This is a genomic window from Sorangium sp. So ce128, from assembly GCF_051525245.1.
Taxonomy (GTDB): Bacteria; Myxococcota_A; Polyangia; order Polyangiales; family Polyangiaceae; genus Sorangium; species Sorangium cellulosum_B.
On sequence record NZ_CP150313.1, the window covers coordinates 11593892 to 11651562 of the forward strand.

The window sequence follows — 57671 nt, forward strand, 5'->3', positions numbered from 1 at the left end:
CTCGCCGGGCGAGGCATGGGCGACGCTCAACAACATGCGAAACGTGGAGCCATCGGTGCACTTCCGGCTGGCGCCCAAACTCAGCTAGGGACGGAACGCATGGCCAATGACATCGGCAAGCTCCGGCGCAGTACCGTCGTCTCGACGTTCGGCCCCGGTGCAGTGGTGGATTTCAGGGCAGAGGGGGCCGCGATCTCGGGTGTCGTTGCCGGGATCGAGGAGTGGGACAGAAGCTTCAAGCCTTCCGGCCTTGCCAACCCGCAGCAGGTCCATGAACCGCGGCTGGAGCGGAAGCTCGGGGTCAAGGGGTTCCGCCTGCCTCCAATCATAGACGAGAGTTCGCAACACTCCGGCGACAAGCCAGATTTGCGGCGACTGGTGGCCGTCCGCTTCCCGGACTGGCTCCAGTGCCCTGCGTGCGATCGCATTGCTCCCTCCCTGAAGTGGGGCGAGGAGCCGGGCAAGGCCTTCCGCTACTGCGTCGAATGCACCAAGAAGGCGCCCGGCGGACAACGGCGCTTCGCTGTCCCGGTCCGCTTTGTCATGGCGTGCAGGCGCGGTCATCTCGATGACTTCCCGTGGCAGTGGTGGGTCGGGCACCGGCCCGAATGCAAGAACAGGTTGGGCTTCCTGACCCTCAAGGCCGAGCGGCCAGGGCTCGCCGGTCTCATCGTCAGGTGCCCCGAATGCAAGGAGCGCAAGTCGCTGGACGGCATCTTCAACGAGGCGACCTGGAGAGGACGGATCGGTTGCCACGGCAGACGTCAATGGCTGCCAGTACCCGGCGAGGAATGCAAGGAGACCGTGCGCGCGATGCAGCGCGGCGCATCCAACCTGTACTTCCCGGCGATCGAGTCGGCGCTCAGCATACCGGATTGGTCCGACAACCTCCAGGAGGTCCTCGGGATCTACTTTCATGAACTCGTGGAAACGCTTCCCGAGGACCGTGCGGACCTGATCGCGATCAGAGCGCGTGGTGTCCTGAAGCCGGCACTGGAGGAGCTCGCCCTGACGCCGCAGGAACTTGCAGCCGAGATCGAGCGTCGGGTCCGTGCCATCCAGGAACCCGACATCCTCGACCTCAGGGCAGGTGAGTACCGGCAGTTCACGCTGTCAGGGGGGTACTCCCGCGCCTCCGACAAGGAGTTCGAGACCCGGACCGCATCGGTCCCGGCCTCGCTGGCCCGCTACTTCTCCCGCATTGTTCGCGTCGTCCGGCTGCGTGAAGTGCGAGCGATCCACGGCTTCACACGGATCGAGCCTCCTGGTGATGTGGCTTCCGGGGGGATCTCGCCCATCTGGGTGACAAAGCCGGACTGGCTACCCGGAATCGATGTTCGCGGCGAGGGCATATTTCTGGAATTCTCTGCGGAGCGTCTTGCTGAGTGGGAGACGCCCGATATCGAGGCGCGAGCGGCACGGGTCGACGCGGCATGGCAGAAGGAGTGGACCGCCAGGCATGGAAAGGGGAGTGTCCCGCCGCGAAAGATCTCGGCGCGATTCCTGCTCGTGCACACGTATGCTCACGCGCTGATGCGCCAGCTCACACTCGACTGCGGGTATTCGAGTGCCGCGCTCCGCGAGCGGCTTTACGTTCGCGACGGGGAGGGGCAGATGGCAGGTGTGCTCGTGTACACGGCGACATCGGATGCCGACGGGACGCTGGGCGGTCTTCAGCGGCAGGGGGAGCCGGACCGCATCGCTCGAATCATACCAGCTTCTATACGAGCGATGGAGTGGTGCTCCTCGGATCCGCTGTGCATCGAGGGTGTCATGGGAGGTGCGGACGGCCTATCCCTGGCGGCCTGCCATGCATGCGTGCTTGCACCCGAGACGGCGTGCGAGGAGTTCAACCGTTTCCTGGACAGGGCGCTTCTCGTCGGGGCGCCCGGATTGCCGAAGGCAGGTTACTTCGCACCGATGCTCGACGGGGGACACTGATCGTGGCCGTGATGTGGCCCAGGGAGCTGCCGGCAGAGGTTCTCAGGGACGAGCTACGAGCAACGGAGCGCAAGGTCTACAATCGACTGGCGGCCGAGCTGGACGATTCATGGACGGTCTTCTACTCCCGCCCGTGGCTTGGCTTGAAACCGAACGGGCAGGAGATCGACGGAGAGTGCGACTTCGTCGTTGCCCGTGCAGACTCCGGTTTTCTGGCTCTCGAGGTGAAGGGTGGCGCCGTGAGCCGGGATCCGACGACCGAGACGTGGATCAGCAGGGATCGCTGGAACATCCGGCACAGGATCAAGAATCCCGTCGCGCAGGCGAGATCGTCCAAGTACCAGCTGCTGACGAAGCTGAAGGACTGCCCTCGCTGGACACCCCGTCGCATAAGAGCGATGCACGGTGTTCTGTTGCCCGACTCGCTTCGCCCCGGTACGGGTACGGATCTGGGACCTGACATCCCGCTGTCCCTGGTGTGTTTCCTGAGGGAGTTCGAGGATGGGCTCGAGCCGTGGCTGACGGCTCGCCTCGGCATGCCCGACCCCGGGGATGGGGAGACGCCGCTGGGCAAGGACGGGCTCGCAGCGCTCGAGGAGCTGCTGGCCAGACCATTCACGCTGCGGACGCCGCTGGGCCACCTGGTGGCCGAGGACGATGTCGCCCTCCAGGCAATGACGCCAGGTCAGTTCCGCATCCTGTCCGCGTTGCAAGATGTGGCGCGTGCGGCGGTGTGTGGTGGAGCCGGGACCGGCAAGACCATCCTCGCCATGGAGAAGGCCAGGAGGTGCGCCGCCGCAGGGATGCGGACCATGCTCACGTGCTTCAACCGGCCGCTCGCGGATCACATGATGGAGGCCATGGGACCGGGCTGCGGCGTCGAGGTGATGACCTTTCACGCCCTGTGCCGGCGGAAGGCGGAAGCCGCCGGAATTCCCGTTCCTGACGCGATGGGCCCCGATCCACAGGACGACCGGTGGCCCGAATTGCTGATGCAGGCGGTCGAGGCCTGCCCCTCCCTGCGCTATGATGCGGTTGTGGTCGACGAGGGACAGGACTTCCGGTCCCACTGGTGGCCCGCGGTGGACTCGATGCTCGACCCGGGCGGGCCCGCGTTGCTCTACGTCTTCCTCGACAGTAACCAGAGGGTTTACAGGGGAGCGGCCGGCCTGCCCCGGGATGTCGGGTTGATCCCGATCCGGCTGACCGAGAACCTCCGGAACACGAAACGCATCCACGATGCGGCGGAGCGCCATTACGAGGGCCACCTGATAGAGGCTGTCGGTCCGGAAGGGGTCCCGGTCGACTGGCACGAGGTCCCGGCGGGACGATTGCGACAGGCCCTCGGCGACCGTCTCGCTCGATGCATCGGCCACGAGTCGATCCGTGCCGACGACATCGCGATCCTCGTCGCGCGTGAGCAGGATATGGGGGCGCTCGCTCCCGGCGGAAGAATGGGCGCTCGCATCGCGGTTCCCTGCGGTCCCCGGAGGGCAGGCGCGCTGACCCTCGACACTGTCAGGCGATTCAAGGGGCTCGAACGGCCGGTCGTGATCATCATCGCGGATGAGAACCTCGTCCGGGACAAGGAGCTGGCGTACGTCGCCCTGTCGCGTGGGCGGAGTCATCTCATCGTGATCGGATCAACGGAGTGTCTGGCCCGGCTGAGGGCGCCGGAGCGGACGGACCACGCAGTTCGATGAGGTCGATGATCAGGACCAACATGCATGGAGGGCGTGAGGGGAGAGCTCGTCCGCGACAGGGGCAGGCGTTCCTCTGAGGAAGAGGAGAGGCCAGCTGGGGCCCCGGCCAGCGAGGATGGACAGGATCCAGGGCCAGCCGCTCGGCGGTCGAGCCATGAAAGAGACGATCTGGATTCCGGAGTTCGAACGTGACGGCCCGGCCGCATGGCGGACTATCGAGAATGGCCGTGGGGCGGCGGCCCGGGTGTGACTGGCTGATCCAGTGCGGCCGAAGACCTCGGCTATTGCTGCGGAGAACGCAGGCGCAATCGTCCTGGAATAAAGGGTAGCCTCAAGGGACTGGCACATCTATTCGCCGGCACCGGCTCGGTAACGACGAGAAGGCAGCCGACGCGAGCAGCGCGATGGGCCGAGCCCAGGCGCCAAGGAGGTCCGTCATGGACGGTCACATCGACAGAGGCATGCGCCGCGCCAAGCCACGCTGCACGTGACGCGAAACGCCTGGCAAGGCGCGGGGCGCATCAGCGCCCCCGGGCTCGCCGCTGGCAACAGTCGCCAGAAAACACCCCGTCCGTCGGAGGACTCCGATCCTGAACTGCTCGACCGGTTCCACTTCCCGCCGCCGAGCTGACCCCTGTAGGATGTGCATCCTGCACGTGTGGTGGGCAGCCCGGCCGCATCGATGCATCCAGCCAGGAGAACGACGTGGCGACGCAAACCTTCGCAATCATGGCGCTGCTCAACCAGATCCGCACGGACCACCAGCTGGTACTGCCGGACATCCAGCGTGACTTCGTGTGGAAGGCCGACCAGATCCGTCTGCTCATGGACTCCATCATGCGGGGCTATCCGTTCGGCTCCCTTCTTCTGTGGCAGACGCGGCATCTCGAGGTCGCGTACCGGGAGTTTGTCACCGACTACCAGACGGGGCAGACCTTCGTGCCCAGGAACAAGCCGGCCGGTACGGCCCTGCGCATGGTTCTCGACGGCCAGCAGCGCCTCCAGTCGCTGTACCTCGCCGTCCATGGCTCCTACGACGGTCGCCGTCTCTACTTCAATGTGACCAGCGGTCCTGGAAGCGAGACGAAGGACGAGACAGGTGAAAGTCTGGGAGCTGCGTACCGGTTCGAATTCTGGAAGGACGATGACGCCAACCGACCGAAGCGTCTCGTGCGTGTTTGCGACATCGTCAGCTGGCCCCCTCAGCAGCAGAGCAGGAATATAAAAGCCGTGATCCAGGACATCGGTCTTGCAGACACGGAGGCCGATCGCGCCGAGGAGAACATGAAGCTGCTGCGCCAGATCATGCACGAGAGCGGTCTCGTGCCTGCCGAGGTTGTTGACGAGGATGCACCGGATGCAGCCTCGGCGAAGAGCATCGACGATATCCTCGAGATCTTCGTTCGAGTGAACAGCGGCGGCACGCGGCTCACCCGGTCCGACCTGATGTTCTCCTTGCTCAAGAGCCGCTGGAGCGACGCTCGTATGAGCTTCGACGAGGTGCTGAGGGATCTGGGGACGAAGGGCCACACTGCCATCGACAAGGACTTCATCATCCGCGGCCTGCTCACCGTCGTGGGCGCGTCGCCATCGTACGAGATCGAGAACATCAAGAGCCACTGGGAGGAGATGCAGGCCGCGTTCCCGACCTTCTGCAACGCTCTCCGATCGACGCTCGACTTCTGCCAGAGCGCGCACGTGGGCCTCCTCTCGGCGTCGCTCCTGGACCCGCTGGCGAGCCTGTTCCCGGTCATCTACTACCTGCACCATCATCCGCGGGGCTCGGTTCCTGACAGTCAGCGCGACGTTCTGCGCGCGTTCCTGTACTTTCTCCTCTTCAATCGCTTCCTGAGCTCCAAGAGCCCGGAGGCCCGGATCCGCTACCTGCGTGCGGAGCTCGAGAAGGTCAAGGGTGGGGAGCTGCCGCTCGATACTCTCCTGAGGGTGATCGCGACCCGGCAGAAGCACCATCACGTACAGACCACCTTCGAGATGCTGAACGATGGCCCGAGGCTGGCCCTGAACATCGCCCAGCCCAGGGTCTGTCGCGATACGCTCTCGTGGCAGGAGCGCGCGGAGGTCGACCATATCTTTCCGCAGTCGCTCTACCGGAGCCAGGCTTCCGAGCTTGTCGACGACATCGGTAATCTCGCCTATCTCGGCAAGCTCCGGAACATCCGGAAGAGCGATCAGCAGCCCTGGGAGTATTTCAACGGGCTGTCCGATCAGGAGCTCCTCGAGGACTATCTCATCGACCGGCGTTTCCTTTCAGAGAAGCGCTTTGTGGCCTTCGTCGAGGATCGCAGGAAGCGCGTTCTCGAGCGGGTGAAACGCTTCCTCGGCCGGTGAAGCCAGCGCTTCTGGCAGTCATCCGGGGCACGGTGCTGCGGGGATGAAGACGCCACGGTATACTGGGGTGCGGCAACTTTCTGCCTTCGTCAGCGTCGGGGTGCCCGCAGGCATCTGTTCGCCGTGCCGCGCACAGGCCATCGGCGTTGCAGCACTGGACATCCCGGGTCGACTGGCGCTGGAAGGCCCCGCAAGTCATGGCATCGTTCACCTTCCGGAGGACGCACCGGCCGGGCCGGTGCTCAACTTCATCATCGGACGCCTCTTGTTTTTCGGAGGGATTGATCTCCGGCTGCGCTTCGTCCGGAGCCGGAGAATGACGCCGAGCAGCGCCGACGTATGTGCACCTTCGAGAAGCGGCGTGCTCTGGAAGTTATACATGGACGTCTGGATGCAGCCGCTGCCGCGCCCGCGGATGTCGTCAGCCGGATCTACTCCACGAAGCTGGCAGGATGGATTCCTGCAGGAAGCGCCGGAGCGCGGCCATTCGCTCCCCAGGGTCCGGTTCCCGGAGGCGGTGCAGGAGCAAACGGTAGGAACGGTTGCCGGCGGCGCGCCGCGAGACCTCTTCCACGAGCTCGGTACAGCCCTTGAAGAGCTGGACGAGCACCTGTTCCGCGTCGGAGTTACCCCACTCGCATTCGCCGATCAGATCAAGCGCCGGCGCCCACGCGTCGGGTCCCCAGTGCTTCATCGCTCGGCTCGCCGCGTCGACGAGCGCCTCGCTCTCCCTGGTGAGAGCGCCCTCGCCATCGTCCGGAAGGTTCCCCAGGAGGTGCACGACGAGAGGAGCGAGGACGCTCGGGGCTCGCTCGAGCATCCAGGCGAGCCGCAGGCGCAGCGCGATGTCCTCGCCCGGGTAGCGGCAAGGGGCGAGCCGCTCGTTCCACACGCGCAGGATGGGCTCGGCGAGGTCGGAGCGGCCGAGCGCACCCAGCGACTCCGCGGCGAGGACCTGCTCCTCCGGATCGCCGCACGACAGGAGTGGCTCGAGATCGGCCGCGATGGCGTCGCAACCGCGACGCGCCAGCGTGCGATAGAGCACGGCGCGCAGCTCGGCTGGCGCCTGCGCCGCCGCTTTCCGGAGGGAAGCGTTCGCCAGCGGGCCTTCCGCGCCAACCCCCATCCCCTCGTCCAGCACCTCGAGCGCCGCCTCGAGCAGCCTCTCGCCCTCGCCGCACCCCAGCGCCTGCTCGAGGAAGCCCGCGGTGAGCCGGGCGAGCAGCGGAAAACTCATGGCCTCGCGAGGATCGCGTCGCTGAAGCCAGCCCGGAAAGCCCTCACGGTAAAGCAACCAGTCGAGCACGCGGCTGGAGTGCGCGTACGTCCACCGTGCGCGGGGGCAGGCACCGAGCGCCGCGTCGAGCGATCCCTGGTCAAGCCTGGCCCACGCCTCCAGCGCCGCCACGACGACGCGCGGGCTGGAGTCGTCGAGCCGTGGTGCAAGGATGGCTGTCCACGCCGCGGTCCCGAGCTCGCCGATCCAGGTGCAGGCGAGGGCGCGCAGCGCTTGCTGCTCGTGCCTCGACAGTGCATCGAGCAGATCACGGTGCGCGAACGTGAGGTGGTCCCGCACGGCGGCGGCGAGCTGCTTGCCGACCTCCGGCTGGTGGACGTTGATGCTGCCCGAGCCGCCACGGGAGATCGATGCGAGCAGGAGCCTGCCGATGTCGCCCTCGTGCCGGGTGTCGGTCGTGGCGAGGTGCGCCTCCAGCGCGCGGAGCGCCAGGACAGCGACCTGATCGGGTGAAGCCCGGGCCGCCAGCCGCGCGAACACGGCGGAGTGCAGCGTCTCGGAGGGATGCTCGAGGAGCCGCTCCGCGAGCGTGGCTTCCTCGGGGTGTGCCTCGATCCGGGACTCGAAGGCGCGAACTGCCGCGTCGATCGTCGCGCGACCCTCGAGCGTGCTCTCGAAGACGAGATCGGCCGGCTCGTCGTACTCGGAGCCGAGCGGTCCGGGCATGGAGAAGACCTGGTGGCGATCGCCGCCGATCACCTCGAACAGCAGCGCGGCGATGGCGTCCATCGGTGTGCGCGCCACGTCGAGCGTCTCGAGCACGGCGGGCCCGAGCGCCGACACCCACGCGTCGCTGGCATGGTTCCTCGTAGCGTGAAAGTGGTCCTCGCGGCTGGACGCCCTGAGCGCTGCGCGCTCGGCCAGGCGTCGGCGCAGGGCATCGAGCAGGAGCGGGTATGCCTCGACGCCGGGCCGTGACAGCAGGCGAGATTCCGGGGTCACGCCGAAGTGAGTGCCCGGTGGCTCGTTCCGGGCGAGCAGCACGGGGAGCTCGTCGAGGGTGAGGTGCTCGAGGAGCTCGGGAGGCGGCCGGTAGCCAGTAGCATCCGCCTCGAGCAGCATTCGCACGGTGCTCCGGTCTCCAGGCGGTGCGAGCTTCGCGATCGCCTCCGCGCACCGGCATGTCGGGTGGGCAGCGAAGCGGCGGTGCAGCGCAGGGAGGGCCTCGCGCACGCCGCGACTGGCCGCGAGCGCAGCGAGCTCGTCGCCGTCGAAGCCTGGAGCAGCGCGCTCGATGGCCTCGATGAGCTCCACCCGGCTGCCCGGGGCGTTCAGCTCGACGCGGTAAGCGAGCGGCATCCGGGCGAGCTGCTCGAACGACGGCGGCGCTGGGGGCGGCTCGCTCGCCACTCGTCCATGGGCATGGGCCTGCTGCTCCAGCCACAGGATCGCGAGCCGCTCCAGCTCCGGGTCGCTGGCTCCGAGCAGCCCGGCCACCGCGGTGACGGGATCGCGCCTCTCGCGTTCCGCACACCACAGGACTGCGAAGAGACGCGTCTTGCCGCATCCGGAGGAGGCGAGCGTCCGCCAGCGCGCCTCGTGCTCGGGATGCATGGCGATGCCACCCTCGTCTCGAGGGCGGAGCTCCCAGGGCAGCCCGGAGCGGTCGGCTTCGAATCTGTCGAGCACCTCATCCAGGGAGATGCATGGGGGGAGATGGCGTGCACTCACGAGAAGATCGAGGAGCGTGCGTCGTTCCTCGCCTCCGGTGGGCAGAAGCGGCCACAGCTCCGCCATCCGCGTGTCGAGCTGCGCAGCGTCTCTCAGCGCCTCGAGGACCTGGACCACGGGCCCGCGCCTCGCCTCGAAGCGCTCGGATGCCTGGCGCAGAGCGCGCACCTCGTCGGGCGGAGGTTCGTCTCGCGCGTAGTCACGTGCCCGGTCCAGCGGCCAGCCGACGGATTTCGCGAGTGCCGCGAGCCGGCGCCACGGCTCCGGGTGATCCTCGTCGCGATCGACGGCCACGCGCAGCGGATCGGCGAGACGATCGCGGTGTGGCAGGCTCGCTACCGCGTGCAGCAGCACGAGCAGCTCGCCCTCCGCCTCGACCATGCGACCGAGGAGGAGGCCAAGCGCGTCGCGCCGTCGGTCAGGCAACCCGAGCAGGCCGGGCGCTCCCGGGCTGGGCCTGGGTGGTACGGCGAACCAGGCGAGGAGAGCGCCGCTCAGGTGCGCGGGCCAATCGACGAGGCGGCGGCGCAGGATCGGCCAGGGCAGCTCGTGTCCGGCGGACACCGCAGCGTCGTGGGTCGCACGCTCGAGCCTGGTGAGGCGCGCCTCGTTCCTCCACCTGGTCTCGCCGTCACGCACACGCTCGTCATCGAGCCGCAGGGGCAGATCGGACGCGAGGCGATCGAGGATGTCTCCGGGTAACCTGAAGCGGAGGGCAGCGGCTCGCTCGAGGATCTCCGCCTGCTGGTCCGGGGTGCTCTCGCGGAGTAACGGCTCGAAGCGCGCCATCTGCTCCGTCCCACAAAACGGCAGGAGTCGAGCCGGGTCACGGCGGAAGGCGTCGCACTGCTCGGCCGTGCGGGAGGCAGCGTCGATCAAGCCGTCGAGGATTGGCGGGAGGTGCGGACCCACGGCGCGCAGGAACCGCTCGCGATCCGGCTCGTCCTCACGCTGGAGCTCGAGGAACGGGCCCTGATGAGGCGCCGTGCCCGGGGCAGCAAGGAGCGCCGCGCGTGCGAGGAGTCCCCATGCAATGCGTGCCGCCTCCGGATCGTTCCAGCGTGCGCGGGCAGCCAGCGCCAGCGCGGCACGGAAGCTCTTGCGGATCGTGTGTTCGTCCGTGGAGCGCTCGAGCGCTTGCGGGCCAGCGAGCGATTCCACGAGCACGAGCGGGGCGATCGAGCGTGGTGCGTAGAGCTCGAGCAGCTGCCACCACCGCGACTCATGGAGCGGCCTGTCCTCGGCGAGGATGAAATGGAGTGCCTTCCGCTCTGCTGCTGCCGGATCGGAGATACCGCTGTCCTCGAGTCGACGCAGGTGCCGCCGGGCGTCGAGCGCGAGCGCGCTTGCCGCGGTCCACTCCGCGAGCGCGCGGTGAGAAAACTCCCAGTTTCCTGCGCCTGGCGCCAGGAGATAGCCGAACTCGAGCGCCCGCTGGGCGGCGATCCCCTTGCTCCCTGAGAGCTCTGCTGCTTCGAGGCGGACCGTCACCGCCGCGTCGTCGAGAAAGCCGCTCGGCGAGCGGAGCCAGTCGAGCGCCAGCGCGCCGGCGAGGCTTGGTAACGTACGCCTCAGCAGATCGGCCTGCTCGGCGGTGAGGCGCTCGTCGCCCACGGCGTGCTCGAGGAGCGCCTCGAAGGCGCGCCGGTAGAGCTCCGCCGGATCGACCTCGTGCAGGCGCTCGCCGGCGTGGACGAGCCGTGCCAGCAGCGAGACGTGGAACGGTGTACGGCAGAGCGCATCGACCGGATCGGAGGTGCGCCATTGCCGCAACGGCGCGGAGAACTGGCTCCGTCGGAGCTGCTCGGCGAGTTCGCGCCGGCCGAGCTGCTGGAGCAGATCGGCCCCTTCGTGGCGCTGAAGCGGCTGGATGCGCAGCACGAGATGGGAAGGCAATGCATCGAGGCCGGCACGGATCGCCCGGCTGGTGGCGATGAACAGCGCGTGGTCATCAGCAAGGCGGCGGCCGATTGCTGCGAGCGCGGGGGAGGGGATCTCGTCGAGTCCGTCGACGATGACGAACAGTCGCCGCGCTGCGAGGAGGTTCCGGTAGAGCGTCGCGCGCGAATCGGACACTCGAGCTGCGAGCAGCTCGGGCAGGGATGCCTCCGGGGCTGATTGCAGCGCACCGGCCAGCTCGCGGGCGCTCCGGCGGACGGCGAGACCCAGGGCACCGAGAGGCCCGCTCCCGAACCGGCGCTCCAGGATGCGCGAGAGCAGGCTCTTGCCCGAGCCAGGCTCGCCATAGATCACGACCCCGCTCGGTCGCGCGCCTCGTGGACCGCCGGCGACCATGTGCCAGCAGGCATCGAGGATCATGTCGTCGCCCGTCCTCTCCGGCGAGGGGGTTCCGTCCGTCCGGACCCATTCGAACCTCCACGCGGCCAGGGCCTCCGGCTCGATCCGCCGCCCGTCCCAGGCGATGAGACCACGCTCCGCGACGTTCGCTTCGAGCGAGAGCCATCGCTCGAGCTTCACGCGTAGCTCTTCGAGACTCGCCGCGGCGAGCCAGCGCTCGAGGGGCAGCTCGCGGACGGCTCGCATCCTGCGCGTGGCGCCGGCGTGGTGATCGAAGGGGCGAAGCAGCCGGTGTAGCTCCTCCGGCGCAGGGGTCGAGGTCACGAGCAGGCCGCCGGGTTCCGCATCGAACCACGCATGCAGCTTGTCGATCAGCGACTCCACGCGCAGGATCGAGCGCCCGTCGCTGGCGAGCTCGCCCGTCGCAGCGATCGGCCGGCTCTCCGGAAGGCGAAGCTCCCCCCACCGCGCGAGCACCAGCAGTGCGAGCAGGAGCGTGTGGGACCTTCCCTGCGGCTTCTCGCCCTCGATCCACCATCGGACATCGTCGCGCTGCTCCACGGAAGGTAGCGACGTGAGCTCTCCGTCGTGCCCGGACCGCCCGGATACTGTGACGAGCAGGCGGACGGGTCGCGCCTCGTGTTCGACGACGAGCGCGAAGCTCTGCCACGGAGCGCGCAGCTCATCGAAGTGAGAGCGCAGATTCGGATGCGCCGCGAGGTGCTCGGCGATCTCTCGCGGCAGTGTCCCCCAGAGCAGCTCGAGCACGACGGCCATCGCGGCGATGAGCTCCGGCCAGCCATGCCCTGTCGCCCCCGCCTGCTCCTTCAGCAGCGAGGGCCAGTGCTGTTCCAGGAAAGCGTGACGCCACGCCTGGATCTCCTCTCGAGAGGGGTGCGCGCAGAGCTGCTCCACGATGACGCGGGGGAGGGCCTCCGCCGCGCGGCGGCGCGCGGAGATGGGAGATACATGCCGGAGCACGCCGTGGGCCAGGAACTCGGCGAACGTGAGGGAGTCAGGCATCCTCGAAGCGCAGCTCCAGGTCGATGTCCTCGAGCCGCACGCCCAGGCGCCGGGCCAGCCGGTGGCGTACGCTTCCAGGTCCCACGTCCCCGCCGAGCGAGATGTAGAGGTCGCGCCCGTCCCGCTCGACATCGAGCGCTTCCCGCCCGAGCGAATGACCGCTCGCCCGGTCCAGCGCGTGGAGCCATGCGCGCGGGGTTGGAGCATCAGCGGCATGCAGGCGATGCTCGACGATGCGCTGACCGGTCTCCGGATCGACGAAGCTGGCGCCCCAGGGCTGGCCGCTCGCGTCCACCAGCGGAACGCTCCGGACCTCGTGCGAGCGAGCGGCGACACGCGGCAGTCCGGGCAGCAGGATACGGATGACCTCGGCGCCGGAACTCCGGCGGACGCGCTCGAGCCCGCGTCGCGCTTGCGGCGGGAGCGTTTCGGACGAGGGGAGCAGGTTCGCTGCGATCTCGGCTGGTGCTTCCTGAACGGCTCTCCAGAGCTCCGCGACCGGGGTGTCCGGCCGGAGCGCGGTGGCGCGCCCGGCGGCGAAGTCGAAGAGGGGAAGCACGCGCTCCGGCGAGATGGAGATGTGCGCCGCGGCTTGCCTGACCAGCTGCAGTGACTGCGGCTCGCGACCGAGCAGGCCGAGCAATCCGGCTTGATCCTCGATGTCCAGCATCGCATCCAGGAGCTCGCCGGACGGCTCGCCTGCCGCGCGGAGCGCCTCGTCCAGGGCTGTGAGGAGCTCCTCGTCGTGGGGCAGGGAGCAGCGCGTGACGAGGGCGTGCAGCATCTCGGACGACAGCACCGCGTCCGCTGCCTCGAGCGCGTGCCGCAGCCTGGCGAGAAGCACGAGCGCACGGTAGGCGTCGGCCGGCACGAGAGGGCAGGCGCGCTCTTGGGCGAGCAGACTGTCGAGCTCGGCTCGTGCTTTCCGGAGCCATGGATGGGTCGAGGTCATCGGTCCTCCTGTCCATACGACGTCTTGTCGCGCAGCTTCCGGACAGCGGCTTTCAGGAAGTCATCGGCCGTCGCCTCGCCCGGCCGGACGCCGCGCGGCACGACGCGGTACGCCGTCGCGACGTTCTGCTCTCCTGAACGCGTGCGTCTGGCGATCACGAACACACCGCTGTCCCCCACGAACGCCTCCTGCGGACGCTGCGCATCGGCCCAGGTTCCCCATCGACCGGAGTCGGTTGCGGTCGCGAGCGCCTGCCGGTAGGCGGGCTGCAGGTGGCGATCGTGATCCCGGAGGACGTGTGCCCGGCAGGCAGCGCACGCTCCGTGATAGCTCGGCTCGCGGGCGCGGAGTTCCGCGCTGGTGCAACCTGCACCCTGTGCCTCCCGCTCGGGCCGTGCAGGGAGGCCGCGCACGGCGAGGTCCCAGCGCTCACCGGGCGCGTAGAGGTGCTTGATCACGTGGGCGAACCGGCTCTCCGGGCCTGGCAGATCGCCGATCGCTGCGGGGTCCGGGCGCTCGCGCGGTTTCACGTGTCCTCCGCGATGGCGTCGAGCACCTGCCGGCAGGCGCGCTCGAGGAGCTTGCGGAAGCGTTCCTCGCGCGCTGCGTCGGTCTCTCCCGGTACAGGTCCGTAGAGGAGCAGGCTCGCCGCGGTGCGATCCAGCGGGTGTGTGGGCCGTGGAGGAGGCGGCGGCGGGTGGCGGGCTGCGATGACCTGCCAGTCGGAATCGGAGAGGCGCGTGGGCGCGACCGTCAGCAGCACCGCACGGCGCCGCTCGCCGTCAAGCTGCGCGACCACGGTGCGCGCAGCGTCAACCTGCCGTGCGAGACCGAGCTCGGGCTCTGCGTGGCAGATGCCGGCCGCACCCGGCATCATTTCGAGCTTTCTTCCGGCGGCAAGCGCCTCCCGGCGACGTGCCACGCGAAGGCGGCTCCGTGCCTCGTTCCGGAACGCAGCCAGCGTGTAGGCCGCCGGTGCGTCCGCGTCCCGGAGCCCGCCGCTGCGCCGGTCCAGCAGGCGTGTCAGGACCTCCTGCCGGAGATCGTCCGCGTCCACATCTCCCAGCGCGCGACGGAGCCCTCCCGGCGGGCGAGCGAGGTGCCACAGGAACGTGAACGCGGCCTCCAGGGCCGCCTGATCCCCGGCCTCGAACCAGCGCGCGAGCAGCTCCTTCAATTCCATGTCGCTCAGCACTTCTGCCCCTCCGGCATCGAAGCCTTCCCGAGGTCCGGACCGTATGGGTCACCGACCCGCCAGGAAAGACGCCACGACGGGGGGAGCGCGGACAGCTCGCGGTGCGGAACCCGGTCCGGCGCGGGAGTGATACCTGCTCAGCGGAGAATGTTCCGTCCTCCGCTGATCTCCGCGATCGAACCTCACAGGATAGCGGGACTCGCCAGGCGTGGTGCATCGCGTGACGGTACTGCTGACCAGGTCGCCGTTCCTGGTTTCCGCCGCTCCGGGTCTGTGGGCCGATGCATGTCCTGGTAGGTGATGTCGACTGCTGCTGGCGGAAGTTTGTCCCGAACCAGCAACTGTCTGTTCCCGCCCGGACGTGACCGGGTATGCTGTGATGTCGGGCACAGAATCTGGCTGCGGTTCCGGCGGTTCCAGCGTGCACCAGGGAGCGGCAGCCCGGAGAGCGCACGAGACGCGTCTGGCTCTGTCGGGGAGGGGAGTGATGCAAGGGCAACCGAAGTTCAAACCCAGGGATCAGGTCCAGCGCACGAACGCCTCGAACGAGATCGGCGTCGTGATCAGCGCGAGCTGGAACCTCCAGGCCGAGATCTGGATGTACAAGGTCCAGCTTGGCGGCGGGATCCGTGGTGGGATCCCCGAGTCGAGCCTCCGTCCCTTCGTCGTGGCCGCGACTCCGTGGGACGAGCTCGCGCAAGGTGCAGTCTCCGGCGCGATTCACTTCCGGCACGCGCTCACCTACCACCGCGTCCGACGTCCACCTAGCCGCATCGCCAAGTCGTTCTCGAGCGCGCGCACGAGGTTCTACCCGCACCAGTTCAAGCCGCTGCTCAAGTTCCTCGATAACCCGGAGAAACGCATCCTCATCGGCGACGACGTCGGCCTCGGCAAGACGATCGAGGCCGGCTACATCCTCTGCGAGCTCCAGGCGCAGCAGCCGCTGGACCAAGTGCTCGTGCTCGTGCCAGCGCGCCTGCTACGAAAGTGGCGCGACGAGCTGCTCAACCGGTTCGGCGAGACGTTCGAGATCGTCCATAGCCCGGAGATTCAGGCCTATCTCCGGCGCGCACCGAGCCAGGTGCGGCCCTTCCGGTGGATCACCTCGTACGAGACCATGCGCGGTCTCGTTGCCCAGCTCGACGAATCCCCGGTGAGCTTCGATCTGGTGATCCTGGACGAGGCACACCGCGCTAGGTCGCCGGAGACCCAGCAGCACCGGCTGGCCCGGCTCGTCTGCCAGCGCGCGGACGCGGTCGTGATGCTCTCGGCGACCCCTGTCCAGAATCGCCTCGACGACCTGTGGCACCTGGTACGCATGCTCGCGCCGGACGAGTTCTCCGATCCGTCGCTGTTCGAGCAGCAGATGATGGACAACTCACGCCTCCTGTCCGTCATCCGCGCCATCGGCGAGACGAACGAGCCGCAGGCGCTCGCCGCGGCACGCGCTGAGCTGGCCGCCTATTTCAGGTCGCCGACAGGGCGGCGACTCGCGGGCTCGGCCGCCGCAGATGCCGTCCGCAGCACCCTCGCGAAGGGGTCGATCTCCCGGCGCGAGCGCATCGAGCTGCAGTCTGCCCTCGGCGGCCTCAGCCCCATCGCCCACGTGTTCACGCGGACGCGGAAGATCGATGCCATCCCGAGCACGGCGCGCCGTGAGGCCTCCTGGGTCCCGATCGGGCTCACGGAGCTCGAGCGCACCATCTACGACCGGATCGAGCAGATCTGTGCGAATCGTGCCCCCCTGGCGAGAAGCGAGTGGGCGCGCCAGCGTGGCCTCCTCATGGTCTATCGAGCGCTGGCGAGCTGCATCCCTGCCGCGCTAGCGCACTTCGCGAAGGAGCTCACCGCGCCGTCGGATCTCGAGGAGGAGGAGGAGCTCGAGGACACCACGCAGGAGTCGAGCCTGGACAGCGAGGTTCGCGGGGCACTGAAGGATGCCGATCGGCACCTGCAGCGGCTCGGCGCGACCGACACCAAGCTCGCGAAGCTCCTCGACGAGCTCCGGAGCCTCTGGCGCGAGGACGAGCAGCAGGGGAGGCCACCGCGAAAGGTGGTGCTCTTCTCGTTCTTCCGCCGCACCGTGGAGTATCTCCGCGGCAAGCTCCGGGACGCGGGCATCGAGTGCCGTGCGATCCACGGCGGCATCTCCCCTCAGGACCGGGAGGCACCGATCGAGGACTTCCTCGGCCGCCCCGATGTGCGCGTCCTCATCACCTCGGACGTCGGCGGCGAGGGCATCGACCTGCAGAAGGCGAGCGTGCTTTACAACTACGACCTGCCCTGGAACCCGATGGTGGTCGAGCAGCGCATCGGTCGTATCGACCGCATCGGCCAGGAGGCTCCAGTCCTCGTCATCCGCAACTTTGTCGTGGAAGACTCCATCGAGGAGAGGATCCTGAAGCGCCTGTTCGACAAGATCCGGGTATTCGAGGAATCGATCGGCGAGCTCGACCCCATCCTTGGCGAGGGGGAGTCGGTCGAGAGCCTGACCGAGCAGGCCCTGTTCGGCAGGCTCAGCGCCCCTCGCCTCGAGGAGATCCTCGTCCGCGACGCCGAGGTGGTGCTCCACCAGCACGAGCATGCGAGGCGGCTCCAGAACCGGGTGGACGAGCTGATCGCCGCCGATCAGGCACTGCTCGACGAGATCGATGCCGTCACCGGGGAGCACCAGGTTCCCTCGGAGCGGCATCTCCTCGACTTCATCAACCGGGCGCTGGCAAGCGCCGGCTCGGAGTGCGTCATCCCGGGAGATGCCACGGAGAAGGTCGTGCGTGTTGACCTGCGGGCGGCGATGGTGGACGGCCGGGTCACGGCGGCGGCTTCCGACAACGACCGCACGGCACGCTTCGTCAACGCAGCGAAAACTGCCCCGGAGGTCCTGCTGACGTTCTCTCGCGATGCCGCTTACCGGCACCCCGGGGCGGAGTTCATTCACTCCACTCACCCGCTGGCGCGCTGGGCAGTCGGCCTGCTCGAGACGCCGAGGAAGGCCTTCCGGGTGGCAATCCCGGGAAGTGCCGTCCTGCCGGATGGAGAATATGGCTTCCTGGTCGAGCTCCTCGAGACGCCTGGCACGCTCCGCGGGTCACGCATGATCGGCGCACTCCTCCCCTGGACCGACCCTGGCGCCACGCCGATCATCGATGGCGAGACAGTGGCACGGGTGCTCGGTGAAGTGCTGGAGCACGGCGAGGACGAGGCCTTGGCTCCGGAGGAGCTCGGAAAGATTGACCCCCTCTCCAGGCGGCTGCAGGTTGCGATGGACGAGCATATCGATGCGTGGGAGGCGCGCGAGCGCGAGCTGCACGAGGCGCGGGACGCGCGCCGCCGGGCTGCGGTGCAGGCCACACACGAGCTCGCGCTGAAGCGTGCGGAGGAGCGTCTCGCCGCTTACAGGAGCAAGAAGCATCCCGCCTTCGCGCTGCGCATGGCCGACGCGAAGGTGGCCAAGGCGAGGGAGCAGCTCGCCAGGGTGCGGAGCGCCGCGCCGAAGGCGGCATGGCCGGGGTACGAGCGCGAGGAACTGATGGTTGGCCTGCTGCACGTGGGCAAACCGGCGGGGAGGCCGGAATGAGGTACGTTCACCTCGGGATCGACTACGGCACGAGCGCGAGCAAGATGGTCGTGCGGGATTTCGACGCTCCGGGTGGAGAGAAGGCTTATCCTGTCATTCACCACAGCTCGTGCCGGATCCCGTCCGATATCGCCATGGCAGGGGACCGGATCTACTTCGGTCGCGTGGCGGGCGACCCGTCGATCCCGGCCGGCGCAGTCTGGTACCCGAGCGTGAAGATGCGCGTCGCACACCACCACGGTGCAGATCTCGTCGGGATACCCTATGAACAACGACAGCCCCCGAGCGGCTGGACCTTCGACGCTCTGGCCGTGCTGAGCGTCGCGTGGTTGATCGTACAGGCGCAGGCGTCTGCGAGGGCCAGGATCGGCGTGCGAGCGCAGCTCAGGTTCGGCATGACCCTGGGCGTGCCTACCGACTTTCGCCACAATCAGAAGCTGCGGCCGGTATTCGTCGCGATCGCGAGAGCCGCATGGGACATCGTGAAGAGACGGGAAAGACTCGGCGATGACGAGAAGCTTTCCAGCGCGCTCCATGACGAGGTGGAGAGGGCTCTTCGCGAGGGTGCGAAGGGGGCGGCAGATGCGGAGCACGTCAATGCGTGGATCCGCTCGGAGGCGCTCGCGTCGGCGTGGTGGTCATGGAGCTCCCCGGCGTTCAAGGTCGCCCCGTATGTTCTCGTCGACGTGGGCGCTGGAACCACGAACGCTGCGGCGTTCCTGCTCCGGGAGGCCCCGGTGAAGCCAGACGGCAAGCGCGTTCAATGGTCGAGGGAGGGACTCTCCGTGCTGGGTGCCGCCTCGGGGACGGTGGGCATGAATGCTCTGGTCACCGCGGCGGGAGGCCCTGCGCCGAACGGCTTTCCGCCTCTCGCGCACGTGATCCGCGCAGATCCGATGCTGCGGTGCGCCCTCGAGGGGCCATACCGCGAGGCGTTGAACGACGTGTATCAGCGCACGGGGAGACAGGGCGCGGCTCGCGAGCAGTGGCGCCGTGCGCGCGTGTGGATGCTGGGCGGAGGAAGCTTGAGCTCCGATGTATGTGATGCGTTCGGCTTCGATCCGGTCGCGGCGGCGCATCGGTTCGAAAAAACGCTGTTCAAGGACCACCCTTCGGATCTTCAGCTCCCTGTTGCACCGAGGCTCAAACCCCAGGAGGTGAGGATCTCGCTGCCAGTTGCCTATGGGCTCTCCGTTCCCAGCGAGGAGCTTCCGCTGGAGATCCCACCGGGAGACATCGCGCCGATCCGTCCCCTTGCTCCCCGGCCACCGAGCCCGTCGTTGGCGGGCATCTACGAGAAGTGATCGAAGATTGGCACGCCGTTTGCCGGAGGAGAGGGCACCTTCTCCCTCGGCGGGGCCAGCCTGTCGCCTTGCAGCGGCAGCTAGACGCGGCCGGCTGCAGCAAGCCCTCCCCGTAAAGGCGTTCCGGGACGGCTCCGGCTTCTTCACTGCCGATCGGCAGCTCGCAACGGGAACCGAACCGGTAGCCGGCAGGGGCCTCCATCGGTCGTCGTCGCCCTCGTGCCCGCCCGTTCGGCAGTCGCCCGAGGGGCCACCGCCATTCACATCCCATTCACACGCCATTCACACGCCCACCGTCGCGAGGGGTCGCCCCGGGTCGCGTTCCGTCGCGTTCCAGCCCCCCACCCGAACCCCGCAGGGCTGTCCCAAGCACGCGATCAGGCTAGGTTTTTTGCCTGATCCCGCAGGGTTCGGGCGGAAGCCTCCCGCGACGCCGCCAAAGCCCCCTTCGGGTTTTGAAAACCGCCGTTGGGGCAACTCAACCAGGGGTTCGAATCCCTTCTCCTCCGCTGGTTTCTGCAAGGATGTCGGGTAGTTCGCGCGGTCCGGGACGTGGACGGGAGTGGACAGGCGCGGACAGGTCTGGACGCAGGTTCTGGCAAATTTCTGGCACGGCAGGTCCCTGGTTCCGGGCCTAGACGTGTGAGATGGCTCACGATGTTCGCGGCCGAGATCTACGGTCGCCCTGCGACGAACTCTCTCGATAACCGGTAGCCTGGTGACGCATCGACCGGATGCGTCGTGCTCGGGGGCACGGGGCTCGCCGAGCTTTGGCGACCTCGCTGCTACTGCCGGAGCACGCACATCCAGCCCAGCGCCTAGCGAGCGGCTTGGTGCCGGCCATCGTTAACGGGCAGGGCACCACGACGACGTTGTGGCGAGCGTGCGAAACCACCGCTTCGCGAAGTGAGAGCGCTTTGAGGAGAACGATTCGTCCAACTTGGACGAGTGGCTCAGGGGTGAGCGAGTATCGGACGAAAACGTGATCGAGATGGAGCGCGAGGCAGATCGGATCTGCCCCCTTGTCGAAAGGGTAACCGAACCCTGTCCGGCGAGGTCCGGCTGGTGCCCATCGATGACGTGGTTGTTCCCGAGGGGTGAATGCGCCAGCGCGGTGGCATCACGTCGATCATCGAGTCCATCCGGGACATCGGCCGCAATGAGCCGATCATCGTCCGGCGCGACACGCCATGTCGTGCGACCTCCACCTTGTCGCGCGCCCCGATCCGCGGCGTCACGCTCAGTACGCCGAGTAAGAGCCTTAGCCATGCCCCTGCGGCTTCGCCCGGGCGTACGCCTCCCCATCCGGTCCGTAAGAACCAAGACTCGATGAGCCGGGGCTTTCGCTTACGAGCATGCCAGGTGCCGGCGATGATGACGTCGAATCCGTCGCCCACCGCGGACTTGTAGGTGGCGGTTCCCGTGCGCCGTGGCGAGACCGCGCAGGGCTCGCTCGCGGCCGGGGCTGGTAGGCTCCCGCGAAGGTACTGCGGAGACCGACCCATGCCCGACCGCACTGACTTCCTCGACACGATCAGCGAGCACTTTCGCGAGGAGCTCGCGACGTCCATCGCCCGCTCGGATCGCGGCCGTACACGGATGAAGCTTCGGACCTTCCTCGAGGGCTTCGGCTACACCGCGAGCGCCCGCGTGCGCCAGACATCGCTCTCGTCCGCGCTCGAGAACCTCCAGAGGTGGGGCTACGACCACAAGCTCAGCGGCAGCACCGTCAACGACTACATCACCATCTGGAAGAGCGATGCGCCCGTCAGCAGCGAGCAGCCCCAGCGCGCGGCGCGCGACGGTGACGGGCGCGCACGGGGCGTGGTTGCGTGGAAGGACGGCGAACTTGATCTGCCGGTCGATCCGCTCACCTTCGGCTTCCACGTCGACGATGCGCCGACGGGCGAGCGCTCGGGCGCCCTCTGGCACGACATCACAGCGGCGATCTGGTCGTGCCGCACGGTGTGCCTGATGGTCGATGCGTCCGACGAGATGTTCACCCTGCTCGCCGGCGTCCTGGCAGCGCTCATACGGCGGCGGGCGTTAACGTTCCGGTTCGACGACATGGGGCGGTGGGGCGCGCAGGCCCCCGAGGTGCTCACGCTGTCGCGCCTGCGCTCCGTGACCGGACAGGGCGACCGCCGCGAGAGCGATGACTTCCCCGGCGTCGGTGCGGTCTACCTGATCCGAGACGACCCGCACGACGTGGTCGACGACGAGCTCACGGCGTTCGTGCGCGAGGCGCTCATCCCGCACACGTACCGGGTGCGCGCGATCTTCACGACGACGACGGCCGACCCCGGCCCCGACGCGCGCCGCGCCGCCGACGAGCCGGACTACCCCCAGCTTCTCCGCTGGCTTGCCGCATACACCGGTGCGCCGTCGGTGGAGGCGGACTGGCAGGACGGCGACGTAGAGGTGCAGCTCTCGAGCCTCTTCGCCGATGCGGCGCGCGCAGCCGATGCGCTCCTCGATCGGGCCACGTACGAGGTGACGCACCCCAAGTTTGACGCGGGCTACGAGGGGACCGAGCACATGGTGCTCAAGGCCGTGATGCTGGAGCACCTCGCGACGCGCTTCCCGAACGAGAACGTGCTCGTGGAGCGCGTACTCGAGATCCCCGCGGATGTCGACGAGCCCGAGGCGGATGTGCCGGACATGAAGGTCGCACGCCCCGACCTTCGCGTGGGGAAGAAGCTCTGGGTCGAGGTCGAGACACTACGCGGCATCGCGCTCCGCGGGTCGAACCCGTTCTTCTTCCTCGAGAACAAGCTCCGCCGGAAACGGGCTGCGATGCTCGAGTGCGAGCAGGTGTGGCTCCTCTTCCCGCGCGACGTCGCGTTGCTTGCGCGGCACCAGGTCTCCGCGATCGTACGGAACGTTGCTGGCGACGCGCTCGAGCGCATTCGCCTCGGCTTCGTCGACCTGCAGGATCGTCGCCCGGTCTTCGTGAGCCTGATCGATCCTCCTCGCCCAGGGGTCCGCATCCGAGGGGTCGCGTGGCGCGAGGCGCGCAAGCCGATCGTGGAGCGGCCTCTCGACTGGACGGACGTCGCGGGTTACGCCGACCTGAAGGCCCGCTTGCAGAGCGATCTGCTAGCGCCGCTCGTCGACCCCTCCCGCTATCGGAGCTTCGGCGTGAGCGCCCCGAACGGATTGCTGCTGTATGGGCTCCCAGGGTGCGGCAAGAGCTTGATCGGACGCGTGCTGGCGGGTCAGGCGAGCCTTACGTGCCGGCGGCTCGTGCCGAGCGATCTGACCTCGATGTGGCTCGGCGAGGGGGTCGAGAAGATCCGCGAGGTCTTCACCTGGGCCCTGAAGCAGGCGCCCTCGATTTTGATCCTGGACGAGTTCGACGGCGTTGCCCCGCAGCGGTCCGAGATGAACATGCACACGGACGAGAAGCGGCAGGTGAACGAGCTCCTCGCGCAGCTCGATCGGCTCTCGGGGCGCTCCGTCGTCGTTGTCGCGACCACGAATTATGCCCGCGGCATCGATTCAGCCGTGCGCCGGAGCGGCCGCTTCGATCTGAAGATCCCCGTCTTTCCCCCGCAGGAAGACGACCGGCGCGAGATCTTCGAGCACTACCTCGGCGGCGATCAGCGGCGCGGCATCCGTGGCATCGACGGCATCGACACGCACGCGCTCGCGGCCAACTCGCGGCTGTTCACGCCGTCGGACATCCGGTGCGTCGTCGAGGGCGCGGTGCGCCGAGCGGTGTGGCGCGCCAGCGATCATGACGTTCCCACGCTCGACACCGGAGAGCTGCTGGCGCGCGTGGGCGAGCACCCGCGCACGATCCAGCGCGACGACGCCGCCCGGTGGCTCGAGGAGGCCCGCCTGGAACTCGGGCGTGCCGACGCCACCCTCGAGTGGCTCGAGCGAGAGGTGCGGGACATCCTCGGCCAGTAGCCGGTCTGTCTGCGGAACGCCGAAGGCGAAGCTGCACGCCCCGACCGGGGCCGCAACTTCCACCGACTCGGTCGGAGAACGCCATGCGACAATCGGCAGCGTGCGCCCTCCGTTCCCCCGTCAGCGGCGCTTCGTAGGGCTCCGCACCGGCGGCGCCTCGCTGCGCAGCTGCAGACCGCGGGCGCCACTGGTTCCAGCCGCGAAGGCAAGCGGTGGTCGACGCGTCCTGGCCAACGCTGTAAGCGCAGCCCGCGGTCATGGCATCGTTCGATCATGATCACGTCATGACAAGATCATGATCGCGCCTGGTCCGTGCCCCCTCGCGCGTCGCTCGAACCCGAGCTTCGGGGGACTGCGCCAGATAAAAAACTAATAATATCAATACGATACGAGACATCGGATCGCTTGGCACCGCGCATGCTCCTAGCCGTAGCACCGGCCTCGAAGCCGGCGAAAGGAAAATGCAGATGAGATCAACCAAGCGTGCTGCCAGCCTTCGCTCGAACCGCCGTGCGCGGGTCGCCGCTTCTCCATCGTTCGATGCTGTCGCGGTCGGCGCGCAGCTCGGCACGATGCTGGGGAGCATCATTAACGCGAGGACCGCCTATCAAGACCGCTGCCATCAGCGTGAGGTCGTCCTTGCCATGGCGACCGAGCACGCGCGTGTCTGGGACGCCGAAGCGGAGCACCGGCACGACGCGTTCCGCAGGACCCTGGCGCTCGCGACGAAGCTTGCCGAGAGCGGCCACGTCGAGCAGGCGCTGGAGGTGCTCTCTCGTGGCGTCGAGCTGCTGCCTCGGGTCGAGACCGGCTCCCCGCTGCCGAGCCCCGTCTTCAACGCCGAGGGCACGTGATGGACGCGATCCTGCAGATGTGGCTACGGTTTCTGCTCAAGCTGGTGGAGGCGTCGACGACGGAGATGCTACGGCAGCGCGAGCAGGCGCATCAGCGGCGCCTCACCGAGCAGCTCCTCCGTCAGCGCGCGCCGATCATGGCCAGAGAGGCGGCACGAAGAAAAGAGCTCCGGGCCCAGCTCGAGCAGGCAAAGCTGGCGGTGGTCGACCCGCGCTGGCAGCAACGAGTCGACCTGCTCGTCGCAAGAGTGAAATCCCCCTGAACGACAGCACCACATCGAGACCATGGAACCGATCGCGCTGATTGATGCATTTCCGGAGGATCCAGACGAGGTCCTCGCCGTCAAGTACATGTGGAGCAAGCTCGACGACCAGATCGAGCAGGCAGGGCAGGACTGGAAGGAGGGGCCATCACCTCCCCCGCTGCAAGAGCTGCTCGAGTTCCGGTACGGCACGCTCCCTGCGCTCGAGAAGAGCCGCCGGCAGAAGACCATTGACGTGGTCAAGGCCGCGGTCGCCCGCACGCGCGAGCCCATCGTGCAAGGCATGAGCGCCTACGCTCTCTCGTGGAGCGACGAGAGAACCGGCCGCGCCGTCCGCTGGTTCCAGGGCCACCTCGAGCAGAGGTGGCCTCCGGGCATCGCCTTCCTGGCCGAGGATCTCCCGACGTTGCACGCCGCCTGTCTTGCCATGGACATCGCGGCGCTGCGTGACAAACCGGTCGCGGACGATCCGTTCCCCGCTCCACCGGTGCTCATCACCGGGCCGACGGGGACGGGAAAGGAGCTCCTCGCCAAGGCGATCCACCTGCGAAGCGGTCTCGAACCGGAGCCCTGGGACATCAATCAGCTGAGGCTGTTCGGGGCGCTCAACTGCGGCGGCCTGCCCACGGACCTCCTAGAGAGCGAGCTGTTCGGGCACGTCAAGGGCGCGTTCACCGGTGCAAGCACGAACAAGCCGGGCTTCGTGGCGCAGTATGCGAAGGGCACCCTGTTTCTTGACGAAATTGGGGACATGCCGCCCGAGGTCCAGGTGCGGTTGCTCCGGTTCCTCAACAACGGTGACTTCCGCCCGGTGGGCTCCAACGAGATCACGCGGGCGACGCCGCGTATCATTTCGGCCACGCACGTCAACCTGGAAGAAAAGGTCGCCAAGCGGGAGTTCCGCGAAGATCTCTTCTTTCGAGTTCGAGGAAGGCGCATCCGCCTGCGGGGCCTGCGAGAGCGGCACCGGCAGAGCGTGCTTGCGCTCATTCAGCGGTTCCTGGAGCAGGAGGCTCGGCGCCGGGAACGCACGGTGCCCGTGCTCACCAGGCAGGCCTGGGTGGCGTTGCTCGCGCACACCTGGCCCGGCAACATGCGCGAGCTGAGATACGTGGTGGAGCGGCTGATTGACGAGGCAAGGCCCCGGCGGGTGCTCGATCTCGACGAGCTGGATCCGGAGATCGCGCTGCGTTACCGCCACGTAATACCCGCTCATCAGCAGGACGTGCTTGCGGCTATGGCAGAGGAGGACCGTGGCGATACGACCCGAAGCGCCTTCGTGCTGGTGCAGCGCCTCGAGGCTCGCTACGCGGAGCAGCAACGGCGAGAAGACACGCGCGCCGCGACGCTCCGACGCGCGGCGGAGCTGGTGGGACGACTGGCTGGGAACGTTCGGCTCGACCAGCAGGTCGCTGTCCACATGGACGCGCTTCGGCTCGCCTCCGAGGAGGCGCTCATCCAGGAGTTCCGCAAGACATGGATGGCGCCGATGAGCGACTATGCTGCTGCGTCTAAATTCGATATCGAGAGGGCGACGCGGCTCCTGGAGAAGAGGCTCGACGAGCAGGATTCGGAGGTAAAATCGAAGCTGGACGCATTGAAAACAAGAGTGACAGAGGCCAGCAACGCCTATGCCGTATCGAACTTGGCGGCGATCTTGATGCGGATCGCGGAGACAGGAGCGATCCCGCAGGTGGGCAAGCTGCTCGAGGTGCTCGAGTCGGCGACAGAGATGGCTCAGGCGCCGCCGCTCGACGAGGGGTTCCGTCTGCTGTTCGAGAAGCTCAAGATGCTCACCCCCACTCAACTCAAGGATGAAGTGAAGGCGTTTTTTGCGCGCGACGCGAGTCAGGTGCCCGAGGGCGAGGAGTCCGTGCCGCTCAGCTGGGATGATGTCAAGGAGGACCCGGCGGCGCTCGAGGCCATCATCGCGGAAGCAGGGACTGTTCACGCCGCTGCGTCGGCCCTGGGCGTCAGAACTGAGACGGTTTCTCGAACGAGAAACCGACATCGTGTTAACCCGGGATAAGGTCGCCCGCGGCCCGGAGACGCACCGACGCGCACCTGAGCGGGCCCTCGAACGCGCCACCAGCGAGTGCCGACGACACGCACGGCCACACCCTTCCGTGCTGTCCACGGCGGTCGCTGGCGGCCGGACGCCACCCGGGAAGCTGACTGGGAGCACCTCGGCATGCTGAAGGTCCCTGCCTATGCAGCACACTGGGAGCGAAAGCTGATCGAGTACCGGCGTGCGGGGATCCGGCCCCAGGAGGAGGGGGGCCAGCCTGAAAGGCACGCTCATTGTGACGCGGGACGAGCCAGGCGGGCGCATCGACTCGGCTCGGAACGCGAGGATTATGGACGAGGTGATCTGTGGCGGCTGAGAAATGAAGCCTTGCTGCCAGGCCGCCACCAAGCCGAGCTTCCTCTCGGACGTTGCCGCCTCGGAGGTTGCCGCCTTGTCGCTGGGGTGTCCGGGAGAGCGAGGCAACAGTACCTGAACTCACAAAAGGCGAGTACCATGCGCGGCCTGGCTCAAGGTTATGGCCGACCACTTCCGCAACCTGACAACACTCGCCCGTGCAGGCGCCAGCGTGATCCACATCGCCTCCTTCGAGTGGGAGCGTGTGGAGGGGCTCGTGATCGGCCTCGGCGAGAGCCTCGGGCTCCCTGTCGAGCGCTGGAGCCACTCGACCGGCATCGGTCGGCACGACGGCGTGAAGTTCCAGCCGAAGGATCCCGACGCTGGCGATCCGATCGAGGTGCTGCGCCGCTTCTCCTCGCAGGAAGAGTCGACCATCCTCTTTGCCGAGGACATCCACCCCTACCTGGATCATCACCAGCTCGTCTCCTGGGTGAAGCACGTCGCGCGCCTCCCGCAGGAGCCGCGCAAGCTGCTGATCCTAGGCACGCCGCTGCCAGTCCTGCCGCCGGACCTTCGGAAGGAGGTGCCCACCCTGGAGCTCCCGCTCCCCGATGCAGCCGTGCTGAAGGAGGTCCTCCTGCGGGTCGCCGCCGAGCTGAACCTCGCGGTGGATGTCAGCGATGAAGCGCTGCTCCAGGCCGCGCTCGGCCTTACCGTCATGCAGGCCCGCCTCGCCTACGCGCAGGCCGCGGTGGAATACGGCCGCCTCGATCGCGCCGCGGTGCCTCGCGTCGCAGCCGAGAAGGAGCGGATCATCCGCGAGAGCCGCGTGCTGGAGTTCATCCCGTCCACCACGCGCCTGGAGCAGGACGTCGGCGGCCTCGACCTGCTGAAGGACTGGCTGCGCAAGCGGGGGCGGGCCTATGGGCCGGGCGCGCGTGACTGGGGGCTGGATCCGCCCAAGGGCGTGCTCCTGCTCGGCGTGCAGGGTTGCGGCAAGAGCCTGCTCGCCAAGGCGGTCGCGGCCGAGTGGCAGTTCCCGCTCCTCCGCTTTGACATGGGCCGGGTCTTCGGCGGCGTCGTGGGGCAGTCCGAGGGGAACATGCGGCTCGCGCTCCAGGTGGCCCAGGCCCTCGCGCCCTGCGTCCTGTGGATCGACGAGATCGAGAAGGGGCTCGCGGGCGTGGGCAGCTCCGACGTGTCCGACGGCGGGACGACAGCGCGCGTGGTGGGCACCTTTCTCACCTGGATGCAGGAGCGGACCGAGCCGGTTTTCGTCGTGGCCACCGCGAACCGCATCGACCAGCTCCCGCCCGAGCTCCTCCGCAAGGGCCGCTTCGACGAGATCTTCTTCGTCGATCTTCCCACCCAGAGGGCTCGGGAAGCTATCCTCGCGATCCACTTGCGCCGCAAGCGCCGCCACTCCGAGGACTTCTCGATCACGCGGCTCGCCACCGCGGCGGCGGGCTTCTCGGGCGCCGAGCTGGAAGAGGCGATCCGCGAGGGGCTGTACTCGGCCTTCGACGCCGGGGTAGAGCTCGCGGACCAGCACATCCTGGAGGCGATCGAGGCGACCTGGCCGCTGTCGCGGACGATGCGCGAGGAGCTCGACGGGCTCCGCAGGTGGGCCCGCGTCCGCGCCCGTCCCGCCAGCTCGGAGCAGCCGGAGGCGCTGCCCCCGGGGGACACCTCGGCGCCACGACTGCGCCAGGAGCAGCGCAATCCTTTCATCCCAGAGCGTGGATGAAGGCGCTCCACTTCGCCGCCCTCGCTCCTCTTCCTGTGGCGCTAGCCCTGGCTGGGCAGGCATCCCGCTCGCTGCGACCCTTCCACCGATACCTGCGCCAAGCGATCCTCGCCGCGAGGGATCGGCAGTTCCAGGCGGCCGTCCCCTGGGAGCGGGTCGAGGGGGCCCTCGACGTAGAGCTCGAGCCCTGCGAAACGCGCCTCGAGATCGAGCGACCGATCCGCTGGAGGGTGGCGGGCTGGCCCGAGGGGCGGGAGCCCTCGTCCGACCGGATCTTCGTCGTTGGCCGGGAGATCATGGTCACAGCGCGCCGCTGGGAGCACGCGCCTGACGGCCTGATCATCACCACCGACGAGCCGCTCGTCGAGGGAGACGAGCTCCTCTGGTGCCGGGTCGAGTGCAGGATCGAGCCGGCGGAGGACGCGCCTCCGAAGGCGCTCTGCGACGATGCAGGCCGCGTCTTCCCCGTCATCGATGCTCGGGAGCTGGGCGGGCGCCGGTGGAGGTTGCGGGTCGACGGGATCCCCGCGGGGGCGCTCCGGGTCGATGACGTCGAGGTGTCGGCGACCCACCTCCCCGCGACCGAGGGGCTCACCGAGCTGTTCGACGGCAGCGGCCCGGTGCGCATCTCCCGGCTCTCCGGCCTCCGCGCGCAGCTCGACGGGGCGCTGACCGGGGACGAGCTCCGCGGCAACAACGGCCTCCGGTTCCGCGCTCGTCCGGTCGCCGGACGCGGGCGCCGCCAGGGCCTCTGGGTCCAGCTCCTCGTCCCGGAGACGCTCGACGCCGAGGCGTCCCTCGATCCTCGCGCCCTGTTCTTCGAGGACGAGCTGAAGGTGGTCTGGACGCAGCCGAGGCGCGACCCGGCGAGCATCATCAAGGTGCAAGGCGTCGATCGGGAGCGCTACCAGCTCCGCCTGGAGCGGCTGCCCCCGCGTGACGCGCAGCTCTACCTGCCCCTCGAGACCCGCAACCTCCAGCGCCAGCGCAACGCGCTCTTCCAGCTCCAGAACGGCCCGCTCCCGCACCACCGCGGGCTGCTGCGGCTCGCCGAGGATCACGCGCGGATGGCGCCGCCCTCGCCGGTGCGCGCCGTGGAGATCTCGCGCTGGTACGAGCTCGGAGGCAGCGCGGACGGGACCGACGCGCAGCGGAGCTTCGTGAAGAAGGCGCTGGGCACCGACGACTTCGCCTTCCTGGAGGGACCGCCGGGCTCGGGCAAGACGCGGGCGATCTGCGAGCTCGTCCTCCAGCTCATCGAGCGCCGGCAAAGGGTGCTGTTCTGCGCCTCCACCCACTACGCCATCGACAACGCGCTCGAGCGGCTGGTCGGCACCCATGACCAGGTGGAGGCGTTGCGGATCGGGCGCATCGAGCGGGTGGATCCGCGAGTGCAGGGCGTCCAGATCGAGGCCAAGGTGGAGGCGCTCCGGTCCGCCTGGAGGGACCTGCCGGCGTTCCGCGATCACGGCGACGAGGAGCTCCGCCTCATGGCTGAGCGCATCGTCGTCGACGCCGCGAACCTGACCGCCGGCACGACGCTCGGGATCCTCAGCCATCCCCTGCTCCGGGAGCGCTCGCGCGACGACGACCTGCTGACGCGCAACCCGTGGTTCGACGTGCTGATCATCGACGAGGCCAGCAAGACGACCGTGCAGGAGTTCCTAGTCCCCGCGCTCCTCGCCCGCCGCTGGATCATCGTCGGGGACGTGCACCAGCTCCCGCCGTTCACCGAGCGCGCGGCGCTGGTCGCCAACCTCCGCAACCTGCTCGACGACAACGAGCGCCCCCTGCTGACCGCGGATCACCAGCGCGCCTGCTTCCTGCGCACCCGCCTCCGCGCTCACGCCGCCTACCGCGATGCCTGCCGCTTCCTCCTGATTGAGCCCGCCGGGGTGCTGGAGGCGCTCGCCCGCGAGGTGGCGGCAGATCAACGCGACGGCGACAGCTACATGGTGGTCCGCCTGGTGCGAGGCGCGTCGAGGGCCGGGCGCGGCCCGGTCCAGGAGCTGTCCCTGCGGGATCTCGATGGCCCGCGGGGGCTGCTGCTGTACGCCGCCTCCTGGGTGCTCACCGAGCCGGCGTTGCTCGGCGAGGTCGAGGAGAGGCTCCCGCCGGACCTCCTGCGGATCTCGGACGAGGGCGCGCCGGGATCGGCGTTACGCCTCCGCCATGCGTACTGGCTCGCCCGCAAGGTCCGGCCGTTCAGGGAGCGCGTGAAGGACCGGGGGAGTCCGCTCGACGGCCCGCGCGACGTCGAGGAGCACGAGGCGCGCTGGCTGGCGCGAAAGGACAAGGACTGGGCCGGAGAGCTGGCCTGGCGCCTGACCCGCCTGCACGAGCTGCGGCGCTCACGGCGCGTGCACGCGAAGACGCGGCTCCGGCGGGAGCGGGACGATCTGCTCCCGCGGACCGTCGACGTCGAGGAGGCCATCGGCGCCATCGAGGACGTCGGGCTGCCGAGCGTGATCGAGGTCATGCAGGACGGCGTCGAGGTCGAGCGGGCCTCCCGCCCCTCCTCGCTCACCAGGGGCATGCCGCGCCAGGAGATGGCTGCCCGGTTCGAGAGCCTCTCGTTCCAGCACAGGATGCACCCGGACATCTCCGCGTTCCCCCGCCAGGAGTTCTATGATGATCGGCGCCTGCGCGACGCGAACACGCTGCAGGGGCGCGATGCACGCGTCGGCTGGAGCTTCGCGCCGGAAGTGCCGGCGCGGCGTGCCTGGCTCCACACGCCCGGCACGGAGTCGCACGGCGTGAATCCTGCCGAGATCAACGTGCTCGAGCGGATTCTCGAGCATTTCTTCGCGTGGGCCGAGCGCCACCCCCGCCTCGACGGCAACCCCTGGGAGGTCGCCTGCCTGACATTCTATGTGAAGCAGGAGCAGCACATCGCCCAGATGCTGAAGCGGGTGACCCGGCAGGATCGCGAGACAAGGTTCTTTCATCGTGGCGTCGACATCGCCTCCGGCACCGTGGATCGGTTCCAGGGGAGGGAGGCGGACCTGGTGCTCCTCTCGATGCGCAACACGCGCCGGGTCGGCTTCCTTGACAGCCCGAACCGCCTCAACGTCGCGATCACCCGGGCGAGGCACCAGCTCGTCATCGTGGGCAATCATGAGTACTTCGTGGCCTGCGGCGTGGAGGAGCTGGCGAGCCTCGCGTCGACCACCAGGAGGCTCGAGCCCCGCGCGTGGCCGAAGACGGGGGCAGCCCGATGAGGACCGAGCTCCGCGCCGCGGTGGACGTGGAAGAGATCGTCCTGTTCGCAGAGATGGCCACGCTGCAGCCGAGGCCCGAGCTAGGGCTCCTCTGCCGGGGCGCCGATGGAGGGACGCTGACCGAGGAGGGAATCTCCCGCCTGCTCCCAGGTCTCTCCCGAGCCGCCGCGCGGACGCTCGTGCGCACCTGCGCCGATCTGGGGCTGTGCGATGACCGCGGCGTCCTCACGAGCCTCGGCCGCGAGGCGGGCGAGTCCCAGCGCGTGCCTCTGCCGGAGCAGGGTGTCTACCGCCTCTGGGTCGCGCGTCACCCGCTCTGCGGCGTCCGCATCCTCCATGTCGAGAGAGTCAGCGCCGAGGACCGGGACGAGGACTACGCCTCGCTCACGCCGGCCCCGATGGATCTGCCGCGCCGCGTCCCGATGCGATCCGTGATCGACGCCGACCGCCACTTCGTGCTTCGGGACCTGCCCGCGCCGCGGGGGCAAGCTCCCCGCTGCCGCCGTCTCGGACAGGAGCGCTGCGCGCTGGTATGGCGCCTCGATTTCCTTCGATCCGAGAATTCGTGGTGCTTCGAAGGCAAGATCGATCTCGGTCAAGGCGCGATCCAGGTACGTCACGCCGCCGAGTCGATCGACGGGCTGGATCTCCCGGCGCTGTTCGGCGCCTGGGCGCGCGAGCAGGGACTCGTGGGCTCGTGGGACGTTTCACGCCGGCAGCTCCGGGGGCCGCTCCCCGCCGCGATCGAGGAGCGCGACGGGTTCAAGCGCACCATCTCCTTTCCCTGGGTCGAGGTCCCCGAGCGGGGTCGCTGGGAGGACGTCCGCGTCCGCGACGTCCGGCTCGGGCCGGCGGACCGCGAAACGGCCCAGCAATGGGCGCTGGACCGCTATCATCGGCGTGTGCTCTCCGGCGCTTCCTACCTGCCCGCGTCGAAGCTGCGCGCCCTCTTCCTGGAGGTCATCGAACATACGCCGCTCGCGGAGCACCGCCCCACCCTGCCGGCGCATGCTGATCTGCTGCGCACGCTCGATCCCTCTCCGTCGCCGGCGCGACAGGAAGCGCCCAGCGGGCTCCCGCAGGCCGAGCGGCGGACCCTCTACTTTCGCCACGCAGCGGTGGTGGATCTCGCCCCAGGCGAGGTCCCCGAAGGCCAGCTCGCATTGCTTGTCGCAGGCGAAGCCGGGAGCGCAGGCGCTCCCACGGCGCGGGGGAGCTCATGATGAACCGACGGGGCCCGATCCGGCCGCTCCCGGGGGAGAGGATAGTTGAGCGTTCCCAGGCCACCCTCGCGGCCTGCTGGGAGCGCGTGGGCGCCGCCGGCTCTCCCTTCCCTGATCGCCTTGGCCTCTTGCGCCAGGGGGGCCCAGCCGTCCCCGCGGTGCGCGCCTCGGATGCCCGCGCTGCCTTCCTCGCGATAGCGCTCCCGGCAAAGCACCACGAGCCGCTGCTTGAGGAGGCGCTCCACGCCTCGGCCGCAGGCCTGCGGGTGTACCTCCTCGGTCCGCCGAGCTTCGGCGGCAGCATCGAGGTGCACGGCCGGCTCAAGGACCACGCCGGGCGCGTGCTCGTCCGCCGCGGCGTCGAGCTCCCTTATGGCCTCACCCTCGCCGGCCGCGGGCTGGAGGGGTCGGTGCGCTCGCCCGGCTGGACCCTCCCCCTCTCGGCGGCGCAGGCGTCCGCGGCCTTCGCGGCGTTCGCGCACCTTTTCTGGCATCACGCCCCAGAGGAGCTCTCCGGCGGTGCGGATGGCTTCCGCTTCCGCTCCTCCCCCTCGCCGCCGGAGGCATCGCCTCTGCCGAGCGAGCGCGGGGCGGTCCACTTCGGCGCGATCGCTCCTGCGGACGCCTCGCTGCACCTGGTGCTCTCCCGCGGCCTCCAAGATCGCCGATCCGCCGCGGCCCGCACCTGGGTTCCTGCGCTCCCGAAGACGGCCTCGGCGCTGGCCGCTTCCGCCGCGGGCAGGGTGACCTGGACCGACGCGGCACTCCCCGCCATCGCCGCCAGCGGGAATGGAGCGACGATCGGCTTTGGCGAAGGAAGCCGGTGGCCGCTCCTGGTCCGCCTCGAAGCGGATCAAGCCCGCGCGCTGGCGGCCGCGCTTGATGGCGCCCCCGTCGAATGGGAGCTCCGCCGCGAGGTACGGCTCGCCGATCTTCGAGGCGAGCTCCTCCACGGCGACAGCCCTCGCCCGCAGACGATCCTGCCCAGCGTGACCATCTCCGCCGGCGAGATCACGGCGGCCCGGATCGAGGACATGGCCATCGCCGCGCCGACCGAGCTGCCCGCGCCTCCTCCGCTCGCCCTCAAGGTCATCTATCAATGGAAGATCCATCCTGTCACGGCGCCTCCCCGGTCTGAGCCCGCGAAGCTTGTCCGGGACTGGACCGCCCTTGACGACCAGGTCAGGACCCGGATCGAGGAGCAGCGGCGGCTCCTGGAGGAGCTGCGCACCCGCGGCGAGGGGTTCCGGAATCGCTTCGCACGCATTGCCGGCGAGATGCTCGGCTTCCGCCGCTCGCTCGACGATCTGGAGACGGCGCTCCGCAGCGCAGGGGCGGAGCCGCCCTCCCGGCGAGGACCGCAGGGCGCCGCAGACCTTTGCCGGGAGCTCTCGCACATCGAGGACGAGCTGTCGCGGATCGACAAGGAGCAGCGCCAGACCGTGGACCGGGCGGAGGAAGACGAGGATCGGGAGCAACAGGAGTCGGAGCACCTGCGAAAGCAGGAGAGCGCCTCGGCGCGCGCGAAGGACCTGGCGGGGTCCCTGGCTCGAGCCGAGCAGCAGCTCCAGGAGGTTCGAGCGGCGCTCGAGGCTGCAGCTAGGGAGCCGCCGTCGCCGGACCGGAAGACCCAGCAGAAGAAGCTCGGGGACGAGAAGCAGAAGCTCGAGAAGCAGGTCCGCGCGCTTCAGCAGGAGAAGCAGACCGCGGAGCAGCAGCGCGACGCGCCATTCCGGTTCGAGCGCCGGCAGGCGAGGGCCGCCGGCGCGCCACGGACCGAGGCGGCGAAGAAGCGCCCCGCCTTTGTCCCCACGGAGGCAGCGCCGTCGAGTCCGGTCATCCCCCGCGAGGCGTTGCCCGCATGCGGCCTGTTGCAGGAGCACCAGGGACGCCGCTACTTGGTGGTTGGCACCTGGGAGGAGTATGCGGCGGCGGAAGCCGACGCACTGCGGCTCAACGCATTGCGCGTAGCGGGAGGCGGGGAATGAAGGAGGAGAAGATCACCATCACCATCAGTCCCGACGGCCGGCTCCGCGCCGAGACGAGAGGGCTGAAGGGTGACGCCTGTGATCGCGAGCTCGCCGGACTGCTCGCGGAGCTCGCGGAGATCCACGAGGTCGAGCACACCGTCGAGGCGCGCGAGCGCCCCGCGGGCGCCGGCGTCGCCCCCGTGCAGACCACGAGGCGCCGGTGAGCCTGCGCTGGATGGAATCGATGGCCCCCGTGCTCGACGAGGAGTGCCTCGTCGAGGCGCTCGATGCGCTGGGCGGCGTTGACACGCGGAGCGCCGAGCGAATCACGGTCCGGGTAGGTCCGGCGCCCATCGAGCTCCTCAAGCGGGGTACGGGATGGGTCCTCCGCCGCACCACGGAGGTCGCGCATCAAACGTGGGAGCGCCGCTTCCAGGAGGCGCTCGACGCCGCCGCCGCGAGGAGGGCTGCTCGTCTAGATGAGGCGCGCCAGCAAGAGGAGGTCCGTCGGCAAGAGGAAGCCCGCCGGCAGTTCGTCGAGGAGCGCAAGGCCACGATCGTCGCCAGAGCGAAGGAGATGGGCTACTCCGTGCGGGAGGAGAAGCATGGAGAGGAGATCCGGCTCGTTTTGGTGAGGCGGACCTGGTGAGGCGGCTGAACGTTGCTGACATGGCCGCGCGGAGCGCGATCTATGGCCCCGGAGAGCGCTTCGTGCTCTGGCTCCAAGGCTGCGCGATCCGCTGCCCTGGGTGCTGGAACCAGGATCTCTGGACCTTCGAGGAGCGGTCGCTCTGGGAACCTGCGACGCTGGCCGAGCGGGTGCTCGAAGAGCCCGGGCTCGAAGGCGTGACGCTGCTCGGAGGAGAGCCGCTCCATCAGGCAGAGGCGCTGGTGCCCTTCCTCGACATCATCCGCGCGGCATCGCTCTCCGTGATGCTCTACACCGGCTTCGAGCTCGAGGAGCTCGATCATCATCGCTACCAGCCGGTCCTCGAGCGGACCGATCTGCTGGTTCTCGGACGCTACCGTGCCGAGGAGAGAGAGCTGAGCTTGCTCTGGCGTGGCTCGCGCAACCAGCGGGTCATCCCGCTTGGGGAGCGCTACCAAGGGCTGATGTTCGAGGAAGCCAACCAGATGGAGGTGGTCGTGCGCTCCGATGGGCGCGTGGGGCTACGAGGGTTTCCAGGGGAGTGGGTATGGGCCGTGTTGTGAGCGCCGGCTCACCCGTGGGAGTTGGATAGGCCAGGGCAGTTGCGAGCTGTGACCAATGAGACTGTACATTGGGCATGACCATCGACTCCTTTCGATAGGAGCCGACGCACAAGCAGACCAATGACAAATTCATGGATTACATCGAATGGCCGTGCACGCGCCTCAGGCGCAGGGCCGCGACGAGGTGGTGCGCGGTGTGGACCCGCGTCGGCAGCGCCTCTGCCTCGAGCGCAAGCCGGGATCGAGCGAGATCATCCTCGTGCCGGACACATATACGCTGCGCAGGCAGCTCGATGCGGTGTAATGGGCGAGGTCGTCACAGGTGAGTTCCCCGCGGCGGCTAGGAGCTCGGGGAGACCGCAACGGGCTACTGTTCGCTCGCCCCGGGCCATGATATTCGTGGCCCCGGCGCGTACGCGGGCTGGAGGGAGGCCGGCGACGCTCACGATCGAAGCGGTCGGTCGGCGGGCCTCAGCCACTAAGGGCGAGGCTCCCGCTCGAGAGACCATCCGCCATGCCCATGGGCCATCGCGCCCCGGCCGATATCGACGCTGGGATGTCAGGCGCCGACGTCGTTTATCCCACCTTGGTGTCCACCTGTAGGGCGCCGTGGTCCGCCGTCCCGACCTCGACAGCAATGAATCCGCGCGGTTACCACGACGATGACGGCTTTCCAGTTGCCTCCCGGTCTCCTCCACCCCGCCCAGCGCAGGTACCTAGCCGAGGATCTCGTGCGACGCCGCAGGTCGAACGAGCAGCGCCGCTACGCGGCTCCGCAGCGCGCCGCGAAGATCGATGCAAACCCACACCAGGTCGACGCCGTCATCTTCACCCTCGCACGTGTGCGCGAGGGAGGGTGCATTCTCGCCGACGAGGTCGGGCTTGGAAAGACGATCGAGGCGGGCCTCGTCATCGCCCAGCTCATGGCGGAAGGCGCGAGACGCGTGCTGCTCGTCGCCCCGAAGCCGCTGCTCGGCCAGTGGCACCAGGAGCTCTTTGAGCTGTTCGCCATCGAGGCGCGCGAAGCACAGCCGAGGGCTGGGAGTTTCGACGGCTCTGGGGTGTTCCTGATCGGAAGAGAGGCCGCGGGGAGCGAGAGAGGGCGCGACGTCCTGCTCGCGGCCGAACCGTTCGACCTCTGTGTCATCGATGAAGCCCACGAAGTCTTTGCGGGCATCTACAAACGGTTCGATAAGTCTGGTCAGTATCGGGACGACGCGCCTCTCGCGCAGACCGCTGGGCGCGTCCGCGAGGTGCTGCTCGCCCGGCGCACCCCGGTGCTCCTCCTGACCGCGACACCGATCCAGAATAACCTCGCGGAACTCTGGGGGTTGGTTCAATACGTCGATCCGATGGGAACGCTGCTCGGCAATTTAGCTACCTTCCGGGAGGTGTTCTGCGGCATCGATGACCGGCAGCTCGCGCCAGGCCAAGAGGAGGAGCTCAGGAGCCGGCTTCGCGTCGTCGTCCAACGGACGCTGCGTCGGGAGGTGCAGGAGTTCCTCGAGAGGCCGTTCGTGGATCGCCAGGCGAAGCTCTTCGAGTACACGATGAGCGCCTCGGAAAAGGCACTGTACGATGACGTGACGCGGTACCTGCTCGAGCCGGGCATCCTGGCGTTCCAGGGCAGGCACAGGAAGCTGACACTTTTGGGATTTCACCGGCGTATGGCGTCCTCGACGCGTGCCCTCGAAGCGAGCCTCCAGAACGTCGCGGCCCGACTGCGACGTAAGCTCGCTGGCGACGAGAGGCTGGACGCGGAGGACGAGGAAGCCCACAGCTTCGCCGAGGATCTCGAGGACGAGGATGAGGCGCGAGAAGAATCAAGCACGATCGGCCCGGTGTTGCAGCCGGGAAGGCCGCGCCCAGATCCGGATGCGCTACGAGCGGAGCTCGGGCGCGTTGAAGGCTTCATCCAGCGCGCAGAAGCCTTGCGCGCCGACGACGCCAAGTTCCGCGCGCTATTGAAGGCGCTCAACTTTGTGGCGGAGAGGGCACGCAACGGTCACGGCGCGGGCAAGCTCGTCATCTTCACAGAGTCGCTCGTCACGCAGGACTACCTGCGCGACGCTCTCATCGAGAGCCGTCTCGTCACCGACGCGGAGGTCACCCTGTTCCGGGGCACAAACGACTCGCCGCGCGCACAGCAGGCGCTCGCTCGTTGGCGGGAGGCGGTTCCGCAGGGAGAGGGCCGAGGGGCCAGCTTGGACGTCGCGACCCGGCTCGCTCTCGTCCATGAGTTCAAGATGCGATCGCGCGTCTTCATCTCCACTGAAGCTGGTGCGAAGGGGCTCAACCTGCAGTTTTGCGACACCGTCGTGAACTACGACCTTCCGTGGAACCCGCAACGCATCGAGCAGCGCATCGGGCGCTGCCACCGCTACGGGCAGCACCACGATGTCACCGTCATCAACTTCCTCGCCAAGGACAACGAGGCTCAACGCCTCACGTTCGAGATCCTGAGCCAGAAGTTGGAACTATTCGGCACGGTGCTCGACGTCTCCGATCACGTCCTTCATCGACCCGATGGCCCCAGTGGTGGAGTGCTCGTCAGCGCGCTCGGCGCCGAGTTCGAGGCAGAGCTTCGTCGCATCTACGAGCGCGCCCGCACCCTAGACGAGGTTACGGCCGAACTCCGAGCGCTTCGAGACAAGGTGGCCGCAGAGCGCCGGCGGTTCGAAGAGACCCACGCGCGGACCGCGGACCTCATCGAAAAGCGCTTTGACGAGGGGGTCCAGCGCGTGTTCCGCTCGCACAACGAGACGGTGCCGGACGCGCTCGCGGAGCTGGATCGTGACCTATGCGCCGTCGTCCTCGGCTACCTCGACGCGAAGGCCATCCCTTACGAACGCGTGGCGTCGACCGACGCTACGTTGCTCCGGGTCCTACCCTCACCCGAGCTTCCGGCTGACCTCCGCACGGGGATTACCGCCGCGATCGGACCGTCGAAGGAGCACGTCTCGCTCCACCTGAACCATCCGCTCGTGCTTGCGGCTGTCGCTGACGCCCGCGCGACGACTTCGTCGATGTCAGCGATCGTCAGGCCAGCGAGCGACGCATCCGAGGCGCTGCAAGCGTGCGCCGGGAAACAGGGACGCCTTCGCCTCGTGAAGCTCTCGTTCGACGGGTTCGAGCAGGTCGAGCGCCTCGTCCCCGTGGTCGTCCTAGAGGGAGGCGAGATCCTAGGCCAGTCGGTCGCCGAAGCGTTCCTCCGAGGGAACCTCCACGACGCCGGGGCTACGTCCACCCGAGCCGTCAGCGAAGAAGTCCTCGATGACGCGACCCAGGAGGTGCTATTCTCGGTTCAAGCCGTCGTGGATGCCGACGAGCACGAGCGTTTCGAGCGTGCGCGCCAACAGGCCGAGCGCTTCATCGAGGACCGTCTGCTCGTCCTCAACAAGCGCCGCCGAGCGGTCGTCGAGCGGCTCGAGGAGGCTCAGCTTCGGCGCGACGGCGCGACCGGCTCCGCCGCGCGAACCGACGCCGAGCGCGGCGTCATGGCCGCCCAGATCGCGCTCGACGAGGTCGAGGGCGCGATCGCACGGCTCGAACAGCGCGACGACGAGACGTTTCGCAGCTATCAGGAGCACATCCAGCGACGCCGCTACACACCGCCACGCGTGGAGCACGTGTTCGACATGGAGGTGGTGATCGAATGACGACCGCAGTGGAGGACGATATCGTGCTGAAGCTTCTTCACACGGCGGACTGGCACCTGGGCAGGAGCTTCCCACGCTTCAGCGCCGACCAGCGAACGAAGCTGACCCGGGCGCGCCTTGAAGCGCTCGACCGGATCTTGCTCGCGGCGGAGCGACTCGCGGTGGACGCCGTGCTCTGCGCAGGCGATCTGTTCGACGAGCCGTGCCCTGCGCAGATGTGGTGGGAGGAAGTCGCGACCTGCCTCCAGAAGCGGAAGTGGAAGAACCGGCCCTTGTTTCTGCTGCCGGGCAACCACGATCCGCTCGTCACGGAATCGGTATGGGCCAAGGAACACAAGTTCCGGACCCTTCTTCCCGAGTGGGCGCACGTGGTGGACCGCGAGGGCTTCGAGTTCACGCTGCCCAACAATGCGGTGCTCTACGCCGTGCCGTGCTTCTCGAAGGCCGGTCAGCGCGATCCGACGGAGGCGATCCCGACGAGAGCGCCCGGTGACGACCGGATCCGGATCGGGATGGTGCACGGGAGCACGTTCGATGCGAAAGACTACCAGACCAATTTCCCGATCGCGGTCGATGCCGCGCTGAAGCGTGGCCTCGACTACCTCGCCCTCGGCGACACGCACGGCTTCCGTTTCGTCCCGCCGGATAGAAAGCAGCCTCCTACCATCTACCCAGGCGCACCCGAGCCGACCGCCTTCGACGAGAAGGAGCCCGGGTACGTCGCGGTGGTCTTCATCAACCGGCAACGGCGCGCGACGGTCAACCGGGAGCGGGTCGCTCGGTGGACTTGGGAGGAGAAGGACGTCACGACGATGGATAGCCTCAGGGAGCTCGCGCGGCGCTCGGATCTCGGTGATCGCGTGTTCCGGCTTCGTGTCGACATGAGGGTGCCCATCCGGGAATACGAGGAGGCCGAGCGCATCCTCGAAGACCTGGAGGGAACGCCGGCACGGCACGGGCGGGTCGGCGTACTCGCTCTCGATCGCCAAGGCCTCGAACTCGAGACGAGCGCCATCGAGTCCGACTGCTCCGATATACCCGACGTCCTCCGGTCTGCGATCCGCCGGCTTCAGAAAGTAGCCACTGAGACCGACAAACGGCCCACGGCAGAGCGCGCGCTGTACCACCTCTACCGTCTGTCGCGAAAGAAGCCATCATAATGCGATTCGCGAAGCTCGTCGTCGAGTCTTTCCAGGCCATTCAGCGAGCCGACGTCGAGTTCGGTCCTGGGCTCAACGTCCTCTATGGTCCGAACGATCTTGGAAAGTCGACGCTCGCGACGGCGATTCGCGCCGCGCTCCTCGTGCCGCCCACCTCCTCGGAGGCCGAGTCGTACACGGCTTGGTACGCGGATGCGACACCTCGCGTGGCGCTTACCTTTGTCGATGACTCAGGGGACTACTGGAGGGTAAACAAGGCGTTCGGGGGTGGTGCTCGCACCGGCGCGGAGCTCGAGCACTCTAAAGACGGGACGAGGTTCACGCTCGACTGTAAGGCGCGTCAGGTCGAGGACAAGCTTCGGAGCTTGCTCGCATGGGGCATCCCGGCGCCTGGGGGAAAGGGCGCGCCGCGTGGTCTCCCGGATAGCTTCCTCGCCAACGTGTTGCTCGCGGCGCAGACAGACGTCGACGCCATCCTCGGACGGAGCCTCGCCGCGGATCCGGAAGGCTCCGGAAAGCTGCGCCTGACGAGGGCACTGGCCACCCTTGCCCAAGATCCGGTCTTCAAGCGGGTTCTGGATGCAGCGCAAAAGGAGGTGGACCTGTGCTTCACGCCTACCGGCAAGCGAAAGCGCGGTCAGACCTCGAAGTTCACCGATGCCACGGAGAGGGTCAAGCAGTTCCAGAACCAGCTCTCCTCGCTCCAGCGTCAGCTCACCGAATCCTCCGTGATCGAACAAAACGCCAGGGTACTCAGCGAGCGGCGAGCCGAGACCAGGGTACGCGTCGATGACGCCAAGGCGGCACTGGAGGTCGCGCGGCAGAGACTCCAACGCGCGCGGATACGTGACGAGGCGCGAGCGCGGCTCGAAGCCGCCCGGGCTGCGCTCGGGGAGATCGAGAAGCGCGTGGCCGAAGTGGAGAAGCTGAAGGTCGAGGTTGAAGGCGCTGCCGAGCACGCCAAGGTGCAGGAGGACGTCGTCCGGACCGTGAGCGTCGACCGCGCCGCCGCGGAGGCGGTGCTCCGCGCCGCCGACGAGGCGCACCGGCTCGCGATCAGCGAGGACGGGGCGCGCGAGCGGGAAGTCCGACGTGCGCAGCTCGCGGAGCAGGCCTCGCTGCTCCGGGCTGCAAAGCAGGCGGCAGAAGTTCGGAGGGGCAAGGCCGCGGCGGTGCTCAAGGCGCGCACCGCCGCGGACACTGCCCGCCGCGCCGCGGCGGACGCTCGCGCGCAGCACGAGCGGTTGGGCGCGGAGCTTGTGTCGCTACGCGCGCGCGTGGCGCAGGCCGATGCAGACCGGGCGTTTGCTGATTCCGTCGTCGCATACGGGCGGTGGCGCGCCGCGACATCTGCGGCCGAGGACGCGAAGCGAACGACGGAGGCAGCCGCCAAGAGCCGGGTCGAGGCGGGCCAGAAGGAGGCGGACGCGACGTCCCGCGATGCGCGCGCACGCACGCTCGAGGAAGAGGTTGCGACGCGGCAAGCGGCGCTCCCGACCCCAGAGCAGGCGGCGGTACTGGGACAGCTGGAGCGCGAGCTCACGCTCGCCGAGGCGGCGCTCGGGGGAGGCATCAGTGTTGCGGTGCGCCCGCGCGCAGGCATCTCCGTCCGAGGGCTCGTGGACGCGACCATCCTCAACGAGCCGAACCTATCGGTAGAGCGTGTCCTCGAGGCCGAGCGCAGCGTGCGGCTGTCGATCGGCGAACTCGTCGACATCGAGGTCACGGCGGGCGCGGCCGAGAAGCGGCAAGTGGTCGAAGCCCTCCGGACGCGGTGGAGGGCGGAGGCCGTTCCCGTACTGGAACGCGCCGGAGCGAAGTTTCCTCAGGACATCCTGGACGCGCTCGTGGCGCTCGCGAGGGAGCGTGCGGTCGCCGCGGAGTTGCGGCGGGACGCCGAACGACTCCGCGCCGAAGCGAAGAATCTCCGCGATCAGGCTGCGATCCAGGAGGAGCACGTGGCGAAGCTCGAGCCGAGCGTCGCCGACGTCGAGGCACGCAGGGCAGCGATCGGCGACGCGGATCTTGGAATGCTCGAAGCTCACCTCACGAGGCTGGGGAAAGCATGGGAGGTGCAGGCGAGCGCGCTCTACAGCTCAAGAGCAACCGAGCGCAAGGCGCTGCATGAGCAGGCCGCCGCCCATAAAGAGCGCGCAACCATGGCGGAATACCATGCTGCGCTCGCCGAGCAGCGAGCGGGAGAGCTCGATGCCGAAGCCGTCGCGGCGCTCGCGGCACTGGAGTCTCCGGATCCCGAAGCGCTGCTGCGATCGATCGATGAGGAGCTCGCGTCCATTTCGGGAGACGAAACAGCGAACGCGGAGCATCTGAGCGCGCTGCTCGCCGAGGCGAGCACCCGCGCCGAGGAGGCGGCAAGGGCGGTCGATGCCGCTAAGGCCGGCGTTCGTTCCGCGGGAGAGGCGCAGCGCCGCGCCGAGGAAGCCCGGGATCGGGCGCGCGATGGCCTCAACGCCTTGCTCGGCAAGCAGAGCGCGTTGAAGAGCCAGGTCGACGCGATGGATCGAGCCGGCGCCGAGGAACTTGTGAAGCAGCGCGAACGCGAACTAGCTGCCCTCCCCGACGAGGGACCGGCGTCGGCAGCGGAAGTAGAGGCTGCGGAACTGCATGCCAAACGCGCCGAACGGGAGCTGGCGGACGTGAGCGAAGAGCTGCACAAAAGCGAGGGAGCGCTCTCCAAGGTCGGCGGCGCCGCTCTCGCCGAGGAAGTCGCTCGGGTCGAGGAGGCGCTCAGGGGGGCGCAGAACCGGGAGAGGGACCTCGAAATCGAGGCTGACGCGTGGAAGCTGCTCTTCGAAACGCTCCGTGAAGTCGAGAACGAAGAGGGCGCGCACCTCGGTCGCGCCTTGGCTCGCCCCGTGACGACCAAGTTTGTGGAGCTGACCGGTGGGCGATACAAGGGCCTGCGGCTCGACGCGACGCTGAAGACAGAGGCGATCGAGATCGCCACCCACGTCGCCCGGGACGCGGACGTGCTCGACGCGCTCTCAGTCGGCACGCGCAATCAGCTCGCGACGCTGATCCGGCTCACGATCGCCGACCACCTGAAGAGTTCGATCGTCCTCGACGATCACCTCGTCCACACGGATCCGACTCGCCTTGCCTGGTTTTGCGATATCTTGCTGAAGACCGCTCCGACCAATCAGGTGATCGTGTTCACGTGCCGCCCGGAGGACTACGTGGCCCAGGAGGATCTCCCCACAGGCACTGCGACTCGCGATCTTGCAGGCGGAGCGGTTCGTGTCATCGACGGCGTTCGCGTGATGAAGCGCTGGGCGGTGGTGCCGTCGCTGCCATTGTATCCTGTCGAGGAGCGGTTCGTCCCGCGCCCCGCGTTCACGATTGTGGCCAACGTCGAGGAGACAGAGCAATTCCGTGAGGCGCTTCCCGTTTACGATCTGGCCGTGGCCGCTGGCGCGTTCAGCACATCGCAGGCACCGGAGGCGATCGGATGGGCGCGCGTTAAGTCGAGACACGCACTCGACTCCGACATGTTCGCAGCGCGCATTGTCGGGAAATCGATGGAACCGGGAGTCCCCGACGGCGCATGGGTGATCTTCCGTGGGCTCCCTTCCGGAGCAGCGCCGCCGCCAGCCGTGCTCGACGGCCGGCGCGTGCTCGTCCAGCTTCGTGATGATGCGGATCCCGAGACGGGCGGGAGATACACGTTCAAGCGCTGGCGGGTCACGAGGTTCAGCCCAGAGGGCGACGTGGAAGAGGTGGAGCTGCGGGCGGACAATCCGGCCTATCCGTCGCGGCGGCTCACAGCACAACACGGGGATCTCCGAGTCATTGCCGAGTTCGTCGAGACGATTGGGTAGGCTCGTCCACAAGCGGTGCCGTTGAACGCGACCGAGGCTGAGAGGGCGAGCGCGCGCGTTCTCGCCGGAACTCGCCCTCGATCAGTTGGAGCGCGCGGTGGCGCACGTGCCCCGCCGCGACGCTCGGCGATCACGGGCTCCGCGCCTACGCCAGACCCCAGACGTAGTAGTGATCGCAACCCTACCGTCCTGCGAGCAGTCCTCGAACGCGGGGCACACGCGCGCGATGAGATCGGCGAAGGTGAAGAGAGGTGGTACTGCATCCCCGTCCTCACTGACATGTCGTTGGCCGCTCCTTCCATGTGGACGGCCCAGCGCGGCCGGCGGGCGGCACGACAGATCACCTGCATGCGCGCAGCGGGCTTGGCCTACCATGCCCGGATGGACGTCCTCCCCAGCTTCATCGAGATCCTGGACGCTGCCGCTCGTCCCTTCGAACCGCGGCGTCGCCTCCGGCGGGTCGACCCCGGCGGCCGTTCAGAGGCCGAGTGGGACCGCATCCTCATCGAGAACGTCGACCTGCTCGCGGACGCGCTCCGCGAGGCAGAGATGATCGCCGAGGACTCCGCGCTGATGTTCCTCGGCGCGCAGGTGGACAACATCGACCTCGTGTTCGCCGAGGTGCGCAGCGACAACGGCGAGCTGCGCCGACTCGTGCTCCTGGAGGATAAGCTCCTCAAGAACCCCGAGGCGCGGCGACAGGTCCTCGCGCAGATCCTGGACTACGCGAGGGTTGTGCAGCAGAGCTGGGCGAGCGCCAGGCTACCCGAGCTGGAATACAAGCTGCGCGGACATGCGCAGTGGGTAAGGGAGAACGAGGAGGCACTACGCCAGAGCTGTCGGCATGCCGACTTCTTGCTCGTCATCGCGGGCGACGGCATCGACGAAGGCCTCGCGAAGCTCGCGCCTCGGTTCGCGGGCAGAGATGATCCGCTCAGCCTTACCGAGCTGGCGCTGGTATCGCTGGCCATGTATGCGCTCGACAACGAGTACCTGCTCGTGCCTCATGTCGTGAGCGCAGTGCTGCGGAGCGAGCGGGAGATAACGGTGCGCGTGCTCGTGCAGGACGCGCAAGGACGCGCGGTCCCCGCCGACGTCTTGCGCGATGTGCAGGACGAGGCGGCGCAGGCCAACCGTGGACGCCTCCCCGTGCGTGAAGAGGTGATCGAGTTCTTGCGCAAGGCGCGCGAGCCTCTGGATGCCGCGCTCCTCCCCGCGTATCCCGGCCTGGAGCGGACGGCCAAACCGCGCAAGTCGCTCGAGTACGGGCTGACGCTTGATGACGGCTCCGGCGTCGTGTTCAAGGTCCACTTCGGGGGGTACGAGAAGGACGTCTGGTCCCCTATCCAGGTCGGCCTCATGCTCGGCACCGACGACACCGCGGGCCGCGACGCCTGGCGGCGGCGCATCGAGGCCGTGCTCCCTCGGCTCCCCGCCGGCACACGGGTCGACAATGGTGGCCCGCGTACGGTCAACGCGCTGACGACGTTCGAGTGGTCGACCGGCGAGGACTTGAACGACATGCTGGTCTCGAAGATCACCGAGACCCTGATTCAGTACGCGTCGGTGCTGATGCCCGTCCTGCGTGCCACGCGCACATGACGTGGTCCGACCCGCCGCACGCACCCCGGGCAGCTCTATGTGGCCGGGGCTGTGATGAGCGGCGGCATCTCCGCAGCGCCTCGCGAGCGAGTGCACGGAGGCGCAACCGCGAGCTTACAGATCCGGCTCAGGCTCCGCCTCCGCGGCGACGAGCGTCGGCAGGTGCTGGATGAACAGCCTGAGCAGCTCCTGCCGCAGGACGACCCGCACCGGGAGCCCGAGCTCCTTCTGGAGTTTTGCACGCGCCGCCTCGAACGCCGGCGTGACACGCTCCGAGGTCGAGAGGATCACGCCCGACGTGATCCCCTCGTACGATTGGCATGCCTTTTTGATCTGCTCGAGCGGTCGCGTCCAGTCGGCGTCCCACGTCCACATTTTGATCTGCACGGCGACGCGGTGGGGCACGCCCAGGGGATCGCGGTAGGTGCAGATCGCGTCGGCGCCGTTCTCGCTCCGGCCTCCCGTGTGCTCGACGTTGGCCTCGCCGTAGAGCATTTTGAGCAGGCGCACGCAGGGCGCCTCGAACTCGGCACCTTGGAAGTGAAACTTGAAACGCTCTAAGCCGGCGAGCTCGAGCTCCCGGAGGAGCGCTTCGAGCCGGTCTTCCTCGACGTCGGTCGTCTGCGCGGATCTCCCAAGGTTCCCCACGATCTGCTGAATCTGCGCTCCCAGGTGGTCGACGTTCCAGAGCCGCGACAGATTGCGCATCGTCTGGCGCAATCCGGCCGCGACGCCCCTCGCCTTGAAGCCGACGGGACGATCGCCCGAGAGCAATTCGACGGGCAGGAGGTGGCCGTAATCCTTGGGCTTCTTGGGGATATCGAAGCGGTACGGCCCCAGCACCCGCGCGATCGACCAGTGCCGGTCCTCGGGGAGGTGCGGCACGAGGATGAGGTCACCTTCCTGGATGCTGTCGGGTTCGGATCCAAGCATCCGGCGGTTCCCACGCCAGGCATCTTGCTGCTCGTCCGTGATGGTCGCGCCCTTCTTCCTGCGGGCCGCGATCGTTTCGAGTTTCTGATCCTCGCGGTAGCCCCAGCCCTGCCGGAGGCGTCCGGCCTTCAGCTCGCTCCAGAGGAAGTTCTTCGCCTCGTGGTGGTCGACCCGCATGATCCAGTAGCGCGGCATCCTGCGAGCGTAGGGTGCCCGTGAACCCGCTGGGAAGCCTCGCTGGGCGGCGTGCGCTCGACGTCAACGAGCTCGGCCAGTCCGCCTTCTTCGTTGCGGGACCCCTGCCTCCGTTTCGTCCGCAAGCCGAAAGGGACGCGGCCATGGCTCGGAGCGGAGCTGAGGCGAGGTCGAGGGTTCGCAGATCATCGCTACGCGTCCGGTGGTAGGCTCGCGGGCCAACGACAGCGAGCCGGTGCCATGGGATATCTGCTGCTCCTCATCCTGGTGGGCGTGGCCGTCTACTTCCTGCGGCGGTCGAAAGCCCCGCCGCCCGCCGCGCTCGAGGGGAGCGCCCGCCTCGACGCACCGTCCACCTCGCGGGGCGCTGCAAGGGCGCTGGCCTCTAGAGCGGCGCTTGCCGTCTGGATCCCGCCGGGACATCGGGTCGACGTGCAGGGCATCGCGGTAACGGGCGGGATGATCTACGTCGGCGGCCAGCTCCCGTCAGCGAACGGCCTCCGCAGCGTCGACCCGGCGCTGATCAACCCATCGCTTCCCATCGCCACAGCGCACCCGAGCTACTCGGCAGGGATGGGCTACTGGCCCTCGTACAGCGACGTCGGTGCGCACAACCGCGGCGCGTACCTGAGGTGGCTCTCAGGCGGGCGGATCGAGCCAAGCGCGTACATCGGTTACGTTTTCCTGTTCTTCTACGGCCTCGAGCGTCGCGCTCTCGTCGAACGCGCTGACATCCCGGCGATCCGCGCCGAGGTGGGCCGGCTCCTCTCCATCTACTCGGGGAACAACTCGTTCCGCGGCTACGCGACCGACTTCCTGGCCTTCACACTCCTGGATCACCTCGCATCCGTGGACGAAGCCACGGTGCGCTCCGAGCTCGGCGAGCTCGTGACCACGAACGCGACCGCCATGGCTTCGCTCCTCGCGTGGTACCACACGCACCGCCGGCCTCTGCCCGCCGACTTCGCCGCCGCCGTCGCCTCCTCTATGGAGGAGGCAAAGCGGAGCGTCGTCGCGAAGCGTTCGCGGCAGGAACTCCTCGACCTCTTCGCGCTACGCTACCGCGAGAAGTACGGCGAGGGCATCGTCCTCGATGCCGCCGCGCGGCTGAAGATCATCCCGTACCGCCCGGCGAGCGCCGGCCTCCTGTCGACGGCCCACGGATACGCGGCGCGCGTTCCTGACGTGCTCGGCAAGCCCAAACAGCTCAAGCCGCTCGTGGCGATCTGGAACGCGTGCCTCGAGGACCTGAAGCGGTTCGCATCCGCTCAACGCAAGGCCGGCGCTGAGGCGGGCGTCGTGCTTACCGCAGAGATGTGGGAGGCGATGCCGCCCGACCTGCGGGCGCAGCACGATCACCCGGACAAGGACCGCTGGGATGAGGTCATCCTCTCCGCCCCGCGCGCGGGCGAGCGCCCCCTGGTGACGGCGAAGACGCTCGCCGAGCTCGGGCGGCTGCCGCAGCGTGATCGCTACACCGCGGCCCAGATGCGGAAGCTCGCCGACACCGCGGCCCTGCTCGGGTTTGCGATCGAGCCGGATCCTCGCGCCGCTCCCGCGAGCACGGCGGAGGACGCGCGCTTCGCCGTCTGGCGCTCGTCGAACACGTCCGCACCGGACCCGCACCTCTATGGTCCGGTGTCCACGGTCCTCAAGCTCGCAGTCCACATCGCAGCCGCCGACAAACACGTCAGTGAGGAGGAACTCGCCGTCATGACCACGCTCCTCGAGACCCTGTTCCTCCTCGACGACGCCATGCGCGAGCGCGTCGAGGCGCTGCGCGACGTTTTGGCCCTCCAGCCTGCGAAGATCGGTCCCCTCACGAAGAAGCTCGCCGAAACACGCACGCCGGAGCAACGAGCCGTCATCGGTCGGCTGCTCGTCGCGATCGCGGGTGCCGACGGCACGATCGGAGCTCCGGAGCACAAGGCGCTCCGCGGGCTCTACAAGAGCCTCGATCTCGCGCCGTCGGCCCTCGATGCGGCGATCGCCTCGAGCGGCGCGCGACTGGCCACGGATCAGCCGGTGACCGTCGTCGCCGGCAAGCCGGCGGCGAAGGGCAGCGCAGTCACGCCGCCGCCGGACGTCGCCGAGCCCCGCGTCCAGCTCGATCAGCGCGCGATCGACGCGATCCTCGCCGATACGCGCGAGGTCGCGGCGCTCCTCGCCGACGTGCTTGACTCGGCAGACGACGACGGGGGCGTCGAGGCGCCGCCGGCCTCGCGCGAGCGAGCCAGCGAGGGCACGCCAGCGGTGCCCCCGCCCGTGACATCGACCGGCAACGGAGGGCCGCCGGCCGCCGCCAGCGGCGCATGGACGGCGCTGACGGCCTCTCTCGATCCGCGGTATCGCCCCGCGCTCGATGAGCTCATCACGCGTGAGACCTGGTCGGCCTCAGACGCGCAGGCGCTCGCCGCGAGGCTTCGCCTCATGCCCGGCGCGATCATCGACGCGATCAACGGCTGGTCCGATGAGGCGCTGGGCGACTATTTGATCGTTGACGAAGGGCACTGGACCATCCGCACCGACCTCCTTCCCAAGGACGCGCAATGACAACGACGCCGGCCGCGCCTCGCCTGAAAGACCGCGAGCGAACCGCCATCCTCCAGTCGCTTCGCGCCGGCGTCGTGCCGCGCATCGGACTGCAGCACATCCAGGTGGGCCGGAAGGCGGAGGTCGCTGCACTGCTGCGCGATCTCGACCTGGCGAAGGAGGGTGGTGCCGCGGTTCGCTTCATCACCGGCCGCTACGGCGCCGGGAAGAGCTTCTTCCTCAACCTGGTCAGCACCGTCGCGCTCGAGAAGGGCTTCCTGGTCGCGCGAGCCGACGTGACGCTCGACCGCAGGCTGCACGGGACGGGCGGGCAGGCGCGTGCGCTGTTCGCTGAGCTGATGCGCAATCTTGCTTCGAAGGCGCGCCCCGACGGCAACGCGCTCGGCGGTGTCGTCGAGCGCTGGATCTCCGGCGTTCTCCAGGAGGTGACAGCTGCCGGTGCGGACGACGCGAGGGTCGAGTCCGAGATCGCGACGAGGCTGCGGCCGCTGCAGGATCTCGTGAGCGGCTTCGACTTCGCCGCGGTGCTCGCTCGCTATTTCCGGGCTCACCAGGCAGGCGACTCGACGACCCAGCAGAACGCGACGCGCTGGCTCCGGGCCGAGTACGGTACCAAGACCGAGGCCCGCACCGACCTCGGGGTGCGCTCGATCATCGACGATGCCAGCGTGTACGACTACCTGAAGTTATTCGCGAAGTTCGCGAGGATCGCAGGGTACTCGGGCCTCGTCGTCTGCATCGACGAGCTCGCCGTGCTGTCGCACCGCCTGCCGAGCGCGCGGGCTCGCAGTGTCAACTACGAGCAGATCCTCCGGATCCTCAACGACGCGCTGCAGGGCAGCGTCGAGGGCACCGTCTTCCTGTTCGGTGCGACCGACGAGGCGCTCGAGGATCGACGGCGCGGCCTCTATTCCTACGAGGCCCTGGCGACGCGGCTCGCTCCCAACGAGTTCGCCAAGGGCGACGTGCGCGATCTCGCCGGGCCGGTGATCCGGCTGCAGAATCTCACGCCGGAAGACCTCTACGTGCTGCTCCACCGGATCCGCGACGTGTTCGCGTACGGCGATCCTGCGAAATACCTGCTCCCGGACGACGGCCTGAAGCTCTACATCGACTACTGCGCGCGCACGCTCGGCGACGGCTACTTCAAGACGCCTCGCGACACGGTGACGCGCTTCGTCGGCTTGATGAACCTCATCGAGCAAGATCCGTCGCACAACTGGCGCGCCTCGCTCGGGCACGTGAACCAGGTTCAGGTCGCGCCAGCGACCTCGGCGGAAGCCCCCGGCGCACCCGTCGAGGAGGAAGACGATCTCGTGAGCTTCAAGCTCTGATGGCGTCCGCGTACGACCTCCTGCACGAGGGCGTGAGGCGCCGGTTGTGGGAGATGGGGTGGACCGCGCTCAGGCCGATCCAGGATCGGGCCATCGAGCACCTGCTCGCCGACCGCGGGGACTGCGTGATTGCAGCGCCGACCGCGGGGGGAAAGACCGAGGCGGCCTTTCTCCCCATCCTGTCGCGCATCGCGGACGACGCGGCTGGTGGCGTGCGCGCGATGTACATCGGACCCCTGAAGGCGCTCATCAACGACCAGTTCGTGCGCCTGGCAGATCTCTGCGCGCGGCTGGCGATCCCCGTGCATCGCTGGCATGGCGACGTCGGCGCCGCGCAGCGACGCGCGCTCCTTGCTCGCCCGTCGGGCGTGCTCCTCATCACGCCCGAGTCGCTCGAAGCCATGTTCGTCCTGCGACCGACGCAGATGCCCTCGATCTTCGGGCGCCTCGCCTACGTCGTCATCGACGAGATGCACGCGTTCATCGGCTCGGTTCGCGGCGCGCAGCTCAAGAGCCAGCTCTATCGGCTCCGCGAGCGCTGCGGCTGCGATCCCGTGCGGGTCGGCCTGTCGGCGACCCTCGGCGACCCTGAGGCCGCCTGTGCGTGGCTCCGACCCGGCGGCGCGGCGGCTACCTACATCACGGATCCGGATGCGGAGCGCTCGCTCAAGATCCTCGTGCGAGGCTACCAGCGTCAGACGCCTGGAGGCGGCGCGGACGAGGGCGCCGCCCGGGAGGAGGGCGCCGCCCGCGATGATGACCCGACGCTGCGCCTCGTCGCGCGGTCGATCCTTCGTGCATGCCACGGCTCGACGAGCCTGGCCTTCGCGAACGCAAAGAGCCGGATCGAGGAGCTCGCCGACTGCCTTCAGAGCGAGGCAACGCAGATGGGCCTCCGCCATGAGGTCGTCGTGCATCACGGCTCGCTCTCCAAGGAGCAGCGCGAGCATGCGGAAGAACGGCTGCGCGCCGAGACGCCCTGCACCGCCGTCTGCTCGAACACGCTCGAGATGGGCATCGACATCGGCGAGGTCGACAGCGTGATCCAGGTCGCTGCGCCGTGGTCGGTCGCTTCGCTCGCTCAGCGCGTCGGGCGCAGCGGCCGGCGCGAAGGTGCGGCCGCGGTGCTCCGTGCGTTCTTCGTCGAAGACGCACCCACCCCGGAGGACACCCTCTGGGATGGCCTACACCTCGATTTTCTGCGGGGTATCGCGGCGATTGAGCTCATGCTCGAGAAGTTCTCCGAGCCGCCGGAGGTCCATCGACCTCACCTCTCGACCCTCGTGCACCAGCTCCTGTCCACGCTCGCAGAGACCGGCGGCATGAGCGCTCAACGCCTCTACCGGCGGCTCATCGATAGCCGCGCCTTCGGCCAGCTCACGCCGGGCGACTTCGCCGTCCTCCTGCGCGGGCTCGCCGAGCATGGCCTCGTCGCTCAGATGGCCGAAGGCGACATCATCCTTGGGCTGCGCGGCCAGAAGCTCTGCGATCACTTTTCGTTCTACGCCGCGTTCACCACGCCGGAGGAGTTCCGCGTCGTGCACCTCGCGCGCGAGATCGGCTCGCTCCTCGCGACGCTACTGCCTCCGCCGGGCGAGTTCGTGTTGCTCGCCGGTCGCCGGTGGCGCGTGGAGGCCATCGACGGCGACCGCCGCGAAGTGCACGTGATCCCCGGCAAGGGTCGCAGGATACCGAAGTTCACGTCCCTCGCTGCGGACATCCACCCGCGTGTACACGCGAAAATGCGCGAGCTGGCCTGCACGAGCGACGCCCCGACCTATCTCGACGATGGTGCCAAGGAGATCCTCGCCCACGTGCGGGGCACGGCCCATCTTGTCGGGCGCTTCCAGCCTGCGCTGCAGCCCGTGCCCCCAGCAGGACGGTCACGCGTCTTCTTGTGGGCGGGCACGAGGATTCAGCGCACTGTGTTCCTCGCGCTCCGCGAAGCCGGTCTCGAGGTTCAGGACGAGCAAGTTGGACTAGAGGTGAAGGCGCCTGTCGAACAGACGCGGGAGGTACTGCGCGGTTTGCAGGAACGAACGCCAGACCCTCGGCTCCTGGCGGCACGCGCCGACCGCGAGCTCGCTGCGCGACAGTGCGGCGCCGACAAGTTCGATTGGGCGTTGCCGGACCCGCTATGGGCGGCCGCCTACGCGGAAGATCGCTTGGCCATCTCGCGTGGGGCGTTTGGAGTCGGGTAGCCAGCAGAAAAGCGGCGCCTCGATGTCCGGCTCGCACCTGGGTTCCCGGCCTGGGCGAGGCGCCGCGTCCTGCGCTCCCTGGACGTGGCGGAGATGCCCACGTGACGGTCTTCCGAGTGCAGCCAATTACATGAAATCACATTACAATGTGATCACGGGGTGCGCCCGTTGCCCGTGGCAACGCCCCTGGCAACGCGGCCCCCCTTGTGCCGTTGCCAGGGAGGTCGTACCTTCGGCCCGTGGATGCTCCTCTCCCCAGCTCGCCGCCGGAGCCCATTGGCCACCGTATCAAGTTTCAGCTCGACGGCCTCGGGCAATCACCGGCGTGGCTCGCGGAGAAGGCAGGGGTGCCGCGCTCGACGGTCCACCGCATCCTGAACGGCGACCGTAACCCCACGCCCGACACGCTCCAGCTGCTCGCACCGGTGCTCGGCGTGACCCTCGATCAACTCGTAGCGGGCACCGACGCGGCAGAGCGCGTCAAGGAGGCGCAGGGCCTCGTCTCTCGGGAGCACTACGACGCGGCAATTCGTCAAGTGATTGAGTTCGAGCGCAACGCGAACAACCTCGCCGCGCGCCTGCGCGAGACGGAGGAAGCACTCCGCGGCGAGCGAGATCGTCGGCAACGGGCAGAAGGGGCGCTCGGATCCGTCGAACGGGAGCGCGACGATGCGCGCCACGCCGCCGAGCGCAACGAGCACGATGCACGGCGCTACCGAGAGGCCCTCGAACGCGCCGTGGCCGACGTCGCGCGGCTCCAGACCCAAGTGCGAGAGCTCGTCGGAGCCGTGGGAGAAGGAAAACGCACCGGCCACATCGCCGCCATGCTCGCGGGCGTCGCCGCCGTCGCATCGGTGGCGACATACCTCGTGAGCGACCCTGGCGCTGGTGGACAAAGCTCCGGCGCGAGGACGCCGAGCACCTCGCAGAAGAAGGCCGCGAAAGGCGGGCCCAGCACACGAAGGAGAAAGCAGGGGCACGCAGGATAAAGCGACCTCCCACAGCTCTTCAAATCGAAGAAACGCGCACACGCGATCTCCATTGCCCTCAGCATCGGGGCATGGACGCTAGCGCCTATCTCAACCCGCCGGGCGGTGGAGACGCCGCGCGGTCCTGCACCTCCAGGAGGCTCTGATGTACTACGTCCTGTCCATCGGTGTGAACTACGGTCCCGGCGCAGACCTCCTCCGCTTCGCGGAGAAGGATGCCATCGACATCTTCCGCGTCCTCTCCGGGGCGCTCGGCCCTCCGCGAGTGGGCGGTAAGTGCCTTCTCGGCGCGAGGGCAACCCGCGCCGAGGTGATCGCTGCGCTGAACGCGCTCGCATGGCAGCCGCCGGAGCACCTCCTTCTCTACTTCTCCGGCCATGGAAGCGAGGAAGGCATTCTCCTGGCCGACGGCCTGTTGCACTACGATGAGCTTGCCGACTACGTCCGAATCATTCGGGCGCGCGCGATGATGACCATCCTCGACACCTGTCACGCGGCGGCATATGGGCGCTTCGTGTCGCCGGCCGACGTCGCCGGCCTTGGAGGCATAGACGAAGACCTCACCTGGCTCCGGGTGCTATCGGAAGCGCATCCCGGGATGCGGATGCTCTTCGCCACCAGCGCCGAGACGCTCTCGCGCGAGAGCCCCAACGCGAAGAACGGCTTCTTTACGGCGGCGCTCCTGCACGCGTTCCACCATGCCGAGGCGGACCTCCCTGCTGGCTCTCCGAAGCTCATCTCCGACCTCCAGGCCTTCGTGAACGCATGCGCCTTCATGCAGGGGCAGCAGACGAAAAACTGGAAGCGCCCGGGATCGGGCATCGTGCCGCTTCACATCCAGCAGCCGCAGTTCCTGGGCCACCTCGGCGACTTCCCCCTCGTCCGCAGCCAAGTGGAGCGTGCAGTGGGCACCGCGACGATCACCAACTTCGCATTCCTGCCCGGGCTGTCGATGCGCGTCGACTTTGTGGTGAACGGGCGGAGGAACGTCCCAACTCGCTGGCGCGTCAGGCTCTCTCACCCGGATGGATCCCTGATCGACGATCGCTCGCACCGCTTCGTCCCGGCGAAGGACGAGCACGCCGACGGGGGCCAGATCCGCTTTCCGGTGAGCGTTCTGGACGACGATCTCGCCTCATCCTTCGTGCTCGATTCCGGCCGGCAGCTGCCCGTCCGCTGGACGTTCGAGCTTCTGGACGACCACGGCCACCAACTGGCCCGGCGCTCGCTGATGGGGAGCTATTTCAAGGGAGCGCCGATGTCGCAACTCGGGCGGTAAGCCGAGCTACGGCGGCGCCCAGGCCGCCGCGCGTCCTCGCCATCGGGGCGACGCCATGTCCAGGGGCGTATCTGCCTGCTGACCCTCGCGATGACCAGCAACCATCCTGCGCGATCGAGCAGCAACCATCATGAGCGTCAACCCTGTCCCAAGGTGAAGGGCGGGTTCTTCTCGGCATGGACCGCAGCAGCGGCTCCCCCGCTCAAGCTCAAGAGCCGGGCCGGCCACAAGTCGTTCACGACGACGGAGGGCTACATCCGCGAGGCCACGCAGGTGCGCGATGGCTTCGCGCCACAGCGTTTCCGACATTACCGACCGGGCTGATCCGTCCGCTTGACGAATCGTCGAGCGGAGCAGCTCGGTCTTGATGAGGATCACGAGACCCTCAATGTTTCATTGGTGGGCCATGAAGGACTTGAACCTTCAGCCAATGGATTAAGAGTCCGGGTCGGCGCCGGCGGGCAAGCACCCCTAATTGCTCGTTTTTTGCCAGTTCCGCGGGCAGCCAGCCCGGGACGCCGTGGGACACGCGTGGACACGGGGGTCGAGGTCGCCGGGCTGGAGCGGCCACGCCGTGCCCGAGACGCAGCTCCCTGGTTTCACGCCGTAGGACGTCGACATAGCTCGTCCCGTAGCTCGGGCGCCATCGCCAAGGGCGGCGTGGACGCCTCCTTGGCGATCGGAGCGCTGAGATCTTCGTAGTCCTGGTGGTGCGGGCTTCCGTGATAGCGGGCCCGCGCGTTGCCTTGATGCCGCCGAGGCCGTGCTGCGCGTCACGGAGTGTCAAGCGACAGTAACTTTTACTGACGCTCTACATGCTTTTCCAGACAGGGAGCCCGTGAGATCGAATGACTGCGGCCGCGAGCTGCCGGGGCAGCTGCCGTCGCTCACAGAGAGAATCCCGAAAGGCCGCCGGTGGGCACGAGTTCGAGCAGCTACTTTCCGCTCAAGGCACGTGCTGCGGTGGGGGAGTCTCCCAATGCATCGGAAGCCACCCATGTCGCTCGCGTACATAACGAAAACTGAAGAGCGCGTTCCAGTTCTCCGTAGTCTCCTCTTCGGAGAACACCTTCTCGTCGATGAGACCGAGAACGTAAAGCCTGAACCAGATTGCATTGATCATCGCCCGAATGGGTGAATTTTTATCACTCGTCAATATGAGATCCCACCTTCCGTCATCATAACGCCCGATCCATGGTCCCCCGACCGCCTTGATGGCTGCGGCTTGGGGTGAAGCTATTACGTGCGGGAATGTGGCTGGCGCATAGCCAAGACGTCCACTAAGCCCGCTCACATGCTTGTATATCATCTTGCGCAGTGCGCGCTCGGTCGTGGCCCCATGGTAACCGAGAAGTATTCTAACCGGCTGCGCCTCGTCGATCACAAGCTGACAATACACCGCAAAAAGCTCCGGGGGAATGGCTTCGATGTCTTCTGGTAGCTTGCAGAAGATGTCTGGCAGTGCTTTCTCGAGTACGCAAGACACATACGTCATAAATTGGTCGGATGAGCACGTGGCCAACGTGCGTGGATACTTCATGCCGGTCACCTCCTCGAACAAGACTGCCAGCCGCTCCGTTCGAAAGGGCACGCCTTTCGCAGAGCGTAGCGTGACTACGCCTGCCAAGAGGTCGTGGGCACTCGCAATCTCCGCGGTTTTTATATGTTTCTTAACCTCGATTACTGCTATGACTTGTTCTACTGGATAAATCTTCTTGCCACGTGAATATGGAAGCGTTTCCCCTTCCCCGACGACAACCATGCAGTCAATCTGGCCGCTCTGCCCCCCCCCGTTGCAATCCTGCACAAAACCCGAAGCGACGGAAAGCCCTACCCCTGCAGGTAGC

Annotated in this window: 33 protein-coding genes (2 of these 33 running past the window's edge); 27 read left to right on the top strand and 6 right to left on the bottom strand. The window is 68.0% G+C overall.

Going from position 1 to position 57671, the window contains the following annotated elements; all coding sequences use genetic code 11:
* The 4 genes from WME82_RS43995 to WME82_RS44010 form a co-directional block, all read left to right on the top strand.
* Positions 1-88, top strand: partial view of a helicase-related protein gene (locus WME82_RS43995; protein ID WP_438040178.1) — the end only. It extends 3086 nt beyond the left edge of the window; only the last 88 of its 3174 coding nucleotides appear in the window; its start codon lies off the left edge, out of view; the stop codon is at positions 86-88.
* 11 nt (positions 89-99) lie between these two features.
* Positions 100-1941, top strand: coding sequence for a DrmB family protein (gene drmB, locus WME82_RS44000; protein WP_438040179.1), 1842 nt, complete (start codon positions 100-102; stop codon positions 1939-1941).
* A gap of 11 nt (positions 1942-1952) precedes the next feature.
* Positions 1953-3644 (top strand): AAA family ATPase, encoded by a 1692-nt coding sequence (locus WME82_RS44005; protein WP_438044989.1) that lies wholly within the window; start codon positions 1953-1955, stop codon positions 3642-3644.
* Between the two features lie 705 nt (positions 3645-4349).
* Positions 4350-5993 carry a GmrSD restriction endonuclease domain-containing protein gene (locus WME82_RS44010; RefSeq protein WP_438040180.1) on the top strand — a complete coding sequence of 548 codons (1644 nt, stop codon included), beginning with the start codon at positions 4350-4352 and terminating at the stop codon, positions 5991-5993.
* A 421-nt stretch (positions 5994-6414) separates the two neighbouring features.
* On the opposite strand, the gene WME82_RS44015 is transcribed toward WME82_RS44010, so the two are convergent.
* Genes WME82_RS44015 through WME82_RS44030 form a run of 4 tightly spaced genes read right to left on the bottom strand, consistent with a single transcriptional unit; the run spans position 6415 to position 14417 of the window.
* On the bottom strand, positions 6415-12282 hold the full coding sequence (locus WME82_RS44015; RefSeq protein ID WP_438040181.1) for a hypothetical protein: 5868 nt from the start codon (positions 12280-12282) through the stop codon (positions 6415-6417).
* Positions 12275-13234 carry a hypothetical protein gene (locus WME82_RS44020; protein ID WP_438040182.1) on the bottom strand — a complete coding sequence of 320 codons (960 nt, stop codon included), beginning with the start codon at positions 13232-13234 and terminating at the stop codon, positions 12275-12277. The genes WME82_RS44015 and WME82_RS44020 overlap by 8 nt, the downstream gene beginning before the upstream one ends.
* Positions 13231-13764 carry a hypothetical protein gene (locus WME82_RS44025; RefSeq protein ID WP_438040183.1) on the bottom strand — a complete coding sequence of 178 codons (534 nt, stop codon included), beginning with the start codon at positions 13762-13764 and terminating at the stop codon, positions 13231-13233. Before WME82_RS44025 ends, WME82_RS44020 begins: the two co-directional genes overlap by 4 nt.
* Complete coding sequence (locus tag WME82_RS44030) at positions 13761-14417, bottom strand: hypothetical protein (protein WP_438040184.1); 657 nt, start codon at positions 14415-14417, stop codon at positions 13761-13763. Before WME82_RS44030 ends, WME82_RS44025 begins: the two co-directional genes overlap by 4 nt.
* A gap of 499 nt (positions 14418-14916) precedes the next feature.
* Here WME82_RS44030 and WME82_RS44035 point away from each other — a divergent pair, with 499 nt between their 5' ends.
* From WME82_RS44035 to WME82_RS44120, 18 genes are all read left to right on the top strand, one after another.
* Positions 14917-18006 (top strand): DEAD/DEAH box helicase, encoded by a 3090-nt coding sequence (locus tag WME82_RS44035; protein WP_438040185.1) that lies wholly within the window; start codon positions 14917-14919, stop codon positions 18004-18006.
* Entirely contained in the window at positions 18003-19310 is a 1308-nt protein-coding gene (locus WME82_RS44040) for a hypothetical protein (RefSeq protein WP_438040186.1), read from the top strand. The genes WME82_RS44035 and WME82_RS44040 overlap by 4 nt, the downstream gene beginning before the upstream one ends.
* A gap of 1503 nt (positions 19311-20813) precedes the next feature.
* Complete coding sequence (locus tag WME82_RS44045; protein WP_438040187.1) at positions 20814-23225, top strand: AAA family ATPase; 2412 nt, start codon at positions 20814-20816, stop codon at positions 23223-23225.
* A gap of 467 nt (positions 23226-23692) precedes the next feature.
* Positions 23693-24079, top strand: coding sequence for a hypothetical protein (locus WME82_RS44050; RefSeq protein ID WP_438040188.1), 387 nt, complete (start codon positions 23693-23695; stop codon positions 24077-24079).
* Positions 24079-24342 (top strand): hypothetical protein, encoded by a 264-nt coding sequence (locus WME82_RS44055; protein ID WP_438040189.1) that lies wholly within the window; start codon positions 24079-24081, stop codon positions 24340-24342. Before WME82_RS44050 ends, WME82_RS44055 begins: the two co-directional genes overlap by 1 nt.
* A gap of 22 nt (positions 24343-24364) precedes the next feature.
* Positions 24365-26371: a sigma 54-interacting transcriptional regulator gene (locus tag WME82_RS44060; RefSeq protein ID WP_438040190.1), complete on the top strand. Its 2007-nt coding sequence runs from the start codon at positions 24365-24367 to the stop codon at positions 26369-26371.
* A gap of 565 nt (positions 26372-26936) precedes the next feature.
* On the top strand, positions 26937-28454 hold the full coding sequence (locus WME82_RS44065; protein WP_438040191.1) for an AAA family ATPase: 1518 nt from the start codon (positions 26937-26939) through the stop codon (positions 28452-28454).
* Positions 28451-31675: an AAA domain-containing protein gene (locus WME82_RS44070; RefSeq protein ID WP_438040192.1), complete on the top strand. Its 3225-nt coding sequence runs from the start codon at positions 28451-28453 to the stop codon at positions 31673-31675. Before WME82_RS44065 ends, WME82_RS44070 begins: the two co-directional genes overlap by 4 nt.
* The gene (locus WME82_RS44075; protein ID WP_438040193.1) at positions 31672-32898 is read left to right on the top strand and encodes a hypothetical protein; all 1227 of its coding nucleotides are present in this window, start codon (positions 31672-31674) and stop codon (positions 32896-32898) included. Before WME82_RS44070 ends, WME82_RS44075 begins: the two co-directional genes overlap by 4 nt.
* A 158-nt stretch (positions 32899-33056) precedes the next feature.
* Positions 33057-34886 (top strand): hypothetical protein, encoded by a 1830-nt coding sequence (locus WME82_RS44080; RefSeq protein WP_438040194.1) that lies wholly within the window; start codon positions 33057-33059, stop codon positions 34884-34886.
* The gene (locus tag WME82_RS44085; protein WP_438040195.1) at positions 34883-35092 is read left to right on the top strand and encodes a DUF2997 domain-containing protein; all 210 of its coding nucleotides are present in this window, start codon (positions 34883-34885) and stop codon (positions 35090-35092) included. The genes WME82_RS44080 and WME82_RS44085 overlap by 4 nt, the downstream gene beginning before the upstream one ends.
* Positions 35093-35103: 11 nt before the next feature.
* Complete coding sequence (locus tag WME82_RS44090) at positions 35104-35517, top strand: hypothetical protein (RefSeq protein ID WP_438040196.1); 414 nt, start codon at positions 35104-35106, stop codon at positions 35515-35517.
* Positions 35518-35537: 20 nt separating this feature from the next.
* Positions 35538-36080 (top strand): 4Fe-4S single cluster domain-containing protein, encoded by a 543-nt coding sequence (locus WME82_RS44095; protein WP_438040197.1) that lies wholly within the window; start codon positions 35538-35540, stop codon positions 36078-36080.
* A gap of 145 nt (positions 36081-36225) precedes the next feature.
* Entirely contained in the window at positions 36226-36384 is a 159-nt protein-coding gene (locus tag WME82_RS44100; protein WP_438040198.1) for a hypothetical protein, read from the top strand.
* Positions 36385-36742: 358 nt separating this feature from the next.
* Positions 36743-39739: an SNF2-related protein gene (locus tag WME82_RS44105; protein ID WP_438040199.1), complete on the top strand. Its 2997-nt coding sequence runs from the start codon at positions 36743-36745 to the stop codon at positions 39737-39739.
* Positions 39736-40899: a metallophosphoesterase family protein gene (locus WME82_RS44110; RefSeq protein ID WP_438040200.1), complete on the top strand. Its 1164-nt coding sequence runs from the start codon at positions 39736-39738 to the stop codon at positions 40897-40899. Before WME82_RS44105 ends, WME82_RS44110 begins: the two co-directional genes overlap by 4 nt.
* Complete coding sequence (locus WME82_RS44115) at positions 40899-44738, top strand: AAA family ATPase (RefSeq protein WP_438040201.1); 3840 nt, start codon at positions 40899-40901, stop codon at positions 44736-44738. Before WME82_RS44110 ends, WME82_RS44115 begins: the two co-directional genes overlap by 1 nt.
* 300 nt (positions 44739-45038) lie before the next feature.
* Positions 45039-46340, top strand: coding sequence for a hypothetical protein (locus WME82_RS44120; protein ID WP_438040202.1), 1302 nt, complete (start codon positions 45039-45041; stop codon positions 46338-46340).
* A gap of 114 nt (positions 46341-46454) precedes the next feature.
* On the opposite strand, the gene WME82_RS44125 is transcribed toward WME82_RS44120, so the two are convergent.
* Positions 46455-47468 carry a restriction endonuclease gene (locus WME82_RS44125; RefSeq protein ID WP_438040203.1) on the bottom strand — a complete coding sequence of 338 codons (1014 nt, stop codon included), beginning with the start codon at positions 47466-47468 and terminating at the stop codon, positions 46455-46457.
* A gap of 240 nt (positions 47469-47708) precedes the next feature.
* Between WME82_RS44125 and WME82_RS44130 the strand changes: the two genes are divergently transcribed.
* The 5 genes from WME82_RS44130 to WME82_RS44150 all read left to right on the top strand — a co-directional run bounded on the left by WME82_RS44130 (position 47709) and on the right by WME82_RS44150 (position 55824).
* Positions 47709-50021, top strand: coding sequence for a TerB N-terminal domain-containing protein (locus tag WME82_RS44130; RefSeq protein ID WP_438040204.1), 2313 nt, complete (start codon positions 47709-47711; stop codon positions 50019-50021).
* Complete coding sequence (locus tag WME82_RS44135) at positions 50018-51355, top strand: ATP-binding protein (RefSeq protein WP_438040205.1); 1338 nt, start codon at positions 50018-50020, stop codon at positions 51353-51355. The genes WME82_RS44130 and WME82_RS44135 overlap by 4 nt, the downstream gene beginning before the upstream one ends.
* Positions 51355-53556 carry a DEAD/DEAH box helicase gene (locus WME82_RS44140; protein ID WP_438040206.1) on the top strand — a complete coding sequence of 734 codons (2202 nt, stop codon included), beginning with the start codon at positions 51355-51357 and terminating at the stop codon, positions 53554-53556. Before WME82_RS44135 ends, WME82_RS44140 begins: the two co-directional genes overlap by 1 nt.
* A gap of 239 nt (positions 53557-53795) precedes the next feature.
* Positions 53796-54545 carry a helix-turn-helix domain-containing protein gene (locus tag WME82_RS44145; protein WP_438040207.1) on the top strand — a complete coding sequence of 250 codons (750 nt, stop codon included), beginning with the start codon at positions 53796-53798 and terminating at the stop codon, positions 54543-54545.
* 145 nt (positions 54546-54690) lie between these two features.
* Positions 54691-55824, top strand: coding sequence for a caspase family protein (locus WME82_RS44150; RefSeq protein WP_438040208.1), 1134 nt, complete (start codon positions 54691-54693; stop codon positions 55822-55824).
* 946 nt (positions 55825-56770) lie between these two features.
* Here WME82_RS44150 and WME82_RS44155 read toward each other — a convergent pair.
* Positions 56771-57671 carry the 3' portion of a DUF6602 domain-containing protein gene (locus WME82_RS44155; protein ID WP_438040209.1) on the bottom strand. 125 nt of this gene lie beyond the right edge of the window, so the window shows 901 of its 1026 coding nt (coding positions 126-1026); the start codon falls outside the window, past its right edge; its stop codon occupies positions 56771-56773.

Bases quoted from the DNA above. Each gene is read 5' to 3' on its own strand.
- WME82_RS44030 (WP_438040184.1), bottom strand. From the start codon at position 14,417: ATGGAATTGAAGGAGCTGCTCGCGCGCTGGTTCGAGGCCGGGGATCAG.
- WME82_RS44115 (WP_438040201.1), top strand. From the start codon at position 40,899: ATGCGATTCGCGAAGCTCGTCGTCGAGTCTTTCCAGGCCATTCAGCGA.
- WME82_RS44140 (WP_438040206.1), top strand. From the start codon at position 51,355: ATGGCGTCCGCGTACGACCTCCTGCACGAGGGCGTGAGGCGCCGGTTG.
- WME82_RS44050 (WP_438040188.1), top strand. From the start codon at position 23,693: ATGAGATCAACCAAGCGTGCTGCCAGCCTTCGCTCGAACCGCCGTGCG.
- WME82_RS44070 (WP_438040192.1), top strand. From the start codon at position 28,451: ATGAAGGCGCTCCACTTCGCCGCCCTCGCTCCTCTTCCTGTGGCGCTA.
- WME82_RS44055 (WP_438040189.1), top strand. From the start codon at position 24,079: ATGGACGCGATCCTGCAGATGTGGCTACGGTTTCTGCTCAAGCTGGTG.
- WME82_RS44130 (WP_438040204.1), top strand. From the start codon at position 47,709: ATGGGATATCTGCTGCTCCTCATCCTGGTGGGCGTGGCCGTCTACTTC.
- WME82_RS44125 (WP_438040203.1), bottom strand. From the start codon at position 47,468: ATGCCGCGCTACTGGATCATGCGGGTCGACCACCACGAGGCGAAGAAC.
- WME82_RS44105 (WP_438040199.1), top strand. From the start codon at position 36,743: ATGACGGCTTTCCAGTTGCCTCCCGGTCTCCTCCACCCCGCCCAGCGC.
- WME82_RS44020 (WP_438040182.1), bottom strand. From the start codon at position 13,234: ATGACCTCGACCCATCCATGGCTCCGGAAAGCACGAGCCGAGCTCGAC.
- WME82_RS44110 (WP_438040200.1), top strand. From the start codon at position 39,736: ATGACGACCGCAGTGGAGGACGATATCGTGCTGAAGCTTCTTCACACG.
- WME82_RS44075 (WP_438040193.1), top strand. From the start codon at position 31,672: ATGAGGACCGAGCTCCGCGCCGCGGTGGACGTGGAAGAGATCGTCCTG.
- WME82_RS44085 (WP_438040195.1), top strand. From the start codon at position 34,883: ATGAAGGAGGAGAAGATCACCATCACCATCAGTCCCGACGGCCGGCTC.
- WME82_RS44045 (WP_438040187.1), top strand. From the start codon at position 20,814: ATGCCCGACCGCACTGACTTCCTCGACACGATCAGCGAGCACTTTCGC.
- WME82_RS44150 (WP_438040208.1), top strand. From the start codon at position 54,691: ATGTACTACGTCCTGTCCATCGGTGTGAACTACGGTCCCGGCGCAGAC.
- WME82_RS44120 (WP_438040202.1), top strand. From the start codon at position 45,039: ATGTGGACGGCCCAGCGCGGCCGGCGGGCGGCACGACAGATCACCTGC.
- WME82_RS44040 (WP_438040186.1), top strand. From the start codon at position 18,003: ATGAGGTACGTTCACCTCGGGATCGACTACGGCACGAGCGCGAGCAAG.
- WME82_RS44090 (WP_438040196.1), top strand. From the start codon at position 35,104: ATGGAATCGATGGCCCCCGTGCTCGACGAGGAGTGCCTCGTCGAGGCG.
- WME82_RS44095 (WP_438040197.1), top strand. From the start codon at position 35,538: ATGGCCGCGCGGAGCGCGATCTATGGCCCCGGAGAGCGCTTCGTGCTC.
- drmB (WP_438040179.1), top strand. From the start codon at position 100: ATGGCCAATGACATCGGCAAGCTCCGGCGCAGTACCGTCGTCTCGACG.
- WME82_RS44100 (WP_438040198.1), top strand. From the start codon at position 36,226: ATGGCCGTGCACGCGCCTCAGGCGCAGGGCCGCGACGAGGTGGTGCGC.
- WME82_RS44135 (WP_438040205.1), top strand. From the start codon at position 50,018: ATGACAACGACGCCGGCCGCGCCTCGCCTGAAAGACCGCGAGCGAACC.
- WME82_RS44035 (WP_438040185.1), top strand. From the start codon at position 14,917: ATGCAAGGGCAACCGAAGTTCAAACCCAGGGATCAGGTCCAGCGCACG.
- WME82_RS44015 (WP_438040181.1), bottom strand. From the start codon at position 12,282: ATGCCTGACTCCCTCACGTTCGCCGAGTTCCTGGCCCACGGCGTGCTC.
- WME82_RS44060 (WP_438040190.1), top strand. From the start codon at position 24,365: ATGGAACCGATCGCGCTGATTGATGCATTTCCGGAGGATCCAGACGAG.
- WME82_RS44005 (WP_438044989.1), top strand. From the start codon at position 1,953: ATGTGGCCCAGGGAGCTGCCGGCAGAGGTTCTCAGGGACGAGCTACGA.